Origin of the sequence: Pseudoalteromonas shioyasakiensis (genome assembly GCF_001550135.1) — a bacterium.
In the GTDB taxonomy this organism is placed as follows: Bacteria; Pseudomonadota; Gammaproteobacteria; order Enterobacterales; family Alteromonadaceae; genus Pseudoalteromonas; species Pseudoalteromonas shioyasakiensis.
Genome location: NZ_LRUE01000014.1, coordinates 346,028 through 402,972, shown reverse-complemented (window position 1 = coordinate 402,972; position 56,945 = coordinate 346,028). Strand labels below are relative to the sequence as shown.

Sequence of the window (56,945 nt, the reverse complement as noted above, 5' to 3'; positions counted from 1 at the left end):
GTACTGTTTTGAACTTCACCAGTTAATGGATGAATGATTTTTTCACTACCCACATCGTAGGCAACAACATTTAAATCAAGCGGTGCACCCGCTAAGCTCATCATGCGAGCTAACTGACCTGCACCTAAAATTAGAATATTCATATTACTCTGCAGGATTAGGGTTAGCTAAGATAGTGTCTGTTTGTTCTTTACGGAAAGCTTCAACTTTTGCGAAGATTTCAGGCTGTTGGCAACCTAAAATTTGTGCCGCTAAAAGGCCAGCATTTGCAGCGCCTGCTTCACCAATAGCAAGAGTACCTACCGCAACACCTTTAGGCATTTGGCAGATAGATAATAACGAATCAACACCATTTAGTGTTTTAGACTTAACTGGTACACCTAAAACTGGCAGTGATGTAAACGCCGCAGCCATACCTGGTAAGTGCGCAGCACCACCGGCGCCTGCGATAATAATTTTAATGCCGCGATCTGCAGCTGAGCTTGCATAGTCAGCAAGTAATTGAGGGGTACGGTGAGCAGAAACAACTTTAGTTTCGTATTCAATGCCGAATTTTTCTAGCATTAACGCCGCATGTTCCATCGTTGGCCAGTCTGATTTGGAACCCATAATAATGCCAACAGTCATAAATACACCTCAGTTAAATAGTTTTCTAAAAAGCGGACTTTTGTCCTTATTTTGTGGCGGGTATTATATACCTAACTCACATCAAGATGCGACTCTAGAAGCACAAAAAAGCCATGACATGCATGGCTTTTAATCACTCATCAGCTAATTAAGCTTCTTTGCTTGCTAGGTACTCAGTATATGTACCTTTAAAGTCGATAACTTTGCCGTCTTTGATTTCCCAAATACGGTTTGCAAGCGATGATACAAATTGTCTATCGTGTGATACGAACAATAATGTCCCTTCGTATGCTTCAAGTGCTAAGTTAAGCGCTTCGATAGATTCCATATCCATGTGGTTGGTTGGCTCATCCATTAATAAGATGTTTGGTTTATGCATCATAATTTTGCCAAACAGCATACGGCCTTGCTCACCGCCTGAAATCACTTTTACTGACTTTTTGATATCGTTTTGTGAAAACAGCATACGACCTAAGAAACTACGAACAACTTGTTCGTCGTCACCTTCTTGTTGCCATTGTTCCATCCACTCAAATAAGTTCATGTCTTGTTCGAACTCGTCAGCATGGTCTTGAGCGTAATAACCGATATTAGCGTTATCAGACCATTTAAATTCACCTTGCTTCGGTGCTAAACGACCAGCAAGAGTATTTAATAGTGTGGTTTTACCAACACCGTTCTCACCGATGATTGCAATACGCTCACCTACTTCAACTAGGCCTTCAAGGCCACTGAATAATGTTTCTTCAAAGCCTTGTGTTAAATTTGTTAGTTCTAAGGCATTACGGAATAACTGTTTTTCTTGCTCAAAACGAATAAACGGGCTTTGGCGAGAAGATGCTTTAACTTCTTCAAGCTGAATTTTATCAATTTGTTTAGCACGTGATGTTGCTTGCTTTGCTTTTGAAGCGTTCGCAGAGAAGCGCGATACGAACTGTTGAAGTTCGGCAATTTGGCTTTTCTTCTTGGCATTTTCGCTTAGTAGACGCTCACGAGCTTGCGTTGCAGCAAACATGTACTCATCGTAATTACCTGGGTAAATACGAAGCTCACCGTAATCGATGTCGGCCATGTGTGTACAAACTGAGTTTAAGAAGTGACGGTCGTGCGAAATGATGATCATGGTACAGTCACGCTGGTTTAGTACGTCTTCTAGCCACTTGATGGTGTAAATGTCCAAGTTATTGGTAGGCTCATCGAGTAGCATGATATCTGGATCAGAAAATAGTACCTGCGCAAGTAACACACGCAGTTTAAAACCTGGTGCAATTTCAGACATAGGGCCGTAGTGTTGCTCTGTGCCAATACCTACACCAATTAGTAACTCACCGGCTTTAGCTTCTGCTGAGTAACCATCCATTTCGGCAAACTCAGTTTCTAGATCTGCTACACGCATACCGTCTTCTTCGCTCATCTCAGGTAAGCTGTAAATACGGTCACGTTCTTTTTTTACTTCCCACAGCTCTTTATGTCCCATGATCACTGTGTCGATTACAGAAAACTCTTCGTAAGCAAACTGGTCTTGGTTTAGTTTAGCAATACGCTCGTTTGGATCTGTGCTGACATTGCCTGAAGATGGCTCTAGTTCACCACTTAGGATTTTCATGAAGGTTGATTTACCACAGCCATTCGCACCGATTAAACCGTAACGGTTACCATCGCCAAATTTTGCTGAGATATTTTCGAATAAAGGTTTAGCACCAAATTGCATGGTGATATTAGCTGTACTAATGATAGCGGTACCCTCCAGCGGGTAAAAAGTAAAAACGAAACTGCGGGCAATTTTAAACTAAAGCCGCTTGGCACGCCATGAAAGTTTAATTAAATACACAGGCTAATTTTACAAGCTCACACCTAGCGACTACCTTTAATGAGCGTGCTCATATATGTATATGAGCACGCTCACTTTTAAAATAACCAAATAAAAACAGCAGGTTAAAAATGAGCAAACATGGCGATACTCAACAACGTATTTTAGAGGCGGCTTGGCGACTCTTTACTGAGCAAGGGTTTAACGATACCTCTACGCGGCAAATTTCAGCAGCAAGCAACATAGCGGTTGGCACCTTGTTTAATCATTTTGCTGATAAAGTGGCTATTTTAGAAGCCTGCCTCGAAGACAAATTTAATGATGTGTTGGAGCGCGCAAAAGAAACCGATATTCACCGCCCTGCTCGCTTAAAGATTAATCATTACGCACAATATTTTTATCAGTTTTATTGTTTACATCACCGCTTTTATAAAGTGCTCTTTAGCCAGCGATTGTTTTCGCAAGCATTCCAACAACAACACATGGAATTAATTCAATCATTAGTTTTTGCCGACCAACCGCAATTTAATAAAGTGAAAGCAGCTATATTGCTCGACTGCTATTTTATGACCTTGTTGTATGGCTTAGGCGCCGAAACCCCAAATACTAAACTTATGCTCAGAACGCTAAGCCAGAAAGTGTCTGTTTTTTAGGCTCAGTAACTCATTGATAATTCGATATAGTGAACCTAAAGTGAATAATTTTTCCTCAAAGTCGGTTTGTTGCATGATAATTTTTCACTTTTGACCCTATTTTAGCTTTGATAATCTCCGTTCCTTAACTAAATTATACCTATTAGGGACAATATTTAATCAAGGTACTTTATGAAAAGAACACACACTGCCTTATTTGTTGCAGGCATGCTTGCCATACCTACAGCCAATGCCATAGAGATCTATAACGATCAAACCAATAGCGTTACTGTTGGTGGCTTTATCGATGCAAGGGTGATTAATACGCAAGGCGAAACTGAGGTAGTAAACGGTGCATCACGCATTAATTTTGATTTTAAGCGCCAATTAAAGAACGGCTGGCAAGCGTTTGCTTTACTTGAATGGGGTGTAAACCCTGTTGGTAGCAGCGATATCGTATACAGCAATCGCTTTGAATCAATTCAAGATGAGTTTTTATATAACCGCTTAGGCTATGTTGGCCTTAAACATGACGATTACGGCCAAGTTACATTAGGTAAACAATGGGGCGCATGGTACGACGTTGTTTATAACACCAACTACAGCTTAGTGTGGGATGGTAATGCTGCAGGTGTTTATACCTACAATAAAGATGATGGAGCTGTAAATGGCACAGGCCGCGGCGATAAAGTACTGCAGTATCGTAATACCTGGGGTGATTTTCATCTTGCTCTTCAGGCACAGCTAAAATCTGATGAATTTTATACCTGCGACATCGTTGATATTTCAAGAAGCTCTTGTGAAGTACTTTGGAACCAAGGCAATAATGCTGCACAAAAAGTAGAATTTAACTCGACTTATGGCGCCGCACTCACCTACTCGGTTAGCCCTAATTTAAAAGTCACTGCTGGTGTTAACCGTGGCCAGTTCGATATTGTGTACGCAGGTGGCAGAAATCAATCAGTAAACGATTTAATTTATGGTATGGGCATTACCTATGGTGATTTTTATAAACCGGGTTGGTATGCATCAGCGAATATAAATAAAAACGAAAACCACGATACCGACAACTTAGGCCGCTTAATAAAAGATGCTGTTGGTTTAGAGTCAATTTTAAGCTACCGCTTTGATAATGACATACGTACTTTTGTTGCTTATAACGTTTTTGATGCAGGTAGTGACTATGTTATTCAGCCGAACTTTAATGCCGACCCTGAAGATGTGTTTAAACGCCAATTTGCAGTAATTGGTGCGCACTACTTTATGGCAGAAGACACCATTTTATATATTGAAGCTCGTAAAGATTTTAGCGACTTCTCGAGTAATGACGCTGATCAAGAAGCACAGATGTCACAAACCGAAGATGACGGTATTGCCATTGGTTTTAATTACACTTTGTAGTTACGATAAACACTAAGCCCACTATTGTGGGCTTTTTTCTAATCCAATTGCACACTTTCAAGATTGTTCGCAATATCAATCAACGTCTGCTATTACTTAACAACCATAAAACTAAAATACGTCAATATTTGAGGTTGTTGTGTCTAACAAGGTAAAGCTAATTCTACTTTCTTCAATTTCTAGCGTTTCGTTCATGCTCTTTCACTGGCTAACAAATGTCAGAGAATCGGATACGGTATTTGGTGTTAGTTCCGATTTATCGGGAGGTTTAGTAATGGGCTTTGCTATTGGTGTGATGCTAGTTACATTAAGCACACTTAAGTTAAACAAATATTGAGTGTTTTTTGGAACTGTATGATGCCAAGTCATAAAACGTTTGGCTTAAACTTGTTATAAAGATTATAACTACCCTATTAGCCGTTCATTTTAAGTATTTCTAGCTCAACAACTGCATTGACTCCGCCACTAAATAAAATTAAAAATGATGCTAGGTAGCTACGCGTTAAGGCGTATTTACTCCTTTTCATCTTACAGTGGACTCCATTTCTTGTACTTTCCCTTACGTGCCAGAGCAACAGCGTTGGTGATTTCTTCACGCGGTGACCTTTCACAATAATTTAAGCATTCTTCTACTATTGATCCTGACCACCCTGGAGCTGCTGCTACGACCCAAAAATGAATACCTTGGTTCAAATCTTTTGCAGCAACGTAATTGATAATTTTTTCTATCTCACTATCACCCGGTATCATTTTTAGCATAGCCATTGCTCGAAAAGCCCCTTCAATGAGTGCCTCATTGCCAATATCAATAAGCTTAAATATTGTAGCTCTCTGTAGAAAGTCTTACTATTGCATCTCCAATAGCGACGTAAAGCATAGTTGCTTTATTATCTTGCTTTACGAGTCCATTTAAAAATGGCAATGCTGGCTTATAATCACATTCACCTATAGCCATGATCATCAGATACTGTGTTTCCCAAGTCCTTTCATCATTGAGTTCATTCTCAAGCGCAGCCAATAAATACGGACCAGCGTTAATATCTTTTAGCTTCCGCAACTTCTTAGCTGCTGAACGACGTTTTTGGGATTTCTTGTCTCTCAGTTGGTCCATTATTTCATTCATTATTCAACTCTTCGTAATACATATAGGGTAGCTAAATAACCGCATCATAATGAACGTTCTAATTCTGTTGTTAGGTGTTTTCAGCATACTTCACCCTAAAAAAAAGCATAGCAAGCTTGATTCCAATTAGTGCGCCAGCCCCTATAATGAACGGGACTAAGTTTTCTAAGTAAAATGGAATACTTGAGAGAAGCAACCGAAATAAAACAACAGCGCCTTGAACAAGCATTATATACGCAGCAAGATGAAAGAACTGTATTGGATCTTCCAAGCTGAATGGATTGCGATTCCAATCTGGCTTGTGCCATACCTTTGTTGATGGTGGATTAACAACTTGCATGCCAACAACAAATAAAAGAGCCAAAAAGGTAAATACAAAAATAACACCTAATGCACTCAAATTGATAGCCGGGTTAGCCTTCGGCTCAAGCGGTGTAAATAGAGATGAGACTGCTACACAGGTTATTAAAGCAAAACGAAGGAATTTCCATTTATTCATAATATTGAAACCTAATGCTCAAATAACAAGCTATAAATAATAGACTAAACAAAGTGAAGAATGAATACAATGCATACTAAAATAGCCCTAGAGCACGGTCTATTTAGAGTTTTACTGCTAGCTTTTTATGAATATTTTTATAAGACTTGGTAAGTCTATTAATATGATAATTTACTTTTTTCCAATCCCAAGAACTAGGATTACCAAATTCAGGAAATGTATCTTCCCAGTCCTTCGCCTCTTTTTCACAACGACAGTGTAAGCAAAACAAACAAAAATAGTCGCCTTCAATTAATACGTTAAAGTTAATAATGCCCCATCCATCGCTGGTATATCGGTATTTGGCACCATTACACTTATCTGCGTTGAGGGCGTGCTTTTCAATAAATACTTGGCCGCAAGAATCTCTATAATGTAATGATAAATTTATATCTTTGTGATGGTCTTCAGTTTTCTGAAGTCTATAAGTAACGTAATCTTTTATTTCATTTAAAGAGGAAAAATGTTTCAGGTCACTATCAAAATCTGAATACGCTTCATAAACTGAAACATCATATTCGAAGATATGATTAAAAAAATTATGAAGTTCTCTAATATGGATTCCTTTTTCCAGACTCATAGTCAGTCCTGTAAAGCTTAAGAAGCGAAAATCTATTCTAAGGCATGTAACAGCCTAAGTGACATCTACTTTAGCTACTTTTCAACAGCATTTAATTATCAAATATATTTCTAGTTTCTTGCAAAGGATACATAGTAAATAAAAGCTGATAACCAATATTTGTCTTCATTAATTAGCTTGTTAGCATATTTTACACTAATCAATTTCAATACAGATATAGTTTGGCGCTAATTTATCAGCAAGCCAATGCCAGCTAAATTCAATATTAACGTTTTCAACTTTAAATTGATAATTCACTTCAACCCCATCGTCCCGATAGTCAGTTTGGTTAGAGAACTTATGCGTAATAGTTTCAGGTTGAAATTGTGGGTTCATAGCAACAACTTCTTCATTAACTAACAAATCGCCAGTATAAATTTCACCTCTAGAGTAAAATTCACTTAAACGTACAGATATACATTTGATAATTGAACCTTGAATATGATAACTAACACTCCCTTTTTCATGATATCCATCAGGTAAACTTGAACAGCTCCCCAACACAAGATTAAAAACTTCAAATGAATCTAGGTTGATACACATAATCCCAAGCCCAAAAATATGCTTATAGCTAACTAGTAGCGTGTTTATTTAAACATGAAAATTCGCTTTTTTATTATTACTTTCTACCAGACTAATTAACTAATTGCTAGGCAAAAGAAAGCTTTACAATAGAAGGCACTAATTTCAGATAAACCGAGTGATGGTTAATACTTAACTTTTGAACATAACCTTTACGTGTTAGGTATATAGAGATAGATAGGAGAGCTGCAAAGTTAGATGTTAATCTTTAAGCGAATCTAAAATGTATTAAGTAACAGTAATCAATTTAGCGCTTTAAGCACCTTCAAACTTTACTACACGCGAACGGCCATTCTCTTTAGCAAAATAAAGTGCTTTATCAGCATTATTCAAAAGCTCATCAAGTGAAATGCCATCTTTACCATACACAGCAACACCTGCGCTAAACGACATGCCTATATTTGAATTATCAGGTGTCATTAGCTTTATGGTCTTAGTTGTTTGTAGTAGTTTTTCGGTATTGGCAAAACAAACCGTGTCTTTATTGTTTATTTGGATAAGGCAAAACTCTTCGCCGCCAAGTCTTGCAAAGTAACACGTATCATCAATACTATCTTTTACATGCTTCGCAAATGTGACTAATACTTGGTCGCCAAAATCATGGCCAAATGAATCATTAAAACGCTTAAAGTGATCAAGATCGATAAGAGAAACAGTACAACTAAAATCTTTATGATTTGATTGTAATTGACTGAATTTTGCAAACAAGGCTCGCCTATTTGGCACATTTGTTAGTTGGTCAGTATGGGCGAGTTCAAACATTTGCTTACTGTAGTCTTCTAACAATGAATTTGTTCTGTTAAACAAAAACTGGTTTCTCTTAAGTTCGGTTATATCCTCAACTTCAACAATGACGTGCTCACCTACTACATTGGCAGTAAACCTAAATATATGACGATATGAAGCATCATTAATTTCTACTTCAAGCTTATCAGTATCAATTTCTAATAATTTTGAAATAATTAATTGTACTAAGCCTCTGTTAGTTGGATTGTTCGATGCATTTAGATAATGCTGTGCAACAAGTTGAAATGAGTTGTTTTGAAATACTTCCTTGTGTTCATTAGCCGAAAAAACAACGACAGGTAACTGCAAATAATTTAAAACAGAATAATCCGCGTAGTTTTGTTCTAATGACATACGATAAAGTCTCGTTTTGTTTCAAGCTTAGCTATGACTTGCTTCGCGTCATCTTCTGATATTCCTTGTTCAGAAAATGTAAGCGACAAGATATTTATCATTTCTTGCCAATCTTTAAGATTAATACCTAAATTTTTATGGGCTTGTGCTAGCTGTTCATCACTGATGTAATCAGGTCCACCCATTAAAGATGAGATAAAACTTGTTTGATGATGAATCAGCCTTTCCATATTGGTATTTTTAAAATGTGTATTAAGGGTTTCTGACTTCAAAATATTGTCATAAAACTTTTCTATGACGATATAAATTCGAGAAAAACCACCGTATTTGATAAACAAAGAAGATTCCACACCGAGTCCTGTATTATCGATAAACATTTAACTAGCTAATAAGGCACCACAAAAGATGACAATAAAGTCTGCAAGCTATTGATATTTAAATTATAGAAAGGAAAAGAGATTTTGCATTTTTTGAATAAGCAAATAATGGGATTATTCTCATTTGTTGCACGTGAATATTATTAGCCCCTCTTACACACAATACCTGTTGATTAAAAATCTTAAATCTAAAGATAAGCTGAGATTGAAATTCACCCCAATATAGTATGATGTGTTCTTTTTATCATTAATGACTATCACAACGAATAATCACGTTCTACTTTAGCAATACGCGTTGTAAACGCACTGTACCATTTGTCTCTGCCGAGCTGCTGGGCGTTTAAGTGCTCAACGTTTTGTTTCCAGGCTTTTATTGCATCTAAGCTTTGCCAATACGACACCGTAATACCCAAACCATCACGAACAGACTCCATACCTAAATACCCGGGTTGTTGCTCTGCAAGTTCCACCATTCTATTGGCCACGTCTTCATAACCGGCGGTATCATCCGATAAGGTATTCGTAAAAATCACGGCGTAATAAGGGGGTTTTGGTGTATTCGCTATCATAGCTGTTACTTCCCTCTACTTGGTTCAAAACCATCATAACATGGAATTTCTTCGTCAAATGTATCCCAATTTGCTTTAGAGCTTACAAAGTTATGACTGAGCGGACGCTCGTTTATATCGCTATCTAATAAACCTAAACGAATACGTAAGCGGCTTGGATCATCTTTATTCTCGCTATAAATAGGCGAGCCACAACAGCTACAAAAATAGCGAATTCTGCCGGGTTTAAATTCAAACGCGCTTAGATGCTGCTTACCTTCTGTGAGGTTAAAACCATCTCGTTGAATAAAGCCATTGGTGGCGTAGGCTGTGCCGGAATTTTTACGACATAAAGAGCAATGACAATGAATAATTGAGTCTATGCCACCAGCAATAGTTACTTTTACTTTGCTGCACAAACAACTTCCTTGATACATAGCCCCTCTCAGGTTTAAAGATTAATAACCGCGATGCTTCCAAAACTCAGTGGCAGTGCCTTCGGCTTCCTTTAATAAATTAAAGGATTTATCAGCAATTATATGGCCATTTAACTCAATAGTCATGCGCCAAATACCAACTTTATTATCAACAGGTGCCCATATCGTATCACCTAAATAAAACTGCCAATCGTTTGTTTTAACGTACTGTTCACCCTCAAATGGTGGCATGATCTCGCCATCTTCATCTGGAATATCTGGATGGTAAACACAAAATTTAATTTTTTGTCCTTTGGCCTTTTTAATATTAACAATAAAACCAAATTCAATATCTAACTGTGCAGGAACGTCTGTTGTAAATTCGGTAATTTGAGGCAGGTCTTTATCTTTTGCATCCCAATGACTGTAAATGCCGTAACTTTCAATACTGGTAATTGGTTTGGCTTTTGCCATAGCTGCAAGCGCTCCTTTTTAATAATGAGGCGCTATTTTATAGTAGCAACCCTAGCAGAACAAGATTGTACTATTATAGTAATTAACTAACGTATTTTACCCAATGTGCGTCATGTTCTTGAAAACCACATTTAGTTAAAAGTTTAATACTGGCGCTGTTATTTTGGTTAACTAAAGCTAACACACTGTTTAGCGGAGCAGGTACAAAGGTCGTGAGTTTTTCAAATAGCATATCTAGTACCTTTTGCATTATTCCTTTGCCAAAGTATTGTGACGATAACTCAAACCCCAACATGCCCTGCCCGTCAATTATGTTAAATATGCCTACGCTGCCAATAACCTGCCCACTACTTCGTAAAACAATAACTAAACGAATGCCTTGTTGATTATAAAAACGTTCTATGTCGCCTTGAATAAAGTCGTACACGTTACCTTTCGTTATATCAGCATCGTAATCGTTAAATGTTTGCACTTGGGGATCCTTTAAAATATCCCATATCGCTTGGCAATCTCTATGACGAATTGGGCGTAAGTCAAAGGCTAAGTCATCGTGGTTAGACACGTTAATTTCTTCTTTTTGCTTTATGAGCTGGCATTATTGTCTTACTATAAACGCAATTTCAAGCAATTAGATTAAGTTCGATGAGTGAAGAATTTAAAGTAATTCAACCTACCACTACAGTTTACTGTAAAGAGCGCGGTGAAGGCTGGACCTTAACAGGGATCACCAGTATTGATGAACACACATCTGTGATGTTCGATGGTGTAAGGTATACCTTACCGGCCCGTGAAATTGTTGAGGTGTTATTGCCACAACAACTCGAGCGAGAGAAAAACCAACAATAAAAAAAGCCAGCATCAGCTGGCTTTTTCGTTTTTAAGATTAACGTAATGCGTTAATACGCTCATCAAGTGGTGGGTGAGATGAGAATAATTCAGCAACACCTTTACCGCTTGCAATACCAAACGCCATCATTGAACCTTCTAGTTGTGATGGGTGGTTTTGTTTTAAACGCTCAAGGGCGCTACGCATTTTATCTGCACCAACTAATTTAGCTGCACCAGCATCCGCAGAGAATTCGCGTTTACGGCTATAGTAAGCAACAATCACACTTGCTAGAACACCAAATAACATTTGGAAAATCATATCGAACAAGAAGTAAGTCCAGCTACTACCGCCCTCTTCCTCATCACTATTAAGGAAGTTATCAACAATACCTGCCAATACTTTCGCCATAAAGATAACAAAGGTATTCACTACACCTTGAATAAGAGTAAGCGTTACCATGTCACCATTTGCAATGTGGGATACCTCATGAGCCAATACCGCCTCAGCTTGATCTTGATTCATGTTGTGTAATAAACCTGTGCTCACAGCCACCAGCGAGTTGTTCTTACTTGGACCAGTCGCAAATGCGTTCATTTCAGGACTATCGTAAATAGCCACTTCTGGCATCGCGATACCTGCTTTTTTCGCTTGCGCAGCTACCGTCGAAACTAACCATTGTTCTGTTTCAGAACGAGGCTGTTCAATAACATGTGCACCGGTTGATTTTTTTGCCATCCATTTCGACATAAATAACGAAATAAACGAGCCACCAAAACCAAATACAGTTGAGATAACTAAAATGCCGCCTAAACTGCGATGGCTAATACCCAGTACGCTCATCACAATAGACAACACAATACCTAACACTAGCATTACCGCTAAGTTTGTAAGTAGAAACAAAAATACACGCTTCATAAAAACCTCAGAATAAACATACCAATTGTATTAACTAACGACATGGTTAAAAATCGTTAGTTAATAAAATTATCTGGGTGTTCTACCAACTAAGTTTAGGGCTTATGCAATTGGTTGCAAGGAACTAATTGCAACCAATTGTGACAGAGTATGTCAAAAGTAACAACTCAATTATTATGGGTTGATAGATAAAATTTCAAGTAAGGTTTTGTAAATTTTTAATTTAGGGGTGCCGTCTGTATACGGACTAATCGCTAAAAGCGGGAAAGGTAATGCTGATTTTAGTGTTTCTAAATTGGCCTCTTGTTCACGCATGTTTGGGTCTACATGATTTGCTATCCAACCCACACAATTTACACCGAGCGCTTTAAAGTGAGCCGCTGTCAGTAGTGCGTGATTAAGGCAACCAAGCTTCATGCCTACTACTAGCACAACATTAAGGTTTTGTGACTTAACCCAATCGCTGAGTAAATCGGTTTCGTTTATAGGTAAACACCAACCGCCTGCACCTTCTGTAAGAATATAATCGGTATTGAGTGCTTTTACATTTGCATAAGCAGTATCGAGCTTATCAAATGTCAGTCTGTCACCTACTTGGGCAGCTGCAATATGCGGTGCAATGGGTGGCTCATAGGTAAAGGGGTTAACAATATTATACTTAACCCCAATTGATGAGCTTTCCATTAAGGTTAATGCATCATCATTCACTAGCTGACCAAATGCTTCTTCTGCACCTGCTGCAATAGGTTTAAAACCCACCGCACGCTGTTTATGTTGCGCTAGTAAGTTTAATAATAAACTAGTGACATGGGTTTTTCCGGCATCGGTGTCTGTACCCGTGATAAAAAATTCTTTCATTTTTGAGTTAATTCTTTTTTTCTAGTTCTAAAAGGACAACTTGATAGCTCACTCTAGCATGCCCATCAACCAGAGGGTATGCTCTACAAACACTATTAAGTGCCTGCCTTGTTAATAACCCTTGGCGTTTTTGCTTAGTTTGCAATGATGTAGCACCAATTGCTTTTATTGAACGCAGTGCTTCTAATGGAGAGTTATAGGCATCTATATAACATCTATCAGCTGCAAAGTTCAGTTTAAACCCCGCCAATTTTGCATACTCAATAATATGACTAGCACCATGAAACTGATTAATATGGTTTTGCTCATCTAAACAAGCAAAAGCCTGTTTGATTTCTGTAAGGGATCCATCTACAACACAGCTTAAATAAACCTTGCCGCCTGCTTTTAGGGAGTAAAAAAGACTTTTAAGTAGCCCTTTTAAATCAGCAGACCATTGCATTGCAAAATTACTAAACACACAATCTAGCGAATTTTGCTGTAATGGTAGGTTATCCATATCAGCACACACTTTTAAACAATGCGGGTTTTGCTCTGCGCTTAGCATGGAATGACTTAAATCCATTGCTAATACAGTATCAAAGTGTGTTTTAAGCATTGCCGTGTTAACTAAAGGCCCAGCACCTAAATCAAGGCAAGTACCCTGCTGATGTTTACTGGCCATCATTTTGAATAAGTGCGCAGCCGCTTGTTTTTGAACATTAGCATGGCTCGCGTAATTTGCAGCCGCTTTAGAGAACTTAGTTTGTGTTGTTAGCTTATTACTGTGTTGAAAGCTCAAAGGCGCTTGCAGTTGAACACTCATAAACACTCCACTAGCGAATCAACAAGCTGTTTTATATCGTCAGCTTGATGTGCGCTACTTATGGTGACTCTAAGTCGTGCCGTATTAAAAGGCACCGTTGGCGGTCTAATAGCGGTTAACCACACGCCTTTCTCTTTAAGCTTATTAGCAACGGTAAGCGTGTGTTCTGCATCGCCCAATACCAAAGGCTGAATAGCCGTTGTTGATTCCATTAATGCTAAGTTATGCTCTTTGGCAAGCGCTCTAAAGTAGGCAATATTCTCTGAAAGCTGAGAGCGTCTCTTATCTGCTTTTAGTAACTTTTCGAGTCGTTCAAGAGTACAACTTGCCATCAGTGGTGACATTGCCGTTGAATAAATGTATTCACGATTAAACTGCAGCATGTAATGAATCATTTTCTTTGATGCAAGCAGGCAAGCACCACTACTTGCTAGTGCCTTGCCAAAGGTGATGATCAGTAAATCAGGCTTGATTACCTCACAACTCCCTAAGCCTTGCTCGCCTAATACGCCAAAGCCATGGGCGTCGTCAATCATCAACCACGCATTGTATTGTTTAGCAAGTTTACAGAGCGCTTCAATGGGGGCTTGATCGCCATCCATCGAAAACACCCCTTCGCTCACTATGAGCTTATGCTTTGCTTTTGACTTTTGTAACCGAGATTCTAAGTGCCTAAGGTCGTTATGATTAAACCGCACCATGGCAGCGGCAGAATGAAGGCCACCATCGATTAGGCTGGCATGATTAAGCTTATCTTGAAAAATTGCCGATGATTGCGCCACGCTTTTATCTTGAAACAACGCTTTTAATACGCTGCTATTGGCACTAAACCCGCTGCTAAATAACATGGCGCTTTCATAGCCTAATAACTCACATAAACGCTGTTCAAGCTGTTGTTGTGGTTTATTATAACCATTCACTAATGCTGAACTGTGGCTACCTAGATGCTGCGCTTGTATTTCAATAAAATCATCAGCAAAGCCAAGGTAGTCATTACTGGCAAAATTTAAATACTGTTTACCTGCAACCTGAATAAAGCGCCCACTTGATTGCTCAACAAGTTGGCGCTTTCTCAGTAATGCATCTGCTTGTCGCTCAACAAGATGCTCGGCAATAAAATCAAAAGCCATTTAAATATTACGCTTCGTAAAATAGTTCTGATGTTGCTTTATCAGCAACTTTTGATGAAAGTGATGCTGCAACCGCTTCATCAGAATAATCTTCACGGGTTTCTGGGTTCATACCTAATTTTTTAATCAGCATCATGTCAGCGTCTGCTTCAGGGTTTTCTGTAGTCAGTAGTTTATCACCGTAGAAAATTGAATTAGCACCAGCAAAGAAACACATAGATTGCATTTGTTCATTCATCGCCGTACGACCAGCTGATAAACGAACATAGCTTTTCGGCATCATTATACGTGCAACAGCAATGGTACGAATAAACTCAAAGTGGTCTAAGTCTTCGACATCTTCAAGTGGCGTGCCTTTAACCTTAACCAACATATTAATTGGCACACTCTCTGGCTGCTGCGGCAAATTAGCTAATTGCATTAATAAACCAAAACGGTCAGCAGCCTGCTCGCCCATACCTACAATACCGCCAGAGCATACTTTCATGCCGGCATCACGCACGTTATCGATAGTGTTTAAACGGTCTTGGTAAGTACGGGTTGTAATGATCTGCTGGTAATACTCAGGTGATGTATCTAAGTTATGGTTGTAATAATCAAGGCCCGCGTCTTTTAATGCATGGGCTTTTTCGTTATCTAGCATGCCAAGGGTCATACAGGTTTCAAGGCCTAGCTCTTTAACCTCTTTTACCATTTTTGAAATATAAGGCATGTCACGTTCTTTCGGATCAGACCACGCAGCACCCATACAAAAACGGGTTGCGCCTTTTTCTTTGGCAACACGCGCTTGCTCAACCACTTTTTCTACTTCCATAAGGCGTTCACGGTCTAAGTCTGTTTTATAATGACCTGACTGAGGACAATATTTGCAATCTTCTGGGCAAGCACCGGTTTTAATCGATAACAAAGTAGAAATTTGTACTTCATTTGGATTGAAGTTTTCACGATGCACACTGGCCGCTTTAAATAACAAATCATTGAACGGCATTTCGAATAATGCTTTTACTTCTTGGTGAGTCCAATCGTGACGGACAACTGCGTGCTCCATAATAGTCTCTTTTTTTAAATTATTGGGACGGTTTGATTGGCTTAGTCTACGACTTGACGTAACATTGTCAACGAACTGAAGCGATATAAAGTTTACATATGATTAATAAACAACCAATAGATTTAGATTTTGATCGTGAGCATATTTGGCACCCTTATACTTCTATGACTCAGCCCCTTCCCGTTTACCCAGTCAGTCATGCCAATGCAAATCGTATTTTCTTAGAAACAGGCGAAAGCCTAATAGATGGTATGGCCTCTTGGTGGAGTGCGATTCATGGTTACTGCCACCCTGTTTTAAATGAGGCAATCACTACACAGGTTAGTAAAATGAGCCATGTCATGTTTGGTGGTTTAACTCATGAGCCTGCTGTTGAGCTGTGTAAAAAGCTAGTCAGTATGACACCTGAGTCACTCGATAAGGTGTTCTTAGCCGACAGTGGATCTGTGAGTGTTGAAGTAGCAATAAAAATGGCTCTTCAATACTGGCTTAGCCAAGGTTATACCGGCAAACAAAAACTAATGACACCGCTTAAGGGCTACCACGGCGATACCTTTGCAGCCATGAGCGTTTGCGATCCGGTTAATTCAATGCACAGCATGTACTCAGGGTTTTTACCTGAACATGTTTTTGTACCTGCGCCGAGTGCTAAATTTAATGGCGAGTTTAGCCCTGCAGAAGCTGATACGCTTGAAAGCTACTTTGCAGCTCACCACCAAGATGTTGCTGCATTTATCATTGAACCCATAGTACAAAATGCTGGGGGCATGAATTTTTACCACCCTGATTACTTAAAACACTTACGCATTCTGTGTGATAAGTATGATGTTTTACTTATTTGTGACGAAATCGCTACAGGCTTTGGTCGCACCGGCACCTTGTTTGCTGTTGAACACGCCAACATAGAGCCAGATATTTTATGTATTGGCAAAGCATTAACGGGCGGCATGATGACGCTCTCAGCGACATTAACCACCAGCAAAGTAGCTATTGGCATTAGTGAAGGTGAAGCCGGCGTATTAATGCATGGCCCAACATTTATGGGGAACCCACTTGCATGTGCCACAGCCTGCGCGAGTATTGATTTACTATTAGAGCAACCATGGCAAGAACAAATTGAACATATAAATGATGTATTAACAACCCAGCTTACTAAGTGTAAGACGCTTGATGCTGTCGTTGATGTGCGAACATTGGGGGCAATTGGAGTTGTTGAGCTTAATCAAGCTGTTGATGTAGCAAAAATTCAACGCTTTTTTATAGAGCAAGGTGTGTGGATACGCCCATTTGGTAAATTAATTTATTTGATGCCGCCTTACATAAGCGACGAACAAAGCTTAACTAAGTTATGCAATGCTATTTATGCAGCCATTGAACAACAGGCGTATTGATAAACCAGGCAATTAAAAAAGGAAGCTAATGCTTCCTTTTCCTTTAAACTTTACCATTCAAACATATAAGCCATTTTACTGATCATTCGAAGCGGTACTTTATGTTCACAGCGCTTGGCGTAAAGATGCTGCAATGATTTATCTTTAATTTCACCAACGATCACTTCTTTTACTTGATAACCCAGTGCGGTAGCCGCTTGTGCATAGGCGATAAATTCCCACTTTTTAATATTAGTGTTATCAACAATTACTAACGGAATTTCTTCTGCTAAGGCATTAATAAAGCGTGCAAGGTTTAGATTGTGATACTCAGATAACTTGTACTTATCAAATTGATACACACCTTCGCTATTGTAAAAATAATCATCTGTTGCGCACACGACATAATCACTTTCATTACCAGCTACCAACTCATCAGCAAGGCTTTGTGCGTAATATGATTTACCTGAGCCTGGTAAGCCGCGAAGAATAAAAACTTGTTTCATAGCACCTGTTATACAATTTAATTAAAGACTAAAGGACAGTTATCCTGTTGGGAATTGTTAATAATGCCACAAAATAACCAATTAGCGCAGCGAGAATTTAAATAAACGCAAATTTTACGCAAAATATTGCTGCTATTTTACTCAATTGAAGAAAAACTACTAAAGAGTACGCCTCAATAGTTTTTTTATTTGATTTACGAGGGTAAGATAGTCGATTCAAGTGCAATGCACAGCATTATTATATTAGGCAACTTATATCATTGGAGTGAAGATGAGCCATTTAGCGATTTCAGAGCTATTAAAAGGCAAGGTTGCGGTAGACAGCCAAGTAACAGTAAAAGGCTGGATCCGTACACGCCGCGATTCAAAAGCAGGAATTTCATTTTTAGCCGTTCATGACGGTTCGTGTTTTGATCCTATTCAAGCGGTAGTACCTAATTCACTCAATAATTATGATGAAGTAACACGTTTAACTGCAGGTTGTTCTGTATCTGTAACAGGTGTTCTTGTGCCTTCTGCAGGTCAAGGTCAGTCTTTCGAAATTCAAGCTAACTCTGTAGAAGTATTAGGTTGGGTTGAGAACCCAGACACCTACCCTATGTCTGCGAAACGTCACAGCATTGAATATTTACGTGAGCACGCACACCTTCGCCCTCGTACTAACATCATGGGCGCGGTAACCCGTGTACGTAACTGTTTAGCACAAGCGATTCACCGTTTTTATCACGAGCAAGGTTACTACTGGATCAGCACACCGATCATCACTGCAAGTGACTGTGAAGGTGCCGGTGAAATGTTCCGTGTATCTACTTTAGATATGCAAAACTTACCACGCACAGATAAAGGCGACATCGATTACAGTGAAGATTTCTTCGGTAAAGAAGCATTCTTAACAGTATCTGGTCAATTAAATGGTGAGACATATGCCTCAGCAATGTCAAAAATCTATACCTTTGGCCCAACTTTCCGTGCTGAGAACTCAAACACATCTCGTCACTTAGCCGAGTTTTGGATGGTTGAACCTGAAGTTGCATTCGCAGATTTAGAAGATATCGCAAAACTTGCTGAAGACATGCTGAAATATGTTTTCAATGCAGTATTAACTGAACGTCGTGATGATATGGAATTCTTTGCACAACGTGTTGAGAAAACAGCTATCTCTCGTTTAGAAGAGTTCGTTACTAAAGATTTCGCACAAGTTGATTACACAGATGCTATCGAAATCTTAAAAGCGTGTGGTAAGAAATTCGAATACCCTGTTGAATGGGGTGTAGATTTACAGTCTGAGCACGAACGTTACCTTGCTGAAGAGCACTTTAATGCGCCAGTAGTTATTAAAAACTACCCGCGTGATATTAAAGCCTTCTACATGCGTCAAAACGAAGACGGCAAAACAGTGGCAGCGATGGACGTAGTTGCACCAGGTATTGGTGAAATCATCGGTGGTTCTCAACGTGAAGAGCGTCTAGATGTATTAGATAAGCGTCTAGAAGAAATGGGCTTAAACAAAGAAGATTACAGCTGGTACCGCGACCTACGTAAATACGGTACTGTACCGCACTCAGGTTTTGGTCTAGGTTTTGAGCGTTTAGTTGCATATGTAACAGGTATGGGTAACGTACGTGACGTTATCGCCTTCCCTCGTACAAAAGGCAGCGCGACTTACTAATAAGTAACGCCACATAATTTAAAAGCCGCTTTCGAGCGGCTTTTTTGTGTGTAAATCATTAAATATTTTAAAGTTTACAGCCTAAAGAATTAGCAAAGCCAGACACATTGCCTATATTGATAGGAAGCTAACTATTTAGGAGTTTGTGTCTATATGCTATTTCGCTCTATTAAAGCCCTTTTGCTATCTACAACTCTTATTTCTGCACATAGTGCGTATGCAATTGAAGAAAATATTTATTCGAAGCCTATTTTTATTGCTGGCTCAACCACAGTGACAGAATTATTAGTCGATATAAAAGACGACTTAAGCCAAGAATTTGGAAATAGTATACAAATTAGGCCAATGGGCAGTGACAAAGGGATTAAAGCCATTGCCGATAATGTAATTGATATTGGCACCAGCTCTCGATATTTAACAAAAGAAGAGCAACAACGCTGGCCCTTTTTGCGGCAAATAATCATAGCCCAAGATGCAATCGCATTTTTTGTAAATAAAAACTTAAACATCACTGAACTTACCACTAAAGAGCTGAGGGATATCTACCAAGGAAAACTAAAGGCGTGGTCTGAGGTTTCTCCTTATACTCCCGAGCTAAGCGCAAAAAATGATGAGATCCTGCTTTTTAGTAAAGGCACTAGTCATGGTAGTTTTGATGTGTTTTTGGAATATTTAAACTTAGATTATATACAAGAGCCAGGCAGTAATTACATACGCCTAAAAATGGCGGGTAATAGAGGTTTATTTTCTAAACAAAAAGTAGAGCTTTATGATCAGTTCAATCAAGCGCTGGGTATAGTCCAGCGTATTCCAAATGCCATTGCCTATGATTCATATGGCGCTATTAGTAAATTAGAAAATGACAGACGTATTAATCGAGTAACGTTACTTGAGATCGACGGTGTAAGCCCTTCTGTTGAATCAATTCAAAGTGGCGACTATGCCTTTGTTAGACCACTTGTGCTAATAGTAAACACACAATCACCCCGCTCAAAAAAGATTGGCGACAAGCTCGCTGTGATTGTTAAATCAAACAAGATACAACAGAAAATGCTTGAGTTTGGTTACCTTCCGGTAAAATAGTTAAACGAAAAAAAGCTGCGCACCTAAAAAGGTGAACAGCTTTTAACAACCAGAATCGTTATGAATTACAGAGCGCTTTCTAGCTCTGGTAACACATCAAATAAATCGGCAACTAAACCATAGTCAGCAACTTGGAAAATTGGCGCATCAGGGTCTTTATTGATAGCAACAATCACTTTAGAGTCTTTCATACCCGCTAAGTGTTGAATCGCACCACTAATACCCACAGCAATATATAAATCTGGGGCAACAATTTTACCTGTTTGACCTACTTGCATATCGTTTGGTACAAAGCCCGCATCAACAGCAGCACGTGAAGCACCAATGGCTGCGCCTAGTTTGTCGGCAATACCATTTAATAACGCAAAGTTTTCACCATTTTGCATACCACGACCACCTGAAATAACCACAGGTGCTGCAGTAAGCTCTGGACGCTCAGACTCAGTTTGTTCTTCTGATACAAACTCACTCAGACCAACAGAACCTTTTCCTGTAACACTAGTTACAGCTACTGGTGCTTGCTCTTGTGCAATATCAAAGCTACTTGCACGAACAGTAATAACCTTTTTGCTATCCAATGATTTAACTGTCGCAATTGCATTACCTGCATAAATAGGACGCTTAAAGGTATCTGCATCAATAACGTCGATGATTTCAGAGATTTGCGCTACATCTAAAAGTGCAGCAACACGCGGCATAAAGTTTTTACCCGTTGTTGTTGCGCTTGCGACAATGTGTGAATAGTTATCAGCTAAAGATAAAACTAGATCAGCTAGGTTTTCTGCAAGTTGATTAGCATAAGCTGCATCATCGGCAATAAGTACGTTACTAACACCTGCAATTGATGCTGCTTGTTCACTCATTGCTGATAAGTTTTCGCCTGCAAGTAGTAAATCTACATCAAAGCCTAGTTTAACAGCAGCAGTAATCGTTTTATTGGTTTCAGGCTTTAGAACACCTTTATCGTGTTCGGCTATCACTAATGTTTTCATTTAGATCACCTTCGCTTCTGTTTTTAACTTTTCTACCAATGTTGCTACATCTTCTACGATGATGCCGCCACTGCGTTTTTCTGGCTCATTTACTTCTACCAGCTGCACGCGAGGCGCAAGGTCTACACCTAGGCTGTCAGCAGCAATTACTTCAAGTGGTTTACGTTTTGCCTTCATAATGTTTGGCAATGAAGCGTAGCGTGGCTCATTTAAACGTAAGTCTGTGGTTACGATAGCAGGTAGTTTAAGAGCAACTGTTTGTAAGCCACCATCTACTTCACGCGTTACATTAACCGTACCTGCTTGAACATCGACTTTAGATGCAAAGGTACCTTGACCACGACCCGTTAAAGCTGCAAGCATTTGACCGGTTTGATTGTTGTCAGAGTCAATCGATTGCTTACCTAAAATAACTAGCTCAGGTGATTCTTGCTCTACAATCTTGCTAAGTAATTTAGCAACATGTAAAGATTCAAGCTTTTCTTCTGTTTCAATATGAATGGCTTTATCAGCACCGAGTGCTAAAGCCGTGCGTAATTGCTCTTGAGATGATTTATTACCAATAGTCACAGCAACAACCTCAGTGGCCGTCCCTGCTTCTTTTAAACGAATAGCTTCTTCAATTGCAATTTCACAAAACGGGTTCATCGCCATTTTTACATTAGCTAGATCAACATCCGTTTTATCGGCTTTAACGCGTGCTTTGACGTTGTAGTCAATTACTCTTTTAATTGGAACGAGGACTTTCATCGTGACTCCATCAATTGTGTGTTCTCAAAGTTGACCTAAACGTCAACTTATTTATTTTATGAATTCAGACTACTTCCTGTTGACGTAAACGTCAACCTAAAATAACCTTAAAGTATTCACAGCCTGTAACGTTTCATTTGCAAGTATGAAATAAGGTTCTTTACAGCAGGTCCGTCACCGAGAAGAGGTTTATATGGTCGAACGCGAAACCATGGAATTTGATGTAGTCATCGTAGGCGCAGGCCCAGCAGGTTTATCAACTGCGATTAGATTGGCTCAACAAGCACAAGAAAAACAACAAGAATTAATGATCTGTGTGGTAGAAAAAGGCTCTGAGGTGGGCGCACACATTTTATCGGGTGCGGTTTTCGAAACCAAAGCGCTGGATGAATTATTACCTGATTGGCAGTCATTAGGCGCACCAGTTACCACTAAAGTAACGCAAGATGATATTTACTGGTTCAATAACAGTGAAAAAGCCACCAGCATCCCCCACTTTGCTAGCCCTAAAACATTCCATAACGAAGGCAATTACATTGTCTCTATGGGTAATGTATGTCGCTTTTTAGCAGAGCAAGCGGAAAACTTAGGGGTAGAAATATTCCCTGGTTTTAGTGCTCACTCTTTGATTATTGAAGACGAAACAGTGAAAGGCATTATCACTGGCGATATGGGCCTTGATAAAGACGGCAACGAAAAAGATGGTTACATGCCGGGTATGGAGCTTAGAGCTAAATACACAGTATTTGCTGAGGGCTGCCGCGGTCATTTAGGTAAAGAGCTAATCAAACACTTTGCCCTTGATAAAGATGCATCACCACAGCATTACGGTTTAGGTTTCAAAGAAATTTGGCAAATCGACCCGAGTAAACACAAAGAAGGCACAGTAGTTCATGGTACAGGCTGGCCGTTAACCGGTGATACCAGTGGTGGTGCATTTATGTATCATAGCGATAACAACCAAGTTGTGGTGGGCTTAATTGTAGACCTTAACTATTCAAATCCACATTTAAGCCCGTTTGATGAATTCCAACGCATGAAACATCACCCTGTCTTTAAAGATGTTTTAGAAGGCGGAGAACGTATAGCCTATGGTGCAAGAGCCATTGCCAAAGGTGGCCTGCGTTCATTACCAAAAATGCACTTCCCGGGTGGTTTACTTGTAGGTTGTGATGCGGGCACATTGAACTTTGCTAAGATCAAAGGTAATCATACAGCCATGAAATCAGGAATGGTTGCTGCTGATGTGATAGTAGCAGCTCTTAGCGACGGTAAAGAAAATGCCGATTTAGCTGAATATAAATCAGCTTTTGAACAAAGCTGGGCGTACAAAGAGCTCTATCAATCACGTAACTTTGGCCCTGTTATGCACAAACTGGGTAAGTTCTTAGGTGGTGCTTATAACACCCTAGATCAAAACCTATTTGGTGGCAGCTTACCGTTTAATTTTGAAGACAACATGCCAGATCATGCCACATTAGTTGCAGCTGATCAGGCCGAAAAAATCGATTACCCGAAAGCAGACGGCAAGCTAAGCTTCGATAAATTATCATCGGTGTTTTTATCAAATACCAATCATGAAGAATCACAGCCATGCCATTTAAAGCTAAAAGATAACTCGATTCCAATTAAGGTGAATTTACATAAATTCGATGAACCAGCACAACGCTACTGCCCTGCAGGTGTTTACGAAGTACAAGAGGTTGAAGGTGAAAAAGAGTTTGTGATCAACTCACAAAACTGTGTGCACTGTAAAACCTGCGACATAAAAGACCCCAGTCAAAACATTACTTGGGTAACACCTGAAGGTGCTGGCGGGCCAAACTACCCTAATATGTAACGCACGTTACTCATTTAATTAAAATTTATCCTAAATTGCAGGGGCTTCGGCCCCTTTTTTAGGCTATGCTGAAAATGTCGTGTTTTATAAAAGTGAGTAAAGTATGCCGTCTTCAAGTGTAACCTTTCGTTTTTTAGCTGAACCTACTGATGTCAATTTTGGCGGTAAAGTTCATGGTGGTGTGGTAATGAAGTGGATTGACCAAGCTGGTTACGCCTGTGCTGCAGGTTGGAGCGGTCATTACTGCGTAACTGTTTCTGTTGCGGGTGTAAAGTTTCAGCGCCCTATTTTGGTTGGCCAAATAGTCGAAGTTAAAGCCAGTATTGCCCATACAGGTAAAACAAGCATGCAAATCTTTATTCAAGTACGCTGTGGCGACCCAAAAACACAAAACCTAGTTGAAACCAACCATTGCGTTATTAGTTTTATAGCGATGGATGAAGCAGGCTACCCAATCGAAGTCCCTTCATATACAGCCGTAACTGACGAAGAAAAGAAAATCGAAAACTATGCGATAAAAATGAAAGAGATCGCGATAGAAACAGAAACCCTTTTACAAAAAGCCTAAAAATTTAAAGCAACAAAAAATTATAAACTGTACCTAGTAACTTCTACAGAGCACCCTGAAATTGTTACGACTGCCAAACTGAATGCCTGATTACAGTTTCAACAAACTGAACAAAAAACCACTTTATAAAGCCTAAAAACAATACTTTAGGCTTTGTTTTCAGCTTGGCATTGCCGTTGCAATACTCCTTGTGAATGACGCGAAACATTCGTTTATTTATTTTATAAAGGAGCTATTAAATGATTAAAGCAATTTCACTTTCTGCACTTTCTTTAGCACTACTAGGTTTTAATAATGCTGCACATGCAGATATTACTGAAATGGATTCTCCGCGTATTTATACCGGTATCGGCTACGGCCAATATTCTTTTGAGTTTGAAGACAGTGAAAATGACACTGACTTTGATGACGATTCACAAATGCTAAAAGGTTATATTGGTACTCAGTTTAACAAGTACTTAAGCCTTGAACTTGCTTATCAAAATTTTGATGAAGTAAGCGATATCGATTCTAAAGCTGAAATTGACGGTGTTTCATTAGCAGCACGCTTAGCAGCCCCAATTACAGATAGCTTTTCTGTTTATGCCAAAGGTGGTTGGCTAGAGTGGGATGCTGAAATTGAGCAAGACCTAGGCGAGCTTGGCAGCATCAGTGCCGATACAGATGGCGGCGACGTGTTTTATGGTGCAGGTATTGAATATGCGTTCACAACAAACATGCAAGTTCGTTTAGAGTATGAACGCTATGAATTAGAAGATGACATTGACCCAGATATGGATGTAGCGTCTGTATCATTCCAATACATGTTTTAATTTAGACTTAACAGTCTAATTGTTAAAAAGGCAGTCTCAACTGCCTTTTTTTACGTTTGCATGTAGAATGTCGGCAGATTTCCATAACGACAATGCACAATGAGCGAATACCAATTAACTGCCGTCGGCCACATTCAATCTCCATACAAACAAAAGTTTGCCATACCTCGCCAACCTCGTTTGGTTCCTGAAGCGAAAGCAAAGCTGGTATTTAGTAGCGATTTTAATCGTGAAGAGTTTGTACGCGGCCTCGATGAATTCAGCCATATTTGGCTACTATTCAGATTTCATGAAACCGCTGATAAGGGGTATTCAGCGATGGTGAGACCCCCTCGCCTAGGCGGTAATGAACGTAAAGGTGTATTTGCGACACGTGCCACCTTTCGCCCCAATGCAATTGGCATGAGTGCCGTAAAATTAGAGGGCATAGAATATAAAAATGGTCAGTTAAGCTTGTTATTATCCGGTATCGATTTACTTGATGGCACACCAATTTTAGATATTAAGCCTTACTTACCCTATTCAGATGCCATGACGGATGCCAGTGCTGGTTTTGCCGATACCCGACCAGAAACCGATATGAGTGTCGAGTTTAGCGATGAAGCCCTTGCGTTTATCGAAAAACAGACCGAACAACCTGAATTAAAAGCGTTTATCACCAATGTATTAAAGCAAGATCCTCGCCCAGCTTATAAAAAACAACGCGAGTCTGATCAAAGCTATGGCATGACCCTATATGATTTTAATATTAGGTGGCATGTTCAAAATAATCATAATACAGTGACCAGCATTGAAAAATGCTAGTTTTTAGCATATAGCGCTTTAGTGTCAGTGCGTCCACTGGTAAACTTAGCGCCTTGTTACTACTCAAACGTCTTGAGTAAACGATAATAATTTTAACACTACTTGGAATAGAGATGCGTACCAGTCAATATATACTCGCAACACTTAAAGAAACTCCGTCTGATGCTGAAATTGTTTCTCATCAATTAATGCTACGAGCAGGCATGATCCGCCGCGTTGCGTCGGGTTTGTATACATGGTTGCCCTCTGGTTTACGCGTACTTAAAAAAGTAGAAAACATTGTACGTGAAGAGATGGATAAAGCAGGCGCTATCGAAATGTTAATGCCAATTATCCAACCAGCTGATCTGTGGGAAGAGTCTGGTCGTTGGGAGCAGTTTGGTCTTGAATTACTTCGTATTAATGACCGTCATAACCGTCCATTTGCACTTGGGCCTACACACGAAGAAGTGATCACTGATTTTGTACGTAAAGAAGTGAGCTCTTATAAGCAATTACCACTTACTTTATATCAAGTACAAACTAAAGTACGTGACGAAGTTCGCCCTCGCTTTGGTGTAATGCGTGCCCGTGAATTCACCATGAAAGATGCTTACTCTTTTCACTTAAGTGATGAGTGTTTAGAGAAAACATACCAAGTAATGCACAAAGCATACTGCAACATATTCGAGCGCCTTGGTCTTGATTACCGCCCTGTTATCGCTGATACAGGTTCAATTGGTGGTAGCGTGTCACATGAGTTCCATGTACTTGCCGAATCAGGCGAAGATGCAATCGCATTTAGTGATGCAAGTGATTACGCTGCAAATATCGAAAAAGCAGAAGCACTGGCACCGACTGAAGAGCGCCCAGCTCCAAGCAAAGAACTAAAAGCGTTCCCAACGCCTGATGCAAAATCAATTGCTGAGCTTAAAGAGCACTATGGTGTTAAACCTCATCGCGGAGTGAAAACATTAATCGTGTATGGCGCACCAGATGAAAACGAACAACGTGGTTTAGTTGCCCTTGTATTACGTGGCGACCATGATCTAAACGAGTTAAAAGCTGAGAAACACCCGCTTGTAGACTCACCGCTTGAAATGGCAAAAGAAGAAGATATCGTTGCTGCTATTGGCGCAAAACCTGGTTCATTAGGCCCAGTCGGCCTATCAATGCCAATCATTGTTGACCGCACAGCTAACGTAATGGCTGATTTTGTAGCTGGTGCTAATAAAGATGGTGAACATTTCAGCGGTATCAACTGGGATCGCGATGTAGAAAACTACGAAGTGGCTGATATCCGTAATATCGTGGAAGGCGACCCAAGCCCGTGTGGCCAAGGCTCACTGCAAATTAAACGCGGTGTTGAAGTTGGCCATATTTTCCAACTTGGTACTAAGTACTCAGAAGCAATGAAAGCAGGCGTATTAAGTGAATCAGGTAAAAACCAAGTAATGACAATGGGTTGTTACGGTATTGGTGTATCACGTATCGTAGCTGCCGCTATTGAGCAAAACAACGACCAATACGGTATTAAATGGCCGCAACCTATCGCGCCTTTTGATTTAGCGATTGTTCCTATGAACATGCATAAGTCTCATCGTATTCCTGACATTGCAGATAACCTTTACAAAGGTTTAAAAGATGCAGGTTTAGATGTGTTGTTTGATGACCGTAAAGAGCGCCCTGGCGTTATGTTTAACGACATGGAATTACTAGGTGTGCCTTTCACGCTAGTTATTGGTGAGCGTAACCTTGATGAAAATAAGGTGGAGCTTAAAAACCGTCGTACTGGTGAAAAGCTAATGCTTGATTTAGACAGTGCCGCTTCCGAAATTGCCGCACTTGTTAAAGGCTAATTAAGTCAGCTCTACAAAATTTAAAAAACCGCTTCGGCGGTTTTTTTGTTTTATTAATTGTCATAGATGTTTCGCTAAAGCGTCTTTTAACTGTCATTGATTCTGCCTAGCATTTACTTTATTACACCATGAGTAAATGCCATGAATAACACCACTTGCAGTAGTAAAACCCACTATCCTGCCGTTTGGATTTCCGACGTTCACTTAGGTTATAAAGACTGCCAAGCGCAGTATTTACTAGACTTTTTAAATGCGATTGAATGCGATGTTCTGTATTTGGTCGGTGATATTGTCGATTTATGGTCAATGAAACGACAGTTCTTTTGGCACCCTAGCCATTATGATGTATTAGCGCTTATTCAACAAAAAGCAAAAGACGGCACTCGAGTGATCTATATACCGGGTAACCACGACGAAACCTTTCGCCATTATGCTAATGATTCATTATTCGGTATAGAAGTACATAAACAATATATTCATACCACAAAAGCCAACAAACGGTTTTTACTGTTGCATGGCGACGATTTTGATTCAGCAACCCGCTACAACAAATTAATCAGTATTGCAGGCGATGCAGGATACGACTTTTTACTTTTTTTAAATCGTTGGACTAATCGCATTCGCCGTTTATTTGGCGGTAATTATTGGTCATTGGCCTCTTGGATAAAAGCGCGAGTGCATAAAGCACGTGAAGCAATTGACGCATTTGAAAAAGCGGCAATCCACGAAGCAAAAAAACAAGCCGTCGATGGCATCATTTGTGGGCATATTCATCACCCAGCCGTTAAAGTGGTTGATGGAATTTTGTATTGCAATGATGGCGACTGGATTGAGAGCTGCACTGCATTAGTTGAAAACAGCTCTGGCCGTATTGAGTTATTGCACTGGAGTGAAACACAAAAAGTGATTCACTCTGCTGATATTAGTGCATTAACGCCTAAACCTGCATTTAATAAAGAACGCGATGCCGCTTAAGCCTTCAGCCACATTGATAGCTTTTTACGCAATGTGGCTTGTTTAATTGGCTTGGTGATATAGTCGTTCATACCAACACTGAGGCATTTTTCTCTATCGCCAGCCATCGCACTTGCGGTCATGGCTATGATCACCACATCTTGGTATTTCTCGCCTGTTTTTCCCTGCCTGATTGCTTTGGTACAGTCATACCCATTTAAGTTTGGCATTTGGCAATCCATCAAGATCAGATCAAATTGAGTTTCGCTATTATTCAATACCTCAATTGCTTCAAGACCATCGCTGGCTGATTCAATATGAACATGGCTATCTCTTAAAATGGCTTTGCTCACCTCAATATTAATCATGTTATCGTCGACGATAAGCACTGAACGAGATGTTAAATCAAGCTCAATAATTTCTTTAGTATCTGTATTTTTACGCTCAATAACAGAGTTATTATCATTAAATAAAACCGCGAGTTTATAGGCTAATTCATCTGGAGTGACAGGTTTTGCAATAACAGTACAATTGCTCGGTAATGTTTCTTTTTGTTTAAGTGATGCCATAACACCTAAAATTAATACACAGGTGTCGGGGTATCGATTTGCAAAACTCAACACATTATTTAGTTCTGGGTGTTTATGATCAATGATAAGTAAATCTAACTGATTGAAATCATTTTCAGGTATATCACTTATTCGAGAAACTTTCGATGGCTGAGGCTGACAAGTTTTCTCTAATTGGGTTTCAATGTTCTGACCAAGTAGAGCATATAAAACTGCACAACCAACTTGTTTGTTATTCAAAGCCGTAATCGTACCCTGCTCTTTTAATGAGCCACTGAGTGACACTGTGATACTTGCACAAAAGCGGCTTCCTTTTCCTTTTTCACTTTCAACGATAATATCACCGCCCATCAACTGAGCGAGCTTTCGACTTATTGAAAGCCCTAAACCACTGCCACCATAATGGCGTGTTGTGCTTGAGTCCTCTTGGGTAAATACTTCAAACAATTTACTTTGGTTTTCTTTCGAAATACCAATACCTGTATCTTCAACTACAAAGCTTAGGCAAAGCGACTTATCTGTATGCAGCTGTTCCTTAACCGTTAAACTAACATGACCTTTATGGGTAAACTTAAATGCATTACTGAGTAAATTATTGAGAATTTGTTTTAAGCGGTGGCTATCACCCATTACAGCACGCTTAGTAATAGCATGCGCATCGAACAGTATTTCAATACCTTTTTTCTGACCTTGAACAGCCATTGATGTTATTAAATCACTGCACACTGAAACAACATCAAACTCATGACTATCTAAATCAAGTTTACCAGCTTCAATTTTTGAAAAATCGAGAATGTCATTGATCAGTGTCATCAATGAGTTAGCGCTGGTATTTGCATAATGTAAATATTGCATTTGCTGAGTAGATAATGGTTCTTCTTCAAGCATTTCGAGCATGCCAAGGACACCATTCATTGGAGTGCGGATTTCATGGGAGATGTTAGCGACAAATTCACTTTTAGCTTTACTAGCAGCTAATGCTTCTTCGGTGGCCTTTTCGAGCTCGGCTGTGCGGCTTTTTACTTTTTCTTCTAGTGTCACATTAAGCTTTTCTAGTTGATGTTGAGCGCACTTAAGTGAATCAATATTGCGTAGTATTGCCGCTATTTGATATTGCTGCTTCGCTGCATCAAAAACAGGTGTCATGGTAATCGAGAAATAATGAGTGCTCTGTTCACTAATGTGAACCGCTTCAAACGAGCAACGCTGCCCTTCTTTAATGGCTTGTGCAATCCCTTGAAAATCTTCATCGTTATAATTAAACAAGGTATCAAAATGGGTGGTTTGCTCTGTAATACCAAAAAACGTTTTTGCCGTTTCATTCGCATTACAAATAACACCATTTGGCTGAACCATAATGATGGCATCTGTCGAGTCTTCTATGATTTTACTGTTCTTTTCTTTAAGAAAACTCAGCTCAATTTTTCTGTTGATGTCACGTTGGTAGATAATAAATAACATCAGCACGACTAAAATGATTAAGCATAAAATGCCAATAAACCTTAATCGTTTGTGATGTATTTCATGCAGCAATGTATCGGTATTTATTGAGACAGCCAGTGTCAATGGCTGCATTTGAACGCCATTTTTAAACTCAATAATTTTATCTATATATAGTTTTTCAGGTAGGTTTACTACGTCAAAAAAATCAACACCTATCATTTGTTGGCTACTGCTAAATTCTTCATTCCAATAATGAGCGTCATCAAGCTCAAAACTAAAGCGATATTTTTCCTTTGGGTGATAGATAAATTGTTGCTGCGCATTTAATAAATACACAGACAGATTATCAGCAATGTTACTGGTCAGCTTATTAAGCAAATCGGCTGCATAATAGTTTAAGATCAAAACGGCAAACGGCTTACCTTCAGCATCTTTTACTAGTTTTGCAATACGATATGTACTGGTATAGGGCTGTTGTAAACGGCCATTTTCACGATTGTAGTTAATAGGTGATATATAAATTTGGCCATTTTCAAGCTCTGCTGTGATTTGCATGTAATCACGTTGGCCTTTGTGTTGTAACTTGTCATCAGGCACTCTATAAGCCTGACCATTTAAACTATCAACCCGCACAACTTCTTTGCCATTATCAGCAATATAAATGTAGCGAGCTTGTGCGAGGTCTTTATCTGTTGACATAAAACCAGTAAAGATTTTTGCTAGGCGATCTTTCCATGCCGAGATAGGCGTGCCTAACACGGGATCTATATTTTGATCATTGGTAGCGCGCATAATTGCAAGCACTGGCGGCGTTGAATCTAAAAAGTTAAGTGCAGAAATATTCTCTCTTAAACTTGTTTTTAATACACTTTCTTTAGTGTCGAGCTCTCTCTGCATCTGTTCAAAGGTGCGGCTGAACACATCCTCTCTAAGGTCGTATTCATACTTTACAGATACAAAAATAGCCAATAGCAAGAGAATACAAAAAGCGAGTATTGGTAATTTGTAACGTTGATAGAAATGCGCTGAATGTCCAGAATCCATTGAATCGAAAGCCTTCTTTTCTACTCTGCTTTAGAGTATAGGAGAGAATAGTAATAAAAGCGGAGTATACAGAAAATATATTAAGTAATAAGGATTGGCAGGTACTTAGCTTGGCTTACAAACAAATAAAGCACCAAAATGGTGCTTTATTATTAGGTAAAATCAGTATCTCTTATCTAAATAAGACATCTTCTTTATTAAACCATTTAACGCAAAACGCGAGTAATGCACCTGCCACAATCACTGTCGCTAAGAAAATTAAACCCACGAGTGTGTAATCAACTGTACCTTTAATAATTTCTTTGATTGCCAAAGCTACATTTGTAACAGGAATGAATGCTGTTTTGCTCGTCAGTTCAACATTTGGCATCAAGGCAACCATAATTGGAAAAATTACACCCATGCTAAGTGGTGCCATGTAGTTTTGCGCTTCTTTAAAGGTTCGCGCATAAATTGAAATAGCCAACGCTAATGATGAGAAGATTGCAGCAATAGGTAATAACAACACAAAAATCAGCCCTAAATCTAATACGGTTAAAGAGCTAAATGCGTTTTTAACAACTGCTAAATCTACGAATGCAATGGCCACTGATATCCACACACCCATACTGAGTACAGTAATGGTGGTTGTCGCAATAGAAGAAGCAAGTAAGGTTACAAACTTACCTAACACCAGCTGTGTACGGGTGATTGGTGTAAGTAGAAGGGTTTCGAGCGTACCACGCTCTTTTTCACCAGCTCCTAAATCAATCGCCGGATACGTTGCGCCCATCAATACCAGAGGAATAAGTAGATAAGGAATAAACCCGCCTATTTTCTCGCCAAGATTTTCACGTTTATCTGCAGTGTCGACCTTCACAAATTTAATAGGCTCGATAATGGCAGCTTGTTGCTCTTCTGATACACCAAAGCTTAATAGTTTGTTTGTACGCAGCGTATCGCCATATTCTTTTGCCAGTTCTTTTACACGGTCAAATAAGAAGTTAATTGCTTTTGCGTCGTTATACACAACTTGCCATTCGCTTTGCTTTGCATCATCTAAGGTTTGCTTAGCGTCTGACGGTAAATAGATACCCATGTCTATGGTGCCTGCTTTTACCGCTTTAGTGAGATCTTCTACCGTATTAAAGGTTTCGTCGCCTTTATATAAAGCAAAGCTCTTATGGTAAAACACCTTATCTGTAAAATCTTGTGCGTAATTGCCATTGATAATAGCGTAAGTATGGACCTCTTGTTCTGCCTCTAACGCCGCTTGTGAACTAATAAAGGCCATAACAGCAAATAACAGTGGGAAGATAGCAACCGGTAGTGCAACAACGAATATCAATGTTTTACGGTCACGTAACAGCTCTTTTAATTCCTTTTTAAATACTTCAAACATCACGGCTCTCCGTTAAAATATTCATAAACGCTTGGTTTAATTCTTCACTTTGACCTGTTTGTTTAAACTCATCTAAGGTGCCATCAAAGCAACTAATACCTTGGTTTATCACTGCAACACGGTCACAAAGTAAGGCAACTTCATCTAAATGGTGCGTTGAAAAAATAACTGGTGTGCCCTGCTCTTTAAGGCCGCGAATAAAGTTAATTACGGTTTGCGTAGTCATAATATCTAAACCAGTTGTCGGCTCATCAAGAATAACCACATCAGGATGATGAACAACAGCACGGGCAATATTGGCTTTTTGCTTCATACCTGTTGAAAGGTTTTCGGCGCGTTTATCAATAAAGCTGTGCATATCAAGTAAGGTGAATAGCTCATCACAACGAGCGGCTACCGCTTTTTTACTCATGCCATGTAAACGGGCAAAGTATTCAACGTTTTCTTTAACTGTTAAACGCCCATATAAGCCGGTACTACCTGAAAGAAATCCAATTGATTTGCGGCCAACTAACGGCTTTTTAACGATATCGTGACCAGAGATGGTAATGCTGCCTTCATCTGGTTTTAAGGCTGTTGAAATCATTCTAAGGGTGGTTGTTTTACCGGCACCATTTGGGCCGAGTAAACCGAGTACTTCACCTTTGTTACATTGAAAGCTGACGTCTCTTACAGAATGAAAAAATTCTTTATCTTCACGGGGGTCTACGTTGTCCGTTTTATTTTTTTTATGATCTTTTGTTAGCTTAAACTTCTTTTTAAGCCCGGCCACTTCAATCATGTGCGTTTCCTTCGTTTCGGTCTAAAGTAATCAGTGTTACTGTAAAATTCTGGATTTTCATTGTCAGTCCACCATCCTGGTACGCCTAACAAGGGTAAGGGCGATAAATTTTTATTATCACGCAAACAATCATCAAGCTTTATCATCTCATAAAGACGTTGATCTAGATACGCATATTGCTCGCTTAAATCTTTACAAAATATGTCATCAGGAACAATTACAAATAATGCTTTACCCGTTAATCCAATATACGGCTGAGTGAGCATTTCGTAGTTAGCATGACCAAACATAAATGGCTTAATGCTTTTACCCCAATGTTCACGTTGTTCTACAAAGGCTTGCTGCCATTGATGGTCGCGTAATTGTTGCTGCCAGCTTTGCTCAGTAATTGCCAGCACCACACCGCATTCGTCAAATAAAGTAAGTGCATTTCGATGTTTACTACGCTCTTTTAGACCATGCAGTTTAATTTCTTCGATATGCTGATGATTAATCAGCGCTTTGGTTTTTGGAAATAAACACCAAATAAAACCACCAAAAAGGTCATGCCAATTTTGTTGTCTTGTTGGTACTTGCCCTGTCTCAAATATGATTTGCTCATAATAACGGGTTTCATCAGCAAACTTTTCATCTTCAACAAAGGTTATGGCTTTGCCCTGTGTAGTTTTCGCATTTAGATATTGATTAAACCACTGGCAAGATGGCCAATCTGACAGTTTATCTAAATTAAATAGCGTCGCTAGGTCACTAAAAGCCCCCGTTGTGAGGTATTGTGTTGACCATTGCTCGGGAGCAGTAAATCGTTTCATTGCTTATTTTTTAACTTCTTGATGTATTGTGGGTAGTTTACCGTAAAAACTGGTTCTCATTAATAGAACCTCATATACTAATGCCACCATAAAACAAAAAAAGAGCTATTATGAAACGCTATTTTCCAATGACAGTCCTTGCAAGTGCCATTCTTGCGGGCTGTGCTTCAACAAGTATCACATCAAGTGATGTCGAAAAAGCCTATCAAAGCATTAACGCAGAGCAACTTGCAGAGCATATTAAAGTGCTTGCCTCTGATGAGTTCGGTGGCCGTGCACCATCTTCTAAAGGTGAAGAGCTAACGCTTGCCTATTTAACCGACCAATTTAAAGCATTGGGTTTTGAGCCGGGTAACGGTGATAGCTTCTTACAAGAAGTACCGCTTGTTTCACTAGAAGCTGATTCAGACATGGTACTTACCATTGGCGGCAAAGATTACCAATACAAAAAGGATATGGTAATGGGTAGCAGCCGTATTAGTGCTAAGCAAAGCATTAAAGATTCTGAATTAGTATTCGTTGGCTACGGTGTTAATGCACCAGAATACAACTGGAACGACTACGAAGGCCTAGATGTTAAAGGCAAAACAGTTGTTATGCTGGTAAACGATCCTGGTTTTGCGACGAAAAACCCTGATTTATTCACCGGCGATGCCATGACCTATTACGGTCGTTGGACATACAAATATGAAGAAGCAAGCCGTCAAGGTGCAGCTGGTGCGATTATCATCCACGAAACAGCACCGGCTTCTTACCCATGGTCAGTTGTTGAAAACTCTTGGAGCGGTGAGCAATTTGGTTTCCAAAAAGAAAATAACAACATGGACCGTGTTGCTGTTGAAGGCTGGGTAACAACTGATGTTGCTAAAGAGCTTTTCACAAAAGCAGGCTTAGATTTCGATACCATGAAAGCTAATGCGGCAAAAGGCGCTTACCATGTTGATATGGGCGACCTAACTGCAAGTGTTGAAGTAAATAACACAATCAAAAAGTCAATTTCGTATAACTTTATCGCGACGTTACCGGGTAGCGAAAAGCCAGACGAGCACATCATTTATTCAGCTCACTGGGATCACCTTGGTACAGATAAAACGCGTAAAGGTGACCAAATCTATAATGGTGCCCATGATAATGCAACGGGTACTGCTGGTTTAATCGAAGTTGCTGAAGCATTCGCTACCTTACCTGAGCACCCTAGCCGTTCAATGACTTTCTTAGCCGTTACTGCTGAAGAACAAGGTTTACTTGGCTCGAAATATTATGCTGCAAACCCAGTGATCCCAGCATCACAAACGGTTGCTAACATCAATATGGATAGCTTAAACCTATTAGGTAAAGTAAAAGACATCAGTGTTGTTGGTATTGGTAAATCAGAAATGGATAGCCTGCTAGAAACAGCTGCTAAAGCACAAGGCCGTACAGTATCTGGTGACCCTAAGCCGTCTTCAGGTGGTTACTACCGCTCTGATCACTTTGCATTTGCAAACATGGGTGTACCAGCAATGTATGCCGGTGGTGGTAGTGAAGCCCTTGACGAAGAAACGGCAAATTACCGTAAGCGTATGAGCCTAGTGCTTCGTGGTTGTTATCATCAGCCTTGCGACCGTTACCGTGATGAATGGGATTTATCAGGTGCCGTTCAGGACCTTCAGTTATTCTATCAAGTAGGTTTTGATATCTCAGAACGAAAAGAATGGCCGACCTGGAATGCCACTTCTGAGTTTCAACGCAAATAGATACAAATGAGATTGATTTTCATTTAAAATCGTAATACAGTGTACCCTGATTAATTTTTAGGTTGCACTGTATGCTCTCACTAACACAAACGAGGTTTATTCCTAATAAAGCGAGGTGTTACATTACGGACAATAAACGCTTAATTTTACCCCTTTTATTACTGATTTCTTTAGCGGTACCTGCAAGCCGAGAATTCACCCTACAAGCGCTTAGTGATGCTTTTTTTCAAGTATCTGTATTTGTTGCAGCCACCTTATTAATCTATTACTACCTTATTGATCGACTTCCTCAATTACAGCTTAGCTATTTACGTGCTAAATCAGGCATTCTAGAGGTGAGCTTTGCGTCTATTTTAGGTGCTTTACCTGGCTGTGGGGGTGCCATTATTGTGGTTACCCAATTTACTAAAAAGCAGGCTAGCTTTGGCTCTGTTGTTGCTGTCTTAACCGCAACCATGGGCGATGCCGCCTTTTTACTGTTAGCAACCCGCCCGCTTGATGGTTTATTAATGATGTTAATCGGTGTTGCTGTAGGTATTATTAGCGGTCAGATAGTTAATACATTTCATAGCCCAGATAAATTTCAACCTGACGAAGCAGGTGAATACTACGAGCAGCCACAATGCCAACCAAGAGCTTTGAAATTTAGCCGCCCTATTTGGAAGTTTACCCTAGTACCAAGCTTGATTATTGCTTTTGTTATCGCTACCAATTCTGACCTTAGCGAATTTAGTCAAAGCGTTAATACTGGCGTCACCCTGTTTGGCTCGATCATGGCGCTATTCACCGTGGTTGTGTGGTCTCTGTCTTCTAAAGGCAGCAGTTATAAGCAAGTAACCAGTGAAGAAGCGCCTTGCACACCTCCCTCAAAACTAACGAAAGTGTTAATGGACACACACTTTGTTACTGCCTGGGTTGTTGCCAGCTTTATGCTGTTTGAAATTCTCGTTAACCTAGTCGGTGTTGATTTAACAGTCTGGTTTTCTGAGTATGCTTATCTTGCACCGCTGGTGGCTGTGGCTATTGGCTTATTACCTGGCTGCGGTCCACAAATCGTCGTAATGACACTCTATATTCAGGGTATTATTCCATTTAGTGCGATGGCAGCCAATGCAATTTCAAATGACGGCGATGCCCTATTCCCAGCTATTGCATTAGCGCCAAAAGCGGCCTTAATCGCGACGGTGTATTCAACAATTCCAGCGCTGTTACTCGGTTATGGATTGTATTTTTACAGCATATAGCAAAGACAATATTTACAATTAAAAAAACCAGCCGAGGCTGGTTTTTTTAATGCTTACTAATGTTAGCTCATCGCCATCATCATTTTTGCAGGGTCTTCTAAGTAAGACTTCCATAAGTTATTGAAGCGGGCAATTGTACCGCCATCAATCACTCGGTGGTCTCCAGACCAGCTTACTTGCATAATAGCAGCTGAAACAACATTGCCTTGTGCATCAAAACGAGGTAAATGCTGCAGTTTACCTAAAGCAACAATCGCTACTTCAGGTTTATTGATGATCGGGGTTGCAATTGTGCCGCCAATCGCACCGATGTTAGAAATGCTAATAGTGCCGCCTTTCAAATCATCCGGTGAAACACGACCATCACGTGCTGCTTCAGTTAAGCGGGTCACTTCGTTTGCAACATCTACGATGCTCTTTGACTGGCACGATTTAATGTTTGGTACGAGTAAACCAATCTTAGAATCAACCGCCATACCGATGTTATGATCATCAAAGTAAGTTAGCTCGCTGCAATCATCATTTACTTGCGAGTTTAGTACTGGGAATTGCTTAATCGCTAACGACAGTGCTTTGATAAAGAACGGCATCATAGTGAGCTTAACGCCCTGTTGCTTATACTGCTCTTTAAGCTCACTGCGCATTGCAATCAGTTTAGTTAGGTCAATTTCATCACAGAAAGTAAAGTGAGGAATTGTCGAAACTGAAGCAACCATCTGCTTAGCCATTGCCGCTTTAATGCCTTTAATAGGCTCTACACGATTACCACCAGAAGATGCCACAGATGATACAGGCTCTGCCGCTTTTGGCGCAGCTTGTTGTGTTGCTGTTTGGCTTGGTGTTTCATTCAAGAAATCTTCGATATCTTGTTTATAAATACGGCCGTTTTTACCAGAGCCTGGTACTTGCGTTAAATCAACATCAAGTTCACGGGCTTTACGACGAACAGCAGGTGAAGCAACTGCTTTCTTATTAAGTTGTTTGCTAGAGTTTGCTGAAGCCGCAGGCTTCTGCGAAGGTTTAGTTGCTGCATTTGTTTGTGCTTTAACTACCGCAGAACTTACATCTGGCTCTGCGCTTTGCCCTGCAATGCTCATTTGGAATAATGGGCTGTGAACCGCTGCAATATCACCTTTTTGATAATAAAGCTTTTCAACTTTACCTGTGTACTTAGCCGGAATTTGCACCAATGCTTTGTCTGTCATTACATCACACACAGCTTGGTCTTCTACGATTTCATCGCCTTCACTCACTAACCACTCAACGATTTCACACTCAACGATACCTTCACCTATATCTGGTAAAATGAAATCTTCTAAGTGCTCACCAGTCTCAGATGATGCTTCAGTTGCAGCAGGCGCTTGCGCTTCTTCGCTTTGTGTTGGTGCTTCGCCATCAACATCCATTGCAAATAATGGTGCATGTACTTTCGCAATATCCCCTTTTGCATAATAAAGCTTACTGATCACACCATCATGAACAGCAGGAATTTGCACAAGCGCCTTGTCGGTCATAACATCACAAATAGGCTGGTCTTCTTTTACAGAATCGCCTTCTGCAACTAACCATTCAACAATTTCACACTCTACGATGCCTTCGCCGATATCTGGCAAGATAAAATCTTTAGACATACTGACTCCTAAAACTCTACTGATTGCTTAATCGCAGCAAGCACTTTAAGTGCATCCGGCACATATTCTTTTTCAAGTGCTAATGGGTATGGCGTATCTAAGCCACACACGCGAGCAATTGGCGATTCAAGGTGTAAGAAACACTCTTGTTGAATTGTTGCAACGATTTCTGCACCAAAACCATTGGTGATTGGTGCCTCGTGGCTTACCACTAAACGACCTGTTTTAGTCACTGATTTAGCAATGGTCTCAACATCCCATGGTAAAATGGTACGTAAGTCGATCACTTCACAGCTAATACCTTGCTCTGCAGCTTTTTTAGCGGCGTCTTCGATGATTTCCATCTGAGCACCCCAAGCAAGTACAGTGACATCAGTGCCTTCTTGCACGATCTCAGCTTTGCCAAGCTCGATGCTGTAATCTTCTTCTGGAACTTCACCTGTTGATGCACGGTATAAACGTTTCGGCTCAAAGAAAATAACAGGGTTATCATCTTTAATCGATGCACGAAGCAAACCTTTTGCTTGGTATGGGTTACGTGGCACAACCAACTTTAAACCCGGTGTGTGAGCAAAATAAGCTTCTGGTGATTGTGAGTGATATAAACCACCTGCAATACCACCACCGTATGGAGTACGGATTGTTAGATTGCCAACATTAAATTCATTACCACTACGGTAACGGAATTTTGCTGATTCATTCACGATTTGGTCAAATGCAGGGAAAATATAATCTGCAAACTGAATTTCAGCTAAAGCAGGTGCACCAAACGCCGCTAAACCATTAGCAAAACCTAAAATACCTTGCTCAGTTAATGGAGTATTGAACACACGATGCTTACCATATTTTTCTTGTAAGCCCGATGTTGCACGGAATACACCGCCAAAATAACCAACGTCTTCACCAAAAATACATGCATTTGGATGCTCTGCCATGGTGATATCAAGGGCAGAGTTAATTGCATGAAGCATGTTCATTTTAGCCATTACTTTAATCTCCCTGCAGTTGTTGGATAAGCATCAGGATGCTGCAAAATGTGATCTTTTAGTTCTTCATATTGTTTTTGCAGTGATGGGATTGGCTTATCATAAACATCAGAAATAAGCTCTTCTAATGCTGGCTTTTCAACTTTTTCAGCGCGTTTAAGGGCCGCTAAAATTTCTTCACGAATAGTTTCTTTGTCTTTTGCGTCTTGCGCTTCGTCTAACCAACCTTGCTTTAATAGCCACTTACGGAAACGCTCGATTGGACAGCCTTTATGTTTTGCTTCTTCATCTTTTGTGCGGTAACCACTAGGGTCGTCACTGGTTGAGTGAGCACCTAAACGATAGGCAATCGATTCAATTAAAACTGGTTCGCCTTTAGTAGTCGCAATCTCACGGGCTTTTTTCGTTGCAGCATAAACAGCAAGTGCATCAGCACCATCAACACGAATTGTTTTAATGCCGTAACCAACACCACGTGATGCAATACCATCACCTTTAAACTGTTCATCCGCAGGTGTAGAAATCGCATAACCATTGTTACGCGCAAAGAAAATTACCGGTGCTTCATGAACTGCGGCCATATTTAAACCAGCATGGAAATCACCTTCAGATGCAGCGCCTTCACCAAAGTAACAAATAGTGATGTTATCAATAGTGCTGTTTAACTCACCTGTTTGGGCATCAATATGACGAACTTTTTGACCGTATGCATAACCTGTTGCTTGCGGAATTTGTGTACCAAGCGGTGATGAAATAGTCATGTAGTTAAGTTCGCGTGAGCCATAGTGAATTGGCATTTGGCGACCTTTACCCAAATCTTTTTCATTTGAGAACATTTGATTCATGAATTGGTCAAGGCTAAAACCACGATAACGTAAAGCTGCTTGCTCACGGTATTGGGCCATGATCATGTCGTTTTGATCAAGCGCTGCAGCTGATGCTGTTACAGCCGCTTCTTCGCCTAGACATTGCATATAAAAGCTAACACGGCCTTGACGCTGTGCTGCTTGCATACGTTCATCAAGTGCTCTAATAAAACGCATTGTTTCATATAGACGGATTGCCGTAGCTTTGTCGATATCAGGTGCGGTTGCACCTTCGTAGATGTCGCCTTCCTCATTAAGAATACTTAATGTAGGGATCGTTAATGCGTGACCATCAATAAATGACAGTTCATGATTAATGTTTAGCGATACGTTATTTGGATTACTCATAACCTACCTTCTTTCGTTGTCAGAAACCTACGCTACTGCCCTTAATTATATTTTTATCAGCATGAGCTGTAAGGATAAAGTTTGCGCAATATTCAATCTAATTAAATTAAACTGCCGTCACTTTACGTTAACGTAAGTTGTTATTCAACTAATCATAGACGAATAGATGACAAATGGCTAAAAACGCATGGAAAGTTAACTATACAACAAGATAAGTTCTTTATAGTCATATAGTTAACTAAATTTAGATGGGTGTTAATGCAGAGATTTTAAATAAAGTTGCTATCAACTTGCATTGGAATAACAGTAAGCAAAGCGCGCTGACCTAAGGCTACATCAGCGTTTGGGAAGATAATAGCTTCACCGTCTACTTCTGCTTCATATCTGGTCTGACCATCAGTTACCAATAATTCACCCTTTGCGAAACCGGTGAAATTTTCCACATCATCAGCAAATGGGAAACTAAAGTCTTCGCAAGTACGGTTTATTGTTCTATATACTGAAAACAACTCGAAATCACCTGCATTAAATTCTTTATATTCGACAGATTCTTGACTAATTAATGCAATTAAGGTTTTTTTGGTTTTCTCAAATCGCGACATGTCGTTTTCGCCAAATGGTTTTACTTGGCCAAGTTCTACCGTAAATGAGTCAGCTCCATGTACAAACGACGAGTAGTAACTGAAGGTTGTGGCCGCTGATTTCATCATTAGTACCGTGTTTACGCCACAGCTAAGTAAAAATTGCAGTTGTGATTTTTTCCACGGTTTACCATGTAAGAAAGGATACACTGCGAACTTTTCATTTTTAGAGCCACGAATTGCAGTGTGAAGATCATAATGAAAACGCTCACTGCCCTGGTTGCCTCTAGCAAAGAAATCTGTAACCACGTCTTCAAGTAGCTTTGCACGAACTCGCTCAGGGTTAGAAGCAATGCCTTCAACAGTATGATGACCATTAAACAAACGATTTAAGTTTTCATCTACAAAACGCTTACCGATATTAATAGATTTAGGATTACCATAAATAAACAGTACACGCTGCTTCAAAGTAAGTTGTTCTGTAATGATTGACTTGATTAATTGATCGCAAATTTCAATTGGCGCAGTTTCGTTACCATGTACCGCACTTGAAAGTACAATATCTTTGCTTGTTTGCTGTGCAGGTTGAAACTCAATGATACCCGTGTCGTGAACTGTGACATCAGTACCATTTGCAAGGGTAAATGCACAAGGTTCGAGTGAAAATTCATTGTTGCGAGTCAGGGTTAAAAAGTCGCCGGTACTTTTTAATTCTTCGAGATATGAAGGAGTTGAATAGCTCATTGTTCTATCCTAAAAATGCGTGAGAGTAGAATACAAAAACGGCTGAGAATCTCAGCCGTTTTAATAGGTAAAAAAGGAATTAGCTAATTACTGAATCAACCAGCTTTTTCGCTTCTTTTTCTAATAATGCTAGATGTTCTTCACCTTTGAATGATTCAAGGTAAATTTTATAAATATCTTCAGTGCCCGATGGGCGTGCAGCAAACCAACCGTTTTCAGTAACAACTTTTAAACCGCCGATAGCAGCGTTATTACCAGGCGCATGCGTTAGTTTTTGCGTAATGGCATCACCCGCTAAGGTACTTGCAGTAACATCATCAGCTGATAACGCTTTTAAACGTGATTTTTGTTCTGCACTAGCTGGCGCATCAATACGTTTATAAATAGGCGCACCGAACTCTTGCTCAAGTTCTTTATAAAGCTGTGAAGGTGTTTTACCCGTTACGGCTAAAATCTCTGCAGCAAGAAGACCTAAGATGAAACCATCTTTATCAGTGTTCCAAACTGTACCATCAAAGCGTAAGAATGACGCCCCTGCACTTTCTTCACCGCCAAAAGCAAGGGTACCTTTGCTTAAGCCTTCAACAAACCATTTAAAGCCTACCGGTACTTCTTTTACTTCACGGTTATTACGTGCAACTACTTTATCAATCATGCCGCTTGATACCAGCGTTTTACCAATTGCGACCTCTTTTGACCATTCGCGGTTATTTAATAAGTAGTCAATTGCAACTGCTAAAAAGTGATTTGGATTCATTAAACCGTCAGGCGTAACAATACCATGGCGGTCATAATCAGGGTCGTTACCAATACCGATATCATAGTCATCTTTTAATGCAATCAGGTTTGTCATTGCATAAGGAGAAGAGCAATCCATACGGATTTTGCCGTCTTTATCTAAAGGCATGAACGAAAATGTTGGGTCAACAGACTCATTTACGACTGTTAAGTCTAAATTATATTTTTCTGCAATGACTGGCCAAAAGTTGATACCAGAGCCACCAAGTGGATCCACACCAATTTTGATTTTCGCATCGCTAATTGCTTTTAGATTAACGATATTAACTAAGTCATCAACATAAGGGGTAATTAAGTCTTGGTACTTAATAAAACCAGAACGTGATGCTTTAGCATATGGAAATAACTCTACTTCAACTAAGTCTTCTAAAAGTAATTGATTCGCTCTGTCTTCAATCCACTTAGTAACATCAGTATCTGCAGGGCCACCATTTGGCGGGTTATATTTAAAACCACCGTCTTCTGGCGGATTATGTGAAGGAGTTACCACAATACCATCAGCAAGTTCATTTGGGTTTTCTTTGTTATGGCAAACAACAGCATGACTGATTACGGGCGTTGGCGTGTAATCGTCATTTTCTTGTGCAATGACTTGCACTTCGTTTGCAACAAGTACTTCAATAGCAGAGTTAAAAGCCGCTTCACTCAATGCATGTGTATCTTTACCTAAGAAAAGTGGACCAAAAATATTGTTTTCTTTACGGTAATCACAAATTGCTTGAGTGATCGCTAAAATATGCGATTCATTAAATTTTACATCGAACGAACAACCACGATGGCCAGACGTACCAAAAGCAACACAATGTTCTGGGTTTTGTTCTAGGTCGGGTTCATTTAAGTAATAAGCCGAGATCAGTTTTGGTACATTCACTAAGCTTGATTGCGGTGCAGGTTTACCTGCATCTGGATGAATCGCCATATTATTTCCTTATGGATTATAAGTAATCACGAATTTTTTCTGCTTCATCTGCGCTGTAGCCTAAGCACAGTGCTACTTCGTGAAGCATCATTTTTTTTCTGGTTGTATTTGAATTTGTCATCACCCAATACTCAGTATCAGTGATATTTTTTGGATTCATGCTGCTACCGCTTTCCAGTAGTGCTTCTTTGCTAGTGGCAAAATAAACACGGTCACGGCCTTTAATTTCAAGCACGTTAGCAAAATCTTTTTTATGCGTTCTATATAAAGCAGCTAGTATAAATAAGAATCGACCAACAACACCTTTTTGCATTGCTAGCTCTTCTTTGTTTAATACATTAAACACATTACCTTTCACTTGTGTCGATGCTGTGACAGTTTGTGCAGCCTCTTCAACATTTTCGTCGCTTGGTTCAGGGCTTGTTTCTTGTTCTGCTTGTTCTTGTACTTCAACAACTGGGGTTTCTTGTTCAGTTTTAGTAGTTGTTTCAACTGGGGCATTGGCGCCATCAGAGAGGTTTAATAAACGACGCAAAATGGTTGATGCACTTTCACCAATACTTTGCGTGTTGCTTGCAATGTATTGATATAACTCGTCGTCTATGTCGATTTTTTTCATGTTATTCCTGTCTTTACGGGTCACATTTTAAAAGTTCTCATTGATTATACCTAAGCTCGCAGCAATTCTCTATGTTTTGCATTTTGTAATTTCACTAGGCAAAATACTGCCATTAAAATTAGGAGTTGAAAATGCTATTAAACTACCAACAAATGGGTCAAGGTTCAGACGTTGTATTGATCCACGGTTTGTTTGGCTCACTTGAAAACCTCAATGTAATCGCAAAAGCATTAGCTGAAAATTATCGTGTAACGAATATTGATTTACGTAACCACGGTAAATCATTCCATAGCGATACCATGAATTATCACGCAATGGCTAAAGATGTCAGTGAGTTACTTGAACATCTAAATATTAGTAAAGCGCACATCATAGGTCATTCAATGGGTGGCAAAGTGGCCATGCAATTAGCACTTAATCACCCAGAGCTTATTGATAAACTTGTAGTGTTAGATATTTCTCCTGCTGCTAATAACCCGCGTCACAGCGCTATTTTTGCAGGCCTAAACGAAGTTGCACAATCTAATATCACAGATAGAAAAGCGGCTGATGAAATACTTGCCAAGCACATTGATGAAATGGGCGTACGTCAGTTTTTATTAAAAAGCTTTGCTAAAAATGATGAAGGTCACTATCAATGGCGCTTTAATTTAGCTGTTTTATACCAGCAATATGAAAATATTTTAGCGCAAGTTAGTGAAAATGATTCTTGTTTATGTGATACTTTATTCATTAAAGGTAATGATTCTGACTACATTTTAGCAGAACACCGCCCTGCTATTATGGCGTTATTCCCTAATGCAAAAGCAAAAATTATTCATGGTGCTGGTCACTGGCTACATGCCCAAAAACCACTTGCTGTAAATAAAGCAATCAGCGATTTTTTAGCTCATTAATTGGGCTGATAAAATTCGCTGTTTTTGATCGTGCGCACTAAATTATTACAAATTTGTGTGCTATAGTACGCGCCGTTTAATTTAAAGGTTTATACGTTGATGGTCAGTCAGTTAATTAACGAATTTGATACCTTAGGGTTGTATTTTGGCTTAGCCGGTATTTTCTTTTTTATTGGAATGGCAATTCAAGACGTCCTTAAAAAAGGTGATGTACCACGATTTGGCCGATACATCGTTTGGTTAGTGCTATTTTTAGGCTGTTCTGGGTTTATAGCGAAAGGACTTATTCAAGTCTTCTGGCAAGGCGCAGGTGTGGGCTAGACATGGCAAAGTCAGAAACAGATAGAACAACACCCGATTTATTTGAATACGAAAAGCGTCCAGGTAGGCCGAAAACAAATCCCCTACCTCGCGATATGCAATTAAAAGTAAATAAACGTAATCAAATAAAGCGAGATAAAGCACGTGGTTTAAAGCGTGTAGAATTTAAGGTTTCATCACAGTTATATCAAGCATTAAGCGATATGGCAGATGCGCAGAATATTAGCCGTAGCGCGTTGATTGAAACAATTTTACAAGAAAGATTGGCTATTGATAGATAGAAGGTTTTAAATCCATGTCAAGCGTAGGTATTTTTTTCGGAAGTGACACAGGCAATACTGAACACGTAGCTAAAATGATTCAAAAAGAATTAGGTAAAAAGCTTGTAGCGGTTCACGACATTGCAAAAAGTTCTAAAGAAGAGATTGCTGAATTCGATTTATTGTTATTCGGTATTCCAACTTGGTACTACGGTGAAGCTCAATGTGACTGGGATGATTTCTTCCCTGAATTAGAAGAAGTTGACTTCGAAGGTAAACTTGTTGCTATTTTCGGCTGCGGTGACCAAGAAGACTATGCAGAATACTTCTTAGATGCAATGGGCATGATCAACGATATCGTTACTGAGCGTGGCGCAATCGTAGTGGGTCATTGGTCAACTGAAGGCTACGACTTTGAAGCTTCAAAAGCACTAGTAGATGACAGCAATTTTGTTGGCCTTGGTATTGATGAAGACCGTCAACCAGAGCTTACTGAAAAGCGTGTTAAAGACTGGTGTGCTCAGGTTTATGACGAAATGTGTTTAGCGGAACTTGCTGATTAATAACAAGTACTACTCGCATTTACTAGCTGATGTAAAGATGCACAACCAGTTCATTTTTGTTTGAAAAATCGGCAAATAGACGAATTGTTCTTTGCACTTAGTAACTAGGCACGTTATTCTAATAGTTGCTAATGTGTCGTGTGCATCTTGATGATGCCTAGTATAACTAAATAAAATTGAGACAGATTGAATGACTGATCACAACTTGGAATTAAAAAAAGCAGGGTTAAAAGTAACTCTGCCGCGTATTAAAATTTTAGAGATTCTGCAATCTCCAGACAACCAACACATCAGCGCTGAAGATGTCTATAAAATTCTTTTAGACAAAGGCGAAGAGATTGGTCTTGCAACTGTCTACCGTGTTCTTAACCAATTTGATGATGCAGGTATTGTATCTCGCCACCACTTCGAAGGCGGCAAGTCAGTATTTGAATTATCAGGTAGCACTCACCATGACCACTTAGTGTGCCTAAAATGTGGTAAGGTTGTTGAGTTTGAAGACGATACTATTGAACGTCGTCAAGAAGAAATCGCAACAGAGAATGGTATTAAACTGACTAACCACTCTCTTTACCTATATGGTGAATGTGAAGACACTGCTGCGTGTAAAGAATACGCTGAATCAAATAGCTAATTAGCTATTTGTTTCAGACATAAAAAAACCTGCTTTAAGCAGGTTTTTTTATGTCTATTTGAAATCGATTAGATGATTTCTAATAGCTCAACGTCAAAGATTAGCGTTGAGAAAGGAGCGATTGCTGCACCAGCACCGCGCTCACCGTAAGCAAGTTCGTGTGGTACGTATAAGCGCCACTTAGAACCAGTACCCATCATTTGTACTGCTTCAGTCCAACCTTTGATTACACCGCCAACTGGGAATTCAGCTGGTTGACCACGCTCGTATGAGCTATCAAATACTGTACCGTTGATTAGTGTACCGTGGTAGTGTGCACGGATTGTTGAATCTGCAGTTGGTTTTTCACCGTCGCCTGCAGTAAGTACTTCGTATTGAAGACCTGATTCAGTTACTGTTACTTCAGGACGTTTTGCATTTTCTTCTAAGAATGCAATACCTTCAGCTGCAAGAACTTTAGCTTCTTCTTCACGACGAGCTTGGATCTCAGCGTTGATTTTCTCAAAAGCTGCTTGAATTGCTGGGATTTCAACTTGGAAATCGTTACCAGTGTATGCGTCTTTCATACCTTCAAATACAGAATTTAAGTTTAAACCTTCGAATGGATTCGCTTTTAATTGCTCACCCATTTGTAAACCAATACCGTAACTTGCTTTTTCAGCGTCTGTTGTAAAATTATCTGACATGTTTTAATTCACGTTTATTTAGTTAAAAGACGTGCTCATACTAACATAAAAAAACAACGAATATCGCCTAGTTTTACTGCGTTTGCTCAGTGTTTGCACTAATTCGCTGCTTTATTTTATCAATTACAAATGTCGCAACAGGTAATGTAGCGATCATCGAAGCAATAAAAAAGCCGCTCATTAAACCATCTTTGCCTAACATAACTAAAGGCACGGCAATAAGACCCACAGCCGAAATCACACATGCAGCAATGACAGGCCAATGCTTGTCGTATTTGCCAATAAGGTGCCCTACTAACACATTAAAGCCAATACCATAAGCGATTGAAGATATTAGCCCGTAATCAGGCTGCGCATCATGGGCCATAGCTACAAGTACATTGATCCCGCTGTGATAAAAATAAGAAAAGATACACCAAAGCAGAACATGTTTAACAATGCGCATTAGTGTAGAAGAAGATTCGCTTGCTGACATTACTTATCTCCAGATAGCAAAAAACCGCCCTGAAGGCGGTTTTTCTAAATAATGGTGGAGAGATAGGGATTTGAACCCTAGAGGGGCTACAAACCCCTGCCGGTTTTCAAGACCGGTGCATTCGACCACTCTGCCATCTCTCCGTACGGCGCGCATAATAGTGTTTACTGCGTTCGTTGTAAAGCCTTTAATGTAAAAAACTTTAAAAAAGTAATTTTAATAGTACTGCTTAGGGCGTTTTGCGATTAAAGAGCAAACTAAACAAACAATTAAACTAACAATTGCAAAGCCTGAACCCTGCACTATTACGTCAATTTTATTGAGGTTATAGCTAGGTATAATGACTAATGCAAAGGCTGGTAAGCAGGTGATCGTTAAAACGTAGCAACAAATTTTAAAAGCGCGGCCGAAATCGAAACGTTTAGTGCTTTGCATCCACCAAGTCAGTAGGAGTAATACCACTACAGCAGACAAGCCAAGGTAATGAGGTTGCTTCGTAGACATGGCAACAAAAAAAGTGACCACGGCGCCAACTAAGCCCCAAATTGACCAAGCGAACCAATTTTCTTTTTCACGTAAAAATAAGTTTCCCATCGTTCTCGTCTTCTTTATCGTTATTTTTTTAAGACTATCCATACGTTAACAAAAAATAACCGATTAAAAAACACACTGAAGAAGAATTATTTCGTTTTTTGCATCCGTGCGCTTCTTACAGCTAAGCTAAATCTAAAAAAACTAACATAAGTAAGCTTAATAGTGTCTGACTGCTTAACTACAAAAAAGTTCCTAATATTTATAAATTCTCAAAAAATGTCTCTGGCTTGTGTCTGATTGGTTTTTTAATGTCTACTTCTGGCGTACCTAAATATAAGTAGCCAACAATCTCATCATCTTCTTTACAACCAAGTGCCGCTTTAACAGCTGGGCTCTGTGCAAAATAACCTGTACGCCAAATGCCCCCTAAACCTTGAGCAAAGGCCGCTTGTTGCATTGCAAGTACAGCGCAGCCTGCACTTTGTACTTGTTCAATACGTGGCACTTTTGGGTTTTCAGTTACATCAGCAATGGCAATGATCATCATAGGCGAACGCAGAGGTAGCTCTTTAGCGCGCTCAATGGTTCTATCATCTTGGTTTTCAGCAACAGCAGCTTGATGGTAGATATCTCCTAATTTATTACGTGCGTCGCCTTCAACCACAATAAACCGCCAAGGCGCAATACAGCCATGATCAGGCACTTTTATGGCCGCTCGCTTAATAATTTCAAGTTGTTCTGCAGTAGGTCCAGGTGAGATAAGACGAGGATCTGATTGTCGAGTTTGTAATAGCGTTAAAGCGTCCATGAATATTCCGTAAATGCTTAAGTACGACGCCCCTTATTAATCGGGGCAGAAAACCCAAGCTTATCATTTATCTTTATGAGCAATAAAGCTATTCGATGCTTTTCTAGTTAACCAATAATCTAAACTAACGTAACGACCGCCCCCTACAAAAAATAAACTTAAGAGCATAACAAAGTATATTGCGGAAAACTCAATACCATTATTTAAAATCACAGGTTTTCCTTTCGCATAGAGGTACTCTGTATAACCATGCGTTTCTAGCAACTCGCGCATTTTCGTTAATCGCTCACTGGCTTCATTGGAATTAACTAAACTGGCTTCACTTCCTGGTATTGCAAGCCAATTCAGCACTCTTGCAGGGCTGGTGCTGGCATCGGTAGGTGTTACAGCAAACCAGCCATTACTGGCATGCACTGTTGTCGCTGCGACCAGCATGGTGATCATTAAAGGGATTGCTGTTAAACGAGTAAATAAACCCAATAATATAAAGATCCCCCCTAAAAACTCAGTCCATGCAGCTAAAAAGGCTAATACAGAGGGCATGGGTAGACCTAAACCCCAGTCACTATTTCCAAACCAAGCAACAATATCGTCTGATGCTAAAAAGTACTGATAAAAATGAGTTACATCACCGCTTAAAGCTAGTTTATTGAAGCCGGCAATGATCATCACTGGTGCTAAAATTAAGCGAATTAATAGACTCGGGAGCCCATCTAAAAATTGCAGTTTATTTAAAATGCGATGGTAAAGGGGTATTAGGTGTGTGTTCAACATAGCGGTCTCGTGACTAAATAGATTAATCACACAGACCGCACGTTTTCTAGTTTACTTTCAATTAAATTTTACGAGCAACTTGTAGCGCTTCAAAAATCGCACGTTTAGCATCAATAGCAGCAGCTAGTTTTGCGCCACCAATAACGTGTACTTTAGCGTTTTCGGTTTGATTATCGAACGTTTCAGTATTTGACACCTGACCAATACAGGCAATCACAGTATCAACATCGAGGATTTGCTCTTCACCTTTTACAGTAATTTTCAAACCTTGCTTATCAAAGCTTAGATACTGACACTCAGCGATTTGTTTAACACCGTGTTGTTTAGCAACTTGACGATGGATCCACCCCGTTGTTTTACCCAGTTCACTACCAAAGCGCCCTGCACTTCGCTTAAGCATGTAAATTTGGCGATTGTCTTTTTCAGGCGCAGCTTCGCATTCAATACCCCATTGAGTTTTGAATTGCTCAATTGTTTGGCCTTTGTGTTCACTTAAAAAGGCAACCATATCAAAACCGATACCACCGGCACCTAGAATCGCAATTTTCTCGCCTAGTTCTACTTCACCACGAATTACTTCATCATAAGCGAATACACGTTTGCCATCACTGCATTCTATTTTGGCTTCACGCGGACGTACGCCTGTTGCAAAAACCACATCATCGTATTGATTGAGCATATTGTCAGTAAATTCAGTACCGAGCTGTAAATCGACATTTAAACGCTTTAATTCATTAGTAAAGTAGTTAAGGGTATGGTTAAAGTCTTCTTTACCCGGCACTTGCATGGCTAAATTAAATTGGCCACCCATTTGTTCTTTACGTTCAATTAAAGTCACTTTATGACCTTTCTCTGCTAAGTAACAACTTGCAGCAAGGCCAGCAGGGCCTGCCCCTACAACCAGTACTAATCGAGAAGATGGTGCTTTTTCAAGGCTGTAATCTAACTCAAAAGCCGCTTGTGGGTTAACCAAACAGGTGGCACGTTTATTTTTAAACACATGGTCTAAACAGCCCTGATTACAACCAATACAAATATTGATTTGTTCAGACTTATTATTAACGTATTTATTGAAAAACTCAGGGTCTGCTAATAAAGGACGTGCCATCGAAATTAAATCAGACTCGCCTGCTTCTAAAATTCCATTGGCAATTTCTGGAGTATTAATACGGTTAACCGCGATAACTGGCACTGATACCGTTTCTTTCAAGCGTTTTGATGCTTCTTTAAATGCACCTGGTGGTACCATACTGGCAATGGTTGGTACACGAGCTTCGTGCCAACCAATACCGGTGTTAAAGATATCAACGCCAGCTTGTTCAAGTGCTAGGGCTTGTTGTTTTACTTCATCAGGTGTTGATCCATTAGGAATTAAATCCATCACAGACAAACGAAATACAATAATAAACTTTTGACTTACTTTAGCGCGTACAGCTTTAACAATATCAACAGCCAAGCGCATGCGGTTTTCTAAACTACCGCCATAGTGGTCTGTTCTTTTATTAGTGTGGTTAGCCATGAATTCATTAATCAAATAACCTTCAGAACCCATGATTTCAACACCATCATAACCTGCTTTTTCAGCCATTTTTGCTGAGTTAGCAAAGTCTTTGATGGTTTTTTTGATTGAACCTAACGACATTTCTTTAGGTTTATACGGATTAATAGGTGCCTGAATTGAGCTTGGCGCTTGATTGAATGGATGATAAGCATAGCGCCCTGCATGCAATAATTGTAAGCAAATTTTTCCGCCATGCTGATGCACTGCATCAGTATATGCTTTGTGTTTGATCACATCATAAAATGAGTTAAATGTTGATGCGAACGGAGATAGCTTGCCACGAATATTTGGGCTATAACCACCTGTAATGATTAAACCCGTGCCGCCTTTGGCACGTGCTTCGTAGAATGCACGTAAGCGTTTACGGTTATGCCAGCCTTCTTCTAAGCCGGTATGCATTGAGCCCATAACCAAACGATTACGAAGTTCGGTATGCGGTAATTGTAATTTTTGTTCTAACATTGTGTGCCCCGTTAACTGGTCGAACCTCTATTTGAAATAGATTCTGCGGCAATAACTTAGAATAATCAACTTTTCACCGGTAATTATTCTGTAGCAAATTGTCGTTTTAAACACTCTGTTACTATTTAACAGTTAATTTTAAAGTTATTCTAAGCTAAGATGAGATCACTACTAAGCTGTACTGAATTAAGGATTTATTTTGCTAGCAAAGATATTTAAAGGCATTTGGACCGGGATTAATTTCTCCCGCCGTTTGGTCCTAAACATATTATTTCTATTACTAGTAATACTCTTCTTTGTTGCCATCACAGGTGAAGAAGACCAAGTAAAAGTAGCAGACGGAACCGTGCTACGCCTAAACTTAAATGGCCCTATTGTTGAAGAAAAAACGTATGTTGATCCTGTAGAAGCAGCAATCAATGATGCAACTATGGGTAAAGAAGCACCATCAGAAATTCTTCTTGATGATGTTGTTGAAGTGATCAACCAAGCAACTAAGGATGATCGCATCAGTGTGATGCTTCTTGACCTACAAAAAATGCCAAGTGCACACATCAATAAGCTAAAACAAATAACTAAAGCAATTGATGCCTTTAAAGATGCAGGCAAGCAAGTTATTGCAACGGGCTATTACTATACACAAGCTCAATACTATATTGCAGCCCACGCTAATGAAGTGTCTATGCACCCTTATGGTGGTGTGAGCATTGAAGGCTACGGTATGTTCCCGCTTTACTTCAAAGATGCGCTTGAAAAATTAAAAGTAACTCAACATATTTTCCGTGTGGGTACTTACAAGTCAGCGGTTGAGCCATTTATTCGAAATGACATGTCAGATGCGGCAAAAGAAGCGAATAGCGTTTGGTTAACTGCACTTTGGAACGAGTATAAAACTGACGTTGCTGCAAGCCGTCCATTCGATGAAAGTAATTTCGATGAAGATATGGATGTTTACCTTGCAAAAATGCAAGCAGTTGACGGTAACTCGGGTCAGTACGCGTTAAATAATCAGTGGGTTGATTCTTTAAAAACCTCACAACAAATTCGCCAACAGCTTATTGAGTTAGTTGGTGCAGAAGAAACAGGCAAAACCTTTAAGCAAGTAAGCTTCCGTGAGTATTTATCGCTGGTAAAACCGCCTGTTGAGTTCGATAACCCAATCACTGAAAAAGTAGCTGTGGTTGTTGCGAAAGGCACCATTGTTGATGGCGAGCGTAAAGCAGGTGAAATTGGTGGTGACTCTACAGCAGCCCTACTTCGCAAAGCGCGTCTTGACGACAAAGTAAAAGCCGTAGTACTACGCATCGATTCAGGTGGTGGTAGTATGTTTGCTTCTGAAGTTATCCGTGCTGAAGTATTAGCTCTTAAGGCAGCGGGTAAACCAGTTATCGCTTCAATGAGCTCAGTGGCAGCATCAGGTGGTTACTGGATTGCATCTGCAGCCAATGAAATTTGGGCAGCCCCTAGCACAATTACAGGTTCAATCGGTGTATTCGGTACTTTCATGACATTTGAAAACACAATGGCTGAATTAGGTATTTACTCAGATGGCGTTGCTACAACAGACCTCGCTGGCTTCTCTATTGCACGCCCACTTGATGAGAAGATGTCAGATATCATTCAAATGAGCGTTGAAAATGCATACAAACGTTTTTTAAATGTAGTGGCTGAAGCGCGTAACATGACCCCTGAGCAAGTTGATAAAATTGCCCAAGGCCGTGTATGGATTGCAACTCAAGCAAAAGAACTAGGTTTAGTTGATAAACTTGGTGATAAGCAAGATGCAATTAAGGCGGCAGCTGAGCTTGCTAAGCTTAATCATTATGATGTTAAGACCATCAAACAGTCATTAACACCACAGGAGCAAATGCTGCAAGATATCTTTGGCACCGCGGCTGTTAAGAGCTTCTTTGCTAAGTCTGATTCATCACAATCAGTACTAGCAACACAAGCCAACTTACAAAGCCTTATTAATCAGTTAAGTAGTGAAATTGATAACCTAAAAGATTACAACGATCCACAAGGCGTTTACGCTCGTTGTTTAGTGTGTAATGTAGTTCAATAAGTTACTTAGCTAAGCGATTTTAGGTATACTAAGCCCAGTTATTTAACTGGGCTTTTTTTATGAAACGTAAACGTATATATATCGCCTATACGGGTGGTACTATCGGTATGAAAAAATCGAGCCGTGGCTATGTTCCGGCAGAAGGTTTTTTAACCGAAACAGTGGTCAATAATGCAGAGTTTAATCGTGATGAAATGCCTTTGTTTGATATTCACGAATATTGCCCGCTCATTGATTCTTCAGATATGTCCCCTGCCCACTGGCAATTAATTGCTGACGATATTAAGAGTAAATACCAAGACTATGATGGCTTTGTGGTTTTGCATGGTACCGATACCATGGCCTACACAGCTTCTGCTTTGTCTTTCATGTTCGAAAACCTAACAAAACCTGTGATTGTGACAGGCTCACAAATTCCATTGTCGCAACTTCGTTCTGATGGCCAAGTAAACTTACTTAATGCCATGTATTTAGCCGCCAATTACCCAATTGCTGAAGTAAGCCTGTTTTTTAATAACCAATTATTCCGCGGTAACCGTGCAACAAAAGCCCATGCTGATGGCTTTGATGCCTTTGCATCACCGAACCTTGAACCATTAGCACTGTCTGGAATTAATATTCAACTGATCAAAGGGCAATTAAGCCCTTACGTTGATAACGAACTACAGGTGTCAAATATCACGCCACAGCCAATAGGTGTGCTTTATCTCTATCCTGGGATCAGCCCAAAAGTGGTTAAAAGTTTAGTTAATGACGACATCAAAGCACTAGTTTTATTAAGTTTTGGCGTAGGTAATGCCCCGCAAGATCCGGCGTTCTTAGATATTCTTAATGATGCAAGTAAACGCGGTATGGTAATTGTTAATCTAACGCAGTGCTTAAAAGGCCAAGTTAATATGGGCGGTTATGCAACCGGTAATGCCTTATTAAATTGTGGTGTGATCAGTGGCTACGATATGACATTAGAAGCCTGTTTGACCAAGTTACACTACTTATTTAGTCAAAAGCTTGAAGTAGAAACAATTCGTCACTTGATGCAAGACAACCTGCGCGGTGAGCTAAGTCGTTAATACAGCAAATACAAAAAAGGCACCAATTGGTGCCTTTTTTATGCTTTTTGATAATTAACGAACTTTTTCGTCAATCTCAACTAAGTCTGTTAAATGGCAAATCTCACCACTATGAGTTTTAATACCATGCTCACCGAAGTAGTCACGTTGTGCTTGAACAAGGTGACCATTACTTGGTGTTGTTAACGTCGCAATGTAAGTTTGCGTTGCAGTTAACACTGGGAATGCAAGACCAGATGCAACTGCTGCACCCGTTACCTTACGTAATGCTGCTGATTC

60 protein-coding genes and 1 tRNA gene (2 of these 61 running past the window's edge) are annotated in these 56,945 nt (G+C 39.7%); 21 read left to right on the top strand and 40 right to left on the bottom strand.

What is annotated here, in order from left to right:
- The 3 genes from PASHI_RS09130 to PASHI_RS09120 all read right to left on the bottom strand — a co-directional run.
- A protein-coding gene (locus PASHI_RS09130) for a 5-(carboxyamino)imidazole ribonucleotide synthase (RefSeq protein ID WP_062565350.1) crosses the window boundary here: on the bottom strand, positions 1-143 show its start. It extends 1,006 nt beyond the left edge of the window; only the first 143 of its 1,149 coding nucleotides appear in the window; it begins with the start codon at positions 141-143; its stop codon lies off the left edge, out of view.
- Between the two features lies 1 nt (position 144).
- Positions 145-627, bottom strand: coding sequence for a 5-(carboxyamino)imidazole ribonucleotide mutase (gene purE, locus PASHI_RS09125; protein WP_054553887.1), 483 nt, complete (start codon positions 625-627; stop codon positions 145-147).
- 148 nt (positions 628-775) lie between these two features.
- Entirely contained in the window at positions 776-2,362 is a 1,587-nt protein-coding gene (locus PASHI_RS09120; RefSeq protein ID WP_082401562.1) for an ABC-F family ATPase, read from the bottom strand.
- Between the two features lie 206 nt (positions 2,363-2,568).
- Between PASHI_RS09120 and PASHI_RS09115 the strand changes: the two genes are divergently transcribed.
- Both PASHI_RS09115 and PASHI_RS09110 read left to right on the top strand, forming a co-directional pair.
- On the top strand, positions 2,569-3,090 hold the full coding sequence (locus PASHI_RS09115) for a TetR/AcrR family transcriptional regulator (RefSeq protein WP_062565349.1): 522 nt from the start codon (positions 2,569-2,571) through the stop codon (positions 3,088-3,090).
- Between the two features lie 171 nt (positions 3,091-3,261).
- Positions 3,262-4,470 carry a porin gene (locus PASHI_RS09110; protein ID WP_062565348.1) on the top strand — a complete coding sequence of 403 codons (1,209 nt, stop codon included), beginning with the start codon at positions 3,262-3,264 and terminating at the stop codon, positions 4,468-4,470.
- Between the two features lie 528 nt (positions 4,471-4,998).
- Here the strand turns inward: PASHI_RS09110 and PASHI_RS09105 are convergent.
- From PASHI_RS09105 to PASHI_RS09055, 11 genes are all read right to left on the bottom strand, one after another.
- Complete coding sequence (locus tag PASHI_RS09105; RefSeq protein ID WP_062565347.1) at positions 4,999-5,235, bottom strand: hypothetical protein; 237 nt, start codon at positions 5,233-5,235, stop codon at positions 4,999-5,001.
- A gap of 49 nt (positions 5,236-5,284) precedes the next feature.
- Positions 5,285-5,593 (bottom strand): HEAT repeat domain-containing protein, encoded by a 309-nt coding sequence (locus PASHI_RS09100; RefSeq protein ID WP_062565346.1) that lies wholly within the window; start codon positions 5,591-5,593, stop codon positions 5,285-5,287.
- Positions 5,594-5,663: 70 nt separating this feature from the next.
- Positions 5,664-6,092, bottom strand: a complete 429-nt coding sequence (locus tag PASHI_RS09095) for a hypothetical protein (RefSeq protein WP_062565345.1) — start codon at positions 6,090-6,092, stop codon at positions 5,664-5,666.
- Between the two features lie 103 nt (positions 6,093-6,195).
- Positions 6,196-6,711 (bottom strand): hypothetical protein, encoded by a 516-nt coding sequence (locus tag PASHI_RS09090; protein ID WP_062565344.1) that lies wholly within the window; start codon positions 6,709-6,711, stop codon positions 6,196-6,198.
- Between the two features lie 195 nt (positions 6,712-6,906).
- Entirely contained in the window at positions 6,907-7,293 is a 387-nt protein-coding gene (locus PASHI_RS09085) for a hypothetical protein (RefSeq protein WP_062565343.1), read from the bottom strand.
- Between the two features lie 294 nt (positions 7,294-7,587).
- Complete coding sequence (locus PASHI_RS09080; protein ID WP_062565342.1) at positions 7,588-8,472, bottom strand: GGDEF domain-containing protein; 885 nt, start codon at positions 8,470-8,472, stop codon at positions 7,588-7,590.
- A complete protein-coding gene (locus PASHI_RS09075) occupies positions 8,463-8,849 on the bottom strand; it encodes a group I truncated hemoglobin (RefSeq protein WP_062565341.1) in 387 nt (128 codons plus the stop codon). Before PASHI_RS09075 ends, PASHI_RS09080 begins: the two co-directional genes overlap by 10 nt.
- Before the next feature lie 257 nt (positions 8,850-9,106).
- A complete protein-coding gene (locus tag PASHI_RS09070) occupies positions 9,107-9,418 on the bottom strand; it encodes an antibiotic biosynthesis monooxygenase family protein (protein WP_062565340.1) in 312 nt (103 codons plus the stop codon).
- Positions 9,419-9,423: 5 nt separating this feature from the next.
- A complete protein-coding gene (locus tag PASHI_RS09065) occupies positions 9,424-9,834 on the bottom strand; it encodes a GFA family protein (RefSeq protein ID WP_062565339.1) in 411 nt (136 codons plus the stop codon).
- A gap of 21 nt (positions 9,835-9,855) precedes the next feature.
- Positions 9,856-10,287, bottom strand: a complete 432-nt coding sequence (locus PASHI_RS09060) for a DUF3859 domain-containing protein (RefSeq protein ID WP_062565338.1) — start codon at positions 10,285-10,287, stop codon at positions 9,856-9,858.
- 82 nt (positions 10,288-10,369) lie between these two features.
- Positions 10,370-10,849: a GNAT family N-acetyltransferase gene (locus PASHI_RS09055; RefSeq protein ID WP_062565337.1), complete on the bottom strand. Its 480-nt coding sequence runs from the start codon at positions 10,847-10,849 to the stop codon at positions 10,370-10,372.
- A gap of 80 nt (positions 10,850-10,929) precedes the next feature.
- Here PASHI_RS09055 and PASHI_RS09050 point away from each other — a divergent pair, with 80 nt between their 5' ends.
- A complete protein-coding gene (locus tag PASHI_RS09050; RefSeq protein ID WP_054561447.1) occupies positions 10,930-11,133 on the top strand; it encodes a hypothetical protein in 204 nt (67 codons plus the stop codon).
- A gap of 37 nt (positions 11,134-11,170) precedes the next feature.
- On the opposite strand, the gene htpX is transcribed toward PASHI_RS09050, so the two are convergent.
- From htpX to bioB, 5 genes are all read right to left on the bottom strand, one after another.
- On the bottom strand, positions 11,171-12,031 hold the full coding sequence (gene htpX / locus PASHI_RS09045; protein ID WP_054561446.1) for a protease HtpX: 861 nt from the start codon (positions 12,029-12,031) through the stop codon (positions 11,171-11,173).
- Between the two features lie 174 nt (positions 12,032-12,205).
- Positions 12,206-12,889: a dethiobiotin synthase gene (gene bioD, locus PASHI_RS09040; RefSeq protein WP_062565336.1), complete on the bottom strand. Its 684-nt coding sequence runs from the start codon at positions 12,887-12,889 to the stop codon at positions 12,206-12,208.
- Positions 12,890-12,896: 7 nt separating this feature from the next.
- Positions 12,897-13,694, bottom strand: a complete 798-nt coding sequence (locus PASHI_RS09035; RefSeq protein ID WP_062565335.1) for a methyltransferase domain-containing protein — start codon at positions 13,692-13,694, stop codon at positions 12,897-12,899.
- Entirely contained in the window at positions 13,691-14,824 is a 1,134-nt protein-coding gene (locus tag PASHI_RS09030; protein ID WP_062565334.1) for an aminotransferase class I/II-fold pyridoxal phosphate-dependent enzyme, read from the bottom strand. The genes PASHI_RS09035 and PASHI_RS09030 overlap by 4 nt, the downstream gene beginning before the upstream one ends.
- A gap of 7 nt (positions 14,825-14,831) precedes the next feature.
- Positions 14,832-15,872, bottom strand: a complete 1,041-nt coding sequence (gene bioB / locus PASHI_RS09025; RefSeq protein ID WP_054553903.1) for a biotin synthase BioB — start codon at positions 15,870-15,872, stop codon at positions 14,832-14,834.
- A gap of 98 nt (positions 15,873-15,970) precedes the next feature.
- On the opposite strand from bioB, the gene bioA reads away from it, so the two are divergent.
- A complete protein-coding gene (gene bioA, locus PASHI_RS09020) occupies positions 15,971-17,263 on the top strand; it encodes an adenosylmethionine--8-amino-7-oxononanoate transaminase (RefSeq protein WP_062565333.1) in 1,293 nt (430 codons plus the stop codon).
- Positions 17,264-17,313: 50 nt separating this feature from the next.
- Here the strand turns inward: bioA and PASHI_RS09015 are convergent, their stop codons facing one another.
- Positions 17,314-17,748 carry an ATP-binding protein gene (locus PASHI_RS09015; protein ID WP_054561441.1) on the bottom strand — a complete coding sequence of 145 codons (435 nt, stop codon included), beginning with the start codon at positions 17,746-17,748 and terminating at the stop codon, positions 17,314-17,316.
- Positions 17,749-18,019: 271 nt separating this feature from the next.
- On the opposite strand from PASHI_RS09015, the gene asnS reads away from it, so the two are divergent.
- Both asnS and PASHI_RS09005 read left to right on the top strand, forming a co-directional pair.
- On the top strand, positions 18,020-19,417 hold the full coding sequence (asnS, locus tag PASHI_RS09010; RefSeq protein WP_054553906.1) for an asparagine--tRNA ligase: 1,398 nt from the start codon (positions 18,020-18,022) through the stop codon (positions 19,415-19,417).
- 153 nt (positions 19,418-19,570) lie between these two features.
- Positions 19,571-20,500: a substrate-binding domain-containing protein gene (locus PASHI_RS09005; RefSeq protein WP_062565332.1), complete on the top strand. Its 930-nt coding sequence runs from the start codon at positions 19,571-19,573 to the stop codon at positions 20,498-20,500.
- 65 nt (positions 20,501-20,565) lie between these two features.
- On the opposite strand, the gene PASHI_RS09000 is transcribed toward PASHI_RS09005, so the two are convergent.
- Together PASHI_RS09000 and PASHI_RS08995 are read right to left on the bottom strand one after the other, a co-directional pair.
- Positions 20,566-21,492: an electron transfer flavoprotein subunit alpha/FixB family protein gene (locus PASHI_RS09000; protein ID WP_054553908.1), complete on the bottom strand. Its 927-nt coding sequence runs from the start codon at positions 21,490-21,492 to the stop codon at positions 20,566-20,568.
- Entirely contained in the window at positions 21,493-22,242 is a 750-nt protein-coding gene (locus PASHI_RS08995; RefSeq protein WP_062565331.1) for an electron transfer flavoprotein subunit beta/FixA family protein, read from the bottom strand.
- Between the two features lie 193 nt (positions 22,243-22,435).
- On the opposite strand from PASHI_RS08995, the gene PASHI_RS08990 reads away from it, so the two are divergent.
- The 6 genes from PASHI_RS08990 to PASHI_RS08965 all read left to right on the top strand — a co-directional run bounded on the left by PASHI_RS08990 (position 22,436) and on the right by PASHI_RS08965 (position 29,079).
- Positions 22,436-24,082: an electron transfer flavoprotein-ubiquinone oxidoreductase gene (locus PASHI_RS08990; RefSeq protein ID WP_062565330.1), complete on the top strand. Its 1,647-nt coding sequence runs from the start codon at positions 22,436-22,438 to the stop codon at positions 24,080-24,082.
- Positions 24,083-24,185: 103 nt separating this feature from the next.
- Entirely contained in the window at positions 24,186-24,650 is a 465-nt protein-coding gene (locus PASHI_RS08985; RefSeq protein WP_054561436.1) for an acyl-CoA thioesterase, read from the top strand.
- A 239-nt stretch (positions 24,651-24,889) separates the two neighbouring features.
- Positions 24,890-25,462 (top strand): outer membrane beta-barrel protein, encoded by a 573-nt coding sequence (locus PASHI_RS08980; RefSeq protein WP_062565329.1) that lies wholly within the window; start codon positions 24,890-24,892, stop codon positions 25,460-25,462.
- Between the two features lie 99 nt (positions 25,463-25,561).
- The gene (gene tsaA, locus PASHI_RS08975; RefSeq protein WP_062565328.1) at positions 25,562-26,266 is read left to right on the top strand and encodes a tRNA (N6-threonylcarbamoyladenosine(37)-N6)-methyltransferase TrmO; all 705 of its coding nucleotides are present in this window, start codon (positions 25,562-25,564) and stop codon (positions 26,264-26,266) included.
- Positions 26,267-26,379: 113 nt separating this feature from the next.
- The gene (locus tag PASHI_RS08970; protein WP_062565327.1) at positions 26,380-28,104 is read left to right on the top strand and encodes a proline--tRNA ligase; all 1,725 of its coding nucleotides are present in this window, start codon (positions 26,380-26,382) and stop codon (positions 28,102-28,104) included.
- Positions 28,105-28,245: 141 nt separating this feature from the next.
- Complete coding sequence (locus PASHI_RS08965) at positions 28,246-29,079, top strand: UDP-2,3-diacylglucosamine diphosphatase (protein ID WP_062565326.1); 834 nt, start codon at positions 28,246-28,248, stop codon at positions 29,077-29,079.
- Here PASHI_RS08965 and PASHI_RS08960 read toward each other — a convergent pair.
- The 4 genes from PASHI_RS08960 to PASHI_RS08945 form a co-directional block, all read right to left on the bottom strand.
- Positions 29,076-32,114, bottom strand: coding sequence for an ATP-binding protein (locus PASHI_RS08960; RefSeq protein WP_062565325.1), 3,039 nt, complete (start codon positions 32,112-32,114; stop codon positions 29,076-29,078). The genes PASHI_RS08965 and PASHI_RS08960 overlap by 4 nt on opposite strands.
- A gap of 172 nt (positions 32,115-32,286) precedes the next feature.
- Entirely contained in the window at positions 32,287-33,495 is a 1,209-nt protein-coding gene (locus PASHI_RS08955; RefSeq protein ID WP_062565324.1) for an ABC transporter permease subunit, read from the bottom strand.
- Positions 33,488-34,276, bottom strand: coding sequence for an ABC transporter ATP-binding protein (locus PASHI_RS08950; RefSeq protein WP_054561430.1), 789 nt, complete (start codon positions 34,274-34,276; stop codon positions 33,488-33,490). Before PASHI_RS08950 ends, PASHI_RS08955 begins: the two co-directional genes overlap by 8 nt.
- Complete coding sequence (locus PASHI_RS08945) at positions 34,273-35,085, bottom strand: DUF3025 domain-containing protein (RefSeq protein WP_062565323.1); 813 nt, start codon at positions 35,083-35,085, stop codon at positions 34,273-34,275. The genes PASHI_RS08950 and PASHI_RS08945 overlap by 4 nt, the downstream gene beginning before the upstream one ends.
- 110 nt (positions 35,086-35,195) lie before the next feature.
- On the opposite strand from PASHI_RS08945, the gene PASHI_RS08940 reads away from it, so the two are divergent.
- Together PASHI_RS08940 and PASHI_RS08935 are read left to right on the top strand one after the other, a co-directional pair.
- Positions 35,196-36,821, top strand: a complete 1,626-nt coding sequence (locus PASHI_RS08940; RefSeq protein WP_062565322.1) for a M28 family metallopeptidase — start codon at positions 35,196-35,198, stop codon at positions 36,819-36,821.
- Positions 36,822-36,892: 71 nt separating this feature from the next.
- Entirely contained in the window at positions 36,893-38,065 is a 1,173-nt protein-coding gene (locus PASHI_RS08935) for a putative manganese transporter (RefSeq protein WP_062565321.1), read from the top strand.
- Between the two features lie 62 nt (positions 38,066-38,127).
- Here the strand turns inward: PASHI_RS08935 and PASHI_RS08930 are convergent, their stop codons facing one another.
- The 6 genes from PASHI_RS08930 to seqA all read right to left on the bottom strand — a co-directional run bounded on the left by PASHI_RS08930 (position 38,128) and on the right by seqA (position 45,557).
- Positions 38,128-39,696, bottom strand: a complete 1,569-nt coding sequence (locus PASHI_RS08930) for a dihydrolipoyllysine-residue acetyltransferase (protein WP_062565320.1) — start codon at positions 39,694-39,696, stop codon at positions 38,128-38,130.
- Positions 39,697-39,704: 8 nt separating this feature from the next.
- On the bottom strand, positions 39,705-40,682 hold the full coding sequence (locus PASHI_RS08925; RefSeq protein ID WP_058584964.1) for an alpha-ketoacid dehydrogenase subunit beta: 978 nt from the start codon (positions 40,680-40,682) through the stop codon (positions 39,705-39,707).
- Positions 40,682-41,896, bottom strand: coding sequence for a thiamine pyrophosphate-dependent dehydrogenase E1 component subunit alpha (locus PASHI_RS08920; protein ID WP_062565319.1), 1,215 nt, complete (start codon positions 41,894-41,896; stop codon positions 40,682-40,684). Before PASHI_RS08920 ends, PASHI_RS08925 begins: the two co-directional genes overlap by 1 nt.
- A gap of 269 nt (positions 41,897-42,165) precedes the next feature.
- The gene (astE, locus tag PASHI_RS08915; RefSeq protein WP_062565318.1) at positions 42,166-43,221 is read right to left on the bottom strand and encodes a succinylglutamate desuccinylase; all 1,056 of its coding nucleotides are present in this window, start codon (positions 43,219-43,221) and stop codon (positions 42,166-42,168) included.
- Between the two features lie 79 nt (positions 43,222-43,300).
- A complete protein-coding gene (pgm, locus tag PASHI_RS08910; protein ID WP_062565317.1) occupies positions 43,301-44,938 on the bottom strand; it encodes a phosphoglucomutase (alpha-D-glucose-1,6-bisphosphate-dependent) in 1,638 nt (545 codons plus the stop codon).
- Between the two features lie 16 nt (positions 44,939-44,954).
- Positions 44,955-45,557: a replication initiation negative regulator SeqA gene (seqA, locus tag PASHI_RS08905; protein WP_062565316.1), complete on the bottom strand. Its 603-nt coding sequence runs from the start codon at positions 45,555-45,557 to the stop codon at positions 44,955-44,957.
- Between the two features lie 131 nt (positions 45,558-45,688).
- Here seqA and PASHI_RS08900 point away from each other — a divergent pair, with 131 nt between their 5' ends.
- The 5 genes from PASHI_RS08900 to fur all read left to right on the top strand — a co-directional run bounded on the left by PASHI_RS08900 (position 45,689) and on the right by fur (position 48,231).
- Complete coding sequence (locus tag PASHI_RS08900) at positions 45,689-46,453, top strand: alpha/beta fold hydrolase (RefSeq protein WP_062565315.1); 765 nt, start codon at positions 45,689-45,691, stop codon at positions 46,451-46,453.
- Between the two features lie 99 nt (positions 46,454-46,552).
- Complete coding sequence (locus tag PASHI_RS08895; protein WP_036968243.1) at positions 46,553-46,774, top strand: DUF2788 domain-containing protein; 222 nt, start codon at positions 46,553-46,555, stop codon at positions 46,772-46,774.
- 2 nt (positions 46,775-46,776) lie between these two features.
- Positions 46,777-47,055 carry a LexA regulated protein gene (gene ybfE / locus PASHI_RS08890; RefSeq protein WP_004586673.1) on the top strand — a complete coding sequence of 93 codons (279 nt, stop codon included), beginning with the start codon at positions 46,777-46,779 and terminating at the stop codon, positions 47,053-47,055.
- 14 nt (positions 47,056-47,069) lie between these two features.
- Positions 47,070-47,597, top strand: a complete 528-nt coding sequence (gene fldA, locus PASHI_RS08885) for a flavodoxin FldA (protein WP_054553928.1) — start codon at positions 47,070-47,072, stop codon at positions 47,595-47,597.
- Between the two features lie 190 nt (positions 47,598-47,787).
- Positions 47,788-48,231 (top strand): ferric iron uptake transcriptional regulator, encoded by a 444-nt coding sequence (gene fur / locus PASHI_RS08880; protein WP_054561419.1) that lies wholly within the window; start codon positions 47,788-47,790, stop codon positions 48,229-48,231.
- 68 nt (positions 48,232-48,299) lie between these two features.
- Here fur and bamJ read toward each other — a convergent pair whose 3' ends face one another.
- From bamJ to PASHI_RS08845, 7 genes are all read right to left on the bottom strand, one after another.
- Positions 48,300-48,917 carry a BamJ family beta-barrel-assembly machinery protein gene (gene bamJ / locus PASHI_RS08875; RefSeq protein WP_054553930.1) on the bottom strand — a complete coding sequence of 206 codons (618 nt, stop codon included), beginning with the start codon at positions 48,915-48,917 and terminating at the stop codon, positions 48,300-48,302.
- A gap of 73 nt (positions 48,918-48,990) precedes the next feature.
- Complete coding sequence (locus PASHI_RS08870) at positions 48,991-49,392, bottom strand: hypothetical protein (RefSeq protein ID WP_062565314.1); 402 nt, start codon at positions 49,390-49,392, stop codon at positions 48,991-48,993.
- 52 nt (positions 49,393-49,444) lie between these two features.
- Positions 49,445-49,535, bottom strand: a tRNA-Ser gene (locus tag PASHI_RS08865).
- 73 nt (positions 49,536-49,608) lie between these two features.
- Positions 49,609-49,986, bottom strand: coding sequence for a hypothetical protein (locus PASHI_RS08860; protein WP_054561417.1), 378 nt, complete (start codon positions 49,984-49,986; stop codon positions 49,609-49,611).
- Positions 49,987-50,185: 199 nt separating this feature from the next.
- Positions 50,186-50,734, bottom strand: coding sequence for an NAD(P)H nitroreductase (locus PASHI_RS08855; protein ID WP_062565313.1), 549 nt, complete (start codon positions 50,732-50,734; stop codon positions 50,186-50,188).
- Positions 50,735-50,797: 63 nt separating this feature from the next.
- Positions 50,798-51,508 carry an HvfX family Cu-binding RiPP maturation protein gene (locus PASHI_RS08850; RefSeq protein ID WP_062565312.1) on the bottom strand — a complete coding sequence of 237 codons (711 nt, stop codon included), beginning with the start codon at positions 51,506-51,508 and terminating at the stop codon, positions 50,798-50,800.
- Positions 51,509-51,569: 61 nt separating this feature from the next.
- On the bottom strand, positions 51,570-53,531 hold the full coding sequence (locus PASHI_RS08845; RefSeq protein ID WP_062565311.1) for an oxidoreductase: 1,962 nt from the start codon (positions 53,529-53,531) through the stop codon (positions 51,570-51,572).
- A gap of 199 nt (positions 53,532-53,730) precedes the next feature.
- On the opposite strand from PASHI_RS08845, the gene sppA reads away from it, so the two are divergent.
- Both sppA and ansA read left to right on the top strand, forming a co-directional pair.
- Positions 53,731-55,596, top strand: coding sequence for a signal peptide peptidase SppA (gene sppA / locus PASHI_RS08840; RefSeq protein WP_062565310.1), 1,866 nt, complete (start codon positions 53,731-53,733; stop codon positions 55,594-55,596).
- A gap of 59 nt (positions 55,597-55,655) precedes the next feature.
- Positions 55,656-56,666 (top strand): asparaginase, encoded by a 1,011-nt coding sequence (gene ansA, locus PASHI_RS08835; protein WP_054561413.1) that lies wholly within the window; start codon positions 55,656-55,658, stop codon positions 56,664-56,666.
- A 54-nt stretch (positions 56,667-56,720) separates the two neighbouring features.
- Here the strand turns inward: ansA and gndA are convergent, their stop codons facing one another.
- Positions 56,721-56,945, bottom strand: partial view of an NADP-dependent phosphogluconate dehydrogenase gene (gndA, locus tag PASHI_RS08830; protein WP_062565309.1) — the 3' portion only. 1,149 nt of this gene lie beyond the right edge of the window; only the last 225 of its 1,374 coding nucleotides appear in the window; the start codon falls outside the window, past its right edge — the gene reads right to left on this strand; it ends in the stop codon at positions 56,721-56,723.

What these genes read in the sequence shown, in the direction of transcription:
- purE (WP_054553887.1), bottom strand. Translation starts at nt 627, where the DNA reads ATGACTGTTGGCATTATTATGGGTTCCAAATCAGACTGGCCAACGATG.
- PASHI_RS09115 (WP_062565349.1), top strand. Translation starts at nt 2,569, where the DNA reads ATGAGCAAACATGGCGATACTCAACAACGTATTTTAGAGGCGGCTTGG.
- PASHI_RS09110 (WP_062565348.1), top strand. Translation starts at nt 3,262, where the DNA reads ATGAAAAGAACACACACTGCCTTATTTGTTGCAGGCATGCTTGCCATA.
- PASHI_RS09105 (WP_062565347.1), bottom strand. Translation starts at nt 5,235, where the DNA reads ATGGCTATGCTAAAAATGATACCGGGTGATAGTGAGATAGAAAAAATT.
- PASHI_RS09100 (WP_062565346.1), bottom strand. Translation starts at nt 5,593, where the DNA reads ATGAATGAAATAATGGACCAACTGAGAGACAAGAAATCCCAAAAACGT.
- PASHI_RS09095 (WP_062565345.1), bottom strand. Translation starts at nt 6,092, where the DNA reads ATGAATAAATGGAAATTCCTTCGTTTTGCTTTAATAACCTGTGTAGCA.
- PASHI_RS09090 (WP_062565344.1), bottom strand. Translation starts at nt 6,711, where the DNA reads ATGAGTCTGGAAAAAGGAATCCATATTAGAGAACTTCATAATTTTTTT.
- PASHI_RS09085 (WP_062565343.1), bottom strand. Translation starts at nt 7,293, where the DNA reads ATGTGTATCAACCTAGATTCATTTGAAGTTTTTAATCTTGTGTTGGGG.
- PASHI_RS09080 (WP_062565342.1), bottom strand. Translation starts at nt 8,472, where the DNA reads ATGTCATTAGAACAAAACTACGCGGATTATTCTGTTTTAAATTATTTG.
- PASHI_RS09075 (WP_062565341.1), bottom strand. Translation starts at nt 8,849, where the DNA reads ATGTTTATCGATAATACAGGACTCGGTGTGGAATCTTCTTTGTTTATC.
- PASHI_RS09070 (WP_062565340.1), bottom strand. Translation starts at nt 9,418, where the DNA reads ATGATAGCGAATACACCAAAACCCCCTTATTACGCCGTGATTTTTACG.
- PASHI_RS09065 (WP_062565339.1), bottom strand. Translation starts at nt 9,834, where the DNA reads ATGTATCAAGGAAGTTGTTTGTGCAGCAAAGTAAAAGTAACTATTGCT.
- PASHI_RS09060 (WP_062565338.1), bottom strand. Translation starts at nt 10,287, where the DNA reads ATGGCAAAAGCCAAACCAATTACCAGTATTGAAAGTTACGGCATTTAC.
- PASHI_RS09050 (WP_054561447.1), top strand. Translation starts at nt 10,930, where the DNA reads ATGAGTGAAGAATTTAAAGTAATTCAACCTACCACTACAGTTTACTGT.
- htpX (WP_054561446.1), bottom strand. Translation starts at nt 12,031, where the DNA reads ATGAAGCGTGTATTTTTGTTTCTACTTACAAACTTAGCGGTAATGCTA.
- bioD (WP_062565336.1), bottom strand. Translation starts at nt 12,889, where the DNA reads ATGAAAGAATTTTTTATCACGGGTACAGACACCGATGCCGGAAAAACC.
- PASHI_RS09035 (WP_062565335.1), bottom strand. Translation starts at nt 13,694, where the DNA reads ATGAGTGTTCAACTGCAAGCGCCTTTGAGCTTTCAACACAGTAATAAG.
- PASHI_RS09030 (WP_062565334.1), bottom strand. Translation starts at nt 14,824, where the DNA reads ATGGCTTTTGATTTTATTGCCGAGCATCTTGTTGAGCGACAAGCAGAT.
- bioB (WP_054553903.1), bottom strand. Translation starts at nt 15,872, where the DNA reads ATGGAGCACGCAGTTGTCCGTCACGATTGGACTCACCAAGAAGTAAAA.
- bioA (WP_062565333.1), top strand. Translation starts at nt 15,971, where the DNA reads ATGATTAATAAACAACCAATAGATTTAGATTTTGATCGTGAGCATATT.
- PASHI_RS09015 (WP_054561441.1), bottom strand. Translation starts at nt 17,748, where the DNA reads ATGAAACAAGTTTTTATTCTTCGCGGCTTACCAGGCTCAGGTAAATCA.
- asnS (WP_054553906.1), top strand. Translation starts at nt 18,020, where the DNA reads ATGAGCCATTTAGCGATTTCAGAGCTATTAAAAGGCAAGGTTGCGGTA.
- PASHI_RS09005 (WP_062565332.1), top strand. Translation starts at nt 19,571, where the DNA reads ATGCTATTTCGCTCTATTAAAGCCCTTTTGCTATCTACAACTCTTATT.
- PASHI_RS09000 (WP_054553908.1), bottom strand. Translation starts at nt 21,492, where the DNA reads ATGAAAACATTAGTGATAGCCGAACACGATAAAGGTGTTCTAAAGCCT.
- PASHI_RS08995 (WP_062565331.1), bottom strand. Translation starts at nt 22,242, where the DNA reads ATGAAAGTCCTCGTTCCAATTAAAAGAGTAATTGACTACAACGTCAAA.
- PASHI_RS08990 (WP_062565330.1), top strand. Translation starts at nt 22,436, where the DNA reads ATGGTCGAACGCGAAACCATGGAATTTGATGTAGTCATCGTAGGCGCA.
- PASHI_RS08985 (WP_054561436.1), top strand. Translation starts at nt 24,186, where the DNA reads ATGCCGTCTTCAAGTGTAACCTTTCGTTTTTTAGCTGAACCTACTGAT.
- PASHI_RS08980 (WP_062565329.1), top strand. Translation starts at nt 24,890, where the DNA reads ATGATTAAAGCAATTTCACTTTCTGCACTTTCTTTAGCACTACTAGGT.
- tsaA (WP_062565328.1), top strand. Translation starts at nt 25,562, where the DNA reads ATGAGCGAATACCAATTAACTGCCGTCGGCCACATTCAATCTCCATAC.
- PASHI_RS08970 (WP_062565327.1), top strand. Translation starts at nt 26,380, where the DNA reads ATGCGTACCAGTCAATATATACTCGCAACACTTAAAGAAACTCCGTCT.
- PASHI_RS08965 (WP_062565326.1), top strand. Translation starts at nt 28,246, where the DNA reads ATGAATAACACCACTTGCAGTAGTAAAACCCACTATCCTGCCGTTTGG.
- PASHI_RS08960 (WP_062565325.1), bottom strand. Translation starts at nt 32,114, where the DNA reads ATGGATTCTGGACATTCAGCGCATTTCTATCAACGTTACAAATTACCA.
- PASHI_RS08955 (WP_062565324.1), bottom strand. Translation starts at nt 33,495, where the DNA reads ATGTTTGAAGTATTTAAAAAGGAATTAAAAGAGCTGTTACGTGACCGT.
- PASHI_RS08950 (WP_054561430.1), bottom strand. Translation starts at nt 34,276, where the DNA reads ATGATTGAAGTGGCCGGGCTTAAAAAGAAGTTTAAGCTAACAAAAGAT.
- PASHI_RS08945 (WP_062565323.1), bottom strand. Translation starts at nt 35,085, where the DNA reads ATGAAACGATTTACTGCTCCCGAGCAATGGTCAACACAATACCTCACA.
- PASHI_RS08940 (WP_062565322.1), top strand. Translation starts at nt 35,196, where the DNA reads ATGAAACGCTATTTTCCAATGACAGTCCTTGCAAGTGCCATTCTTGCG.
- PASHI_RS08935 (WP_062565321.1), top strand. Translation starts at nt 36,893, where the DNA reads ATGCTCTCACTAACACAAACGAGGTTTATTCCTAATAAAGCGAGGTGT.
- PASHI_RS08930 (WP_062565320.1), bottom strand. Translation starts at nt 39,696, where the DNA reads ATGTCTAAAGATTTTATCTTGCCAGATATCGGCGAAGGCATCGTAGAG.
- PASHI_RS08925 (WP_058584964.1), bottom strand. Translation starts at nt 40,682, where the DNA reads ATGGCTAAAATGAACATGCTTCATGCAATTAACTCTGCCCTTGATATC.
- PASHI_RS08920 (WP_062565319.1), bottom strand. Translation starts at nt 41,896, where the DNA reads ATGAGTAATCCAAATAACGTATCGCTAAACATTAATCATGAACTGTCA.
- astE (WP_062565318.1), bottom strand. Translation starts at nt 43,221, where the DNA reads ATGAGCTATTCAACTCCTTCATATCTCGAAGAATTAAAAAGTACCGGC.
- pgm (WP_062565317.1), bottom strand. Translation starts at nt 44,938, where the DNA reads ATGGCGATTCATCCAGATGCAGGTAAACCTGCACCGCAATCAAGCTTA.
- seqA (WP_062565316.1), bottom strand. Translation starts at nt 45,557, where the DNA reads ATGAAAAAAATCGACATAGACGACGAGTTATATCAATACATTGCAAGC.
- PASHI_RS08900 (WP_062565315.1), top strand. Translation starts at nt 45,689, where the DNA reads ATGCTATTAAACTACCAACAAATGGGTCAAGGTTCAGACGTTGTATTG.
- PASHI_RS08895 (WP_036968243.1), top strand. Translation starts at nt 46,553, where the DNA reads ATGGTCAGTCAGTTAATTAACGAATTTGATACCTTAGGGTTGTATTTT.
- ybfE (WP_004586673.1), top strand. Translation starts at nt 46,777, where the DNA reads ATGGCAAAGTCAGAAACAGATAGAACAACACCCGATTTATTTGAATAC.
- fldA (WP_054553928.1), top strand. Translation starts at nt 47,070, where the DNA reads ATGTCAAGCGTAGGTATTTTTTTCGGAAGTGACACAGGCAATACTGAA.
- fur (WP_054561419.1), top strand. Translation starts at nt 47,788, where the DNA reads ATGACTGATCACAACTTGGAATTAAAAAAAGCAGGGTTAAAAGTAACT.
- bamJ (WP_054553930.1), bottom strand. Translation starts at nt 48,917, where the DNA reads ATGTCAGATAATTTTACAACAGACGCTGAAAAAGCAAGTTACGGTATT.
- PASHI_RS08870 (WP_062565314.1), bottom strand. Translation starts at nt 49,392, where the DNA reads ATGTCAGCAAGCGAATCTTCTTCTACACTAATGCGCATTGTTAAACAT.
- PASHI_RS08860 (WP_054561417.1), bottom strand. Translation starts at nt 49,986, where the DNA reads ATGGGAAACTTATTTTTACGTGAAAAAGAAAATTGGTTCGCTTGGTCA.
- PASHI_RS08855 (WP_062565313.1), bottom strand. Translation starts at nt 50,734, where the DNA reads ATGGACGCTTTAACGCTATTACAAACTCGACAATCAGATCCTCGTCTT.
- PASHI_RS08850 (WP_062565312.1), bottom strand. Translation starts at nt 51,508, where the DNA reads ATGTTGAACACACACCTAATACCCCTTTACCATCGCATTTTAAATAAA.
- PASHI_RS08845 (WP_062565311.1), bottom strand. Translation starts at nt 53,531, where the DNA reads ATGTTAGAACAAAAATTACAATTACCGCATACCGAACTTCGTAATCGT.
- ansA (WP_054561413.1), top strand. Translation starts at nt 55,656, where the DNA reads ATGAAACGTAAACGTATATATATCGCCTATACGGGTGGTACTATCGGT.